This is a genomic window from Vreelandella sulfidaeris (assembly GCF_042429665.1).
GTDB lineage: Bacteria > Pseudomonadota > Gammaproteobacteria > Pseudomonadales > Halomonadaceae > Vreelandella.
Genome location: NZ_JBHMAC010000014.1, coordinates 1 through 57,671 on the forward strand (window position 1 = coordinate 1; position 57,671 = coordinate 57,671).

The window sequence follows — 57,671 nt, forward strand, 5'->3', positions numbered from 1 at the left end:
TGCCGTCGGTGACCACCAGGGTGTCGCCCACCGCGGTGCCCGCGCCGAGCGTGACCGTGGCGTTAACACCGTTGCTGATTTCGTCAGCGCTGTAGATGTCGCCCGTGGCGTCTTCAAGCGCAACGCTGACCGCCGGGGCGGTGGCGTCGATCACGCCGTTATCGGTGGCGGTATCGCTGTTACCGGCCGGGTCAGTGACCGTGGCGGTGACGCTGAGGGCGGTGTCGCCAGCATTGATATCGGTAACTGTAACGCTGACACCGTTATCCAGATCCGCCTGGGTGATCGGACGGTTGAGGAGAACATTTCCTTTGCCGTCGGTGACCACCAGGGTGTCGCCCACCGCGGTGCCCGCGCCGAGCGTGACCGTGGCGTTAACGCCGTTGCTGATTTCGTCGGCGCTGTAGATGTCGCCACTGGCGTCTTCAAGCGCAACGCTGACCGCCGGGGCGGTGGCGTCGATTACGCCGTTATCGGTGGCAGTGTCGCTGTTACCAGCCGGATCGGTGACCGTGGCGGTGACGCTGAGGGCCGTGTCGCCAGCATTGATATCGGTAACTGTAACGCTGACACCGTTATCCAGGTCCGCCTGGGTGATCGGACGGTTGAGGAGAACATTTCCTTTGCCGTCGGTGACCACCAGGGTGTCACCCACCTCGGTGCCTGCGCCGAGTGTAATAGTGGCGTTAACACCGTTGCTGATTTCGTCGGCGCTGTAGATGTCGCCCGTGGCGGCTTCTAGCGACACGCTGACAGTCGGAACGGTGGTGTCAACTTCTGCTGCTGCTTCGGCATCAGGAGCGCCACCAAAATCAATTAACTCAGCTTCTTCAAGTCCACCGGACGTCTCAAAACTCAGTGAATCAGTCTCTTCAGCAATACGTGCAAGGCGGACGAAATCGCTACCGCCACCGCCTCCTCCGGCACCAACACCGCCAGCAGCAGTTGCATCTAGCAGGTCGAGTAAGTCGCCATCTTCATCATCAAGCGCCGCAAGCAGTGCTTCTAAGTCATCGTCCTGAGCACTGGCGTCGGTAGCAATGATGAGGTCACTCACCAAGTCAGGCGTAACAGCAACTTCTTGTCCGCCTTCTACTAGGCTAATACCTGTGTCATCAGAAAAATCCAGCTCGACACTACCATTGCTCGAAGTAATGAGAACTTCGCCCTCCTGCAACACATCACCAATACCCAGCTCACGCAAGTTACCGGCTTCATCACGCGCCCAAGCCTGACCTGTAATAGAAACAATGGTTGCAGTTGCCATGTTAATCTCCCGAATGAATTGAAAAGCCGTTTTCTAGCGCGTTGGCACTAGGGAATTAGCGGCATATACCATCATCCTAGGTGAGCTAACTACAAAAAAATATTGTACCGATGGACAGAAATAGAAGGAGGGCGAACTAAGCCTAAACGGAGGAAAACGTGCTCTTCAGTCCACGAACGCAACACTAATTTAGAATTTCCTAATTTAGTAGCTAACCCGCTCGCTCATCGAGGTAAGCTTAAGCATTAACTGCAGACGATCTCTCACGGCGAGTTTTTTGAAAATAGCACTTAAATGGGCCTTAACAGTGCGCTCGGTGATATCAAGTTGGCGCGCCACCTCTTTATTGGTCGCGCCACGCGCCACCGCCAATGCGACGCCACGCTCGCGCTCGGTAAGCAAAGTAAGATGGTCGTCATAAGCATTCGAGGTATTTTCAGCGCGCTGGGCTAACGCTCTAAATGATCCGCCGATCACTTTTGCCAACAGCTCCTGACCAACCCAAACACCTTGATTAGAAACGACCAAAGCGACCTGCTTAAGCACATCCGCAGCGGCCAAGGTGTGTACATACCCTCGCGCCCCTAAGTCCAACGCCTTCAACGCTTCTTTATCGTGAGGTGAATAGCTAAGGATGACCACCGTTAGCCCCATGGGGACTAAACGCTGAGTTAGTTCTGGCCATGACGCAACGGAACTGGCGATCCATACCAGATCTCCTGGGTTAGCTTGCTGTTCAACCACCTCAGCTGTTGAGGGTTGCGCAGCGGGAAACGCTTTTTGCCAGCGCGCCTTTAGACTGGCATCTAATGTTACAAACCAATGCCCCATTATCGTTCCCCCATTGAATCGCGCCATGCCCGTAAAATAGGTTTAAGCAAAAACTGCATTATTGTTCGTTTGCCGGTGATGATATCTACCTGTGCGGTCATGCCTGGAATGACTTGAAGTGAATCCGCGACATCTTGATCGGCAAGGCTGCGTACCCTGACGATATAGAAAGTGTTGCCCTCATCATCCGTAACGGTATCGGCACTAATATGATCCAACTCGGCCTTCAGCCCGCCGTAGATGGCATAGTCGTAGGCAGTCAATTTGATCGTGGCGGCTTGGCCGGGATGCAGGAAAGCTATGTCTTGTGGAGCAATCCGGGCCTCGACCAGAAGCTGGTCGTCACTGGGAACGATATCAATCACTTCTTGCCCAGGCTGCGCAACGCCACCAATCGTACTGATATGGACGCGCTGCACCACCCCATCGACCGGTGAACGAATTTCCGTCAACCGAACGCGATCCTGTAGCCCAGTGCCTGACTGCTGCAGCGCATTTAAATCACCTAACGTTTCGGCGAGATCGTTACGCCACTCGCTTCGCCGCTCTGCGCCAAGCTCAAGTAACTGCCCTTCTGCCTCTTCTACCGCAGCCTGCAGACGGGAAACCGCCGCATCAGCCTGATTACGCTCACCGGTCGCTCGCGACACATCTCGCTGCAAGCGCAATACTTCAACTTCTGACACGGCACCAGAGTCCAACAGCGGACGCGTTAGATTCAGCTCCTGGCTTGCCATATTGGCTTCGCGCTGAGCAGTATCGCGCTTGGCAACGGCCTCTCTTAACTCCTCTTCCCGCTGACGAATACGATCTCTAAGAACATTCTCTTGCTCACGCAACTCTTCACGTCGGCTCTCATAAACTTCACGCTCCTGAATCACTATGCTCGGAACTTCCTGGCGCAATTCTTCATCAGGCTCAAAGGGAGACCCCGTCACTAAGGCACGCAAGCGTTCGGCTTTAGCTTGTAGCGCGTACCGCTGCGCTCGGTTTTCGCGAAAATCAGACACAAAACGCGTGGGGTCAATTTGCATTAACACTTGACCCGCCTCGACCATCTGGCCTTCACGCACCATGATCTGCTCGACGACACCACCATCGTAAGACTGGATTCGCTGCAACTGGCTCGCGGGAATAACGCGACCCGCCCCGCGAGTCACCTCATCAATCTCGGCGAAGCAGGCCCAAATAATAAGCGCCACAAACGCCAAGCAGACGCCATAGAGAAACAAGCGCGCCCGCATGGGTTCTTGTTGTAACCGTGCCCAGTCGGTATCACTCGCCCAGTCGCGATTTAAGTGAGCAGACGTGACACGTCGAGCAAACAAGCGATCAATGAAGGGACGAAAAGGTTTTTTGCCTTTTTCGGAGAACCGGCCGATGGCTTCAAAGCCTTTTTGTTCGGCAGTACCGGTCGTTTTTTTAGCCATTAAGAAGCCCTCCCAATCTGACCTTTACGGAGCGCTTCTACTACGGTATCGCGGGGACCGTCCGCAACGACTTTGCCGCTGTCCATAACAATAATGCGATCCACCAATGAAAGCAGCGACGTACGATGCGTCACTACCAGCATTGTTTTCCCTTTCGCAACATTGCTGAGGTTGGTTTTAAATGCCTCTTCACTCGCGTTATCCATCGAGCTTGTCGGCTCATCCAATAGCAATATGGACGGGTCGTGGACTAACGCCCGCGCAATCGCAACGGACTGCTTTTGACCTCCCGACAATGCCTGACCGCGCTCGCCGACTTCTAAATCCACGCCACGGGGATGGCTATTGACCAACGACTGTAGGCCTGCCACATCCAGTGCATTAAGCAGCGCCTCATCATCAAGACGATCACTGCCTCCCCCCGCGACAATATTGTCGCGTAGAGAGCCTGAAAAAAGACTGACATCCTGGGGAACGTAGCCAATATGACGACGCAGCTGTATAGGGTCAATTTGGCGAATATCGACGCCGTCGAGCAGCACAGCCCCAGCAGAGGGTTGATAAAAGCCTAGCAGCAGTTTATTTAGCGATGACTTGCCACAGCCTATGCGACCAAGGAGTGCGACTTTTTCCCCGGCTTTAATTGAGATTGATACATCACGCAGCGCATCGCGCTCTTCATTGGGGTAGCGCAGGGTAACCTTTTCCAGCCGAATATCACCCGCTACGCTAGGCTTTTCGACATAGACTTTACCTTCATGGCGCTCAACACGCTTGTCCATCACTTGGTTAAGCGAATCTAACGCCGTTGAGGATTGGTGATACTGAGCTAACAGCGCTGCGGCCTGACTGACCGGTGCCATCGCACGTGAGGAGAGCATATAAGCGGCAATAAGCCCGCCTTGAGACAGATTACCTTCAATTATTTGATAGACACCCACAATAATGACGCAGACCGCCACACTATGTTGTGCCCATTGCGCCACGTTCGATACGGAGGTACTTACCAATCGCAGCTGTGCACTAGTCCGTGATAAAAACGCGGTGGCTTTTTCCCAGTGGCGCTGAATCCGGCTTTCAGCTCGCAACGCTTTTACATTCTCCAGCTGAGACACTGACTCGACCAGCAGGGCATTGCGCTGGGCGCCGGCCTCCCAAGTCGTTTGAGAGAGTTCATGCAACTTACCCTGAGCTGCTAACGCATAGAGCAATACGAATACGATGCCGACTAAAACAGGCAATACTAACCATGGGTTAATTAACGCGATAATAGCTGCAAAGAGCAGCACAAAAGGAAGATCAACAATGCCGAGAATAGTCGCGGAACCAATAAAGGCACGTATCGACTCAAATGATTGCAGGGTAGACGTGAAAGACCCAGTAGAAGCAGGCCTATCCTCCAGCCGCAGCCCCAAGGTTTTTGCCATAATGGAAGAGGAAAGTTTTACATCTGCTCGGCTCGCGGCGAGATCGACGAAACTGCTGCGCATTAGCCGTAACGCCAAGTCAAAACAGAGCACGATAAAAATACCGCTCGCCAGCACCCAGAGCGTTTCAGTCGCTTGATTGGGCACAACTCGGTCGTACACATTCAACACAAACAGCGGCATCGCCAAGGCAAATAAATTAATGGCGACTGAGCCAATAACGATGTCGCGATAGAGTCGTCTGTTTTCTTGAATGACGCTCCAGAACCAATGCCCGCGCTGCTTTTTCTTGGTTTCAGGATTATTATCAAGTCGAAGGCGTGGACGTACGTAAATAGCCTCCCCTGAATAGCTAGAGGCTAGCTCGTTAAGCCCTACTTCTACTTCTGCTTCATTGAGTTCAGGAAAAACAGCTTTCGCACGCCCTTTCCTTATATCAATGGCGGTGACAATACACGCGCGGCCTGGCTCAAGAAGGACAACGACAGGAAACAATTCGGGATTGAGATTAGCCAAACCACTTTTGACGATACTAGCGGTCATGTCCGCTCGGGCAGCGGCCCTGGCAAAGACCGAAGGCGTCAGCTTCCCGTCTTCAAGCGGCAAACCCGCCGTTAATGATTCAGACGATATTTCATGCTGGTGCATTCTGGCCACTGCCTGCAAGCAAAGCAGCAGCTCATCATTATTGGAAGAAGAATCAAGTGCCTCATTACGAGAAAACGTTCGATCATGCTCTGACAATGTGCACCCCTTACAAGAAAATAGCACATAGCATGTTTTCCAATGCTATGTGCCATACGCGCGTATTCAAAAAAAGCCAACACATAGTGGTGCCAAATAAAGGCCTACTATTTCAACACCGATGATCGTGCTTATGTCGCTAACTCATTAAAGCGCTCTAATGTCACTTCTACGCGCCGATTCTGACGACGACCCTCAACAGTGTCGTTAGTAGCGGTTGGCCGTTTTGAGCCGTAGCCTTCTGTCTGCATAAGGCTACGCTCTACTCCCTGCTCAACAAAGAACCGTGCAACGCTATCCGCACGTTGTTGAGAGAGAGGGTCATTAATAGCATCGGTGCCCGTATTATCAGCATGGCCTGCAATAAAAACGCGCGCGATATCATCACGCTGCATAATCTCAGTGGCTAACTCAGCGAGCTCCTCACGGGTATTCACCCCTAATACAGCACTATTGATGGGAAAGAGCGCATCGGTGGAGAGGGTGACGTCAGGCGCGCGAGTCGGCGCAGGCGCGTTAAAGTCACCACCGACAAAATCTTCTAATGTAAATCCGCTGGGACCAGCGACTGGACACAATATCTCTGGCGTAATGTCCACCCCGTCACTGCCTAGTTCAGCTAACGTGGGCATATCATCACGCATAATGTCTAACGTTTGCATTAATTGCCCCGTCGCTGCGAGGGTCCTTGCATCGGCCAGGGTAATATCATATTGCGCATTGGCATAAGCACGGCTGGCTTCGAAATACTCGTTTTCACTATCCAGCACATCTAAAAGAGTACGCTGACCAATATCAAACTGTTGTTGATAAGCGCCTCTCACGCGGTCGATAGAAAGCCGATGCTGGTTTAAATAAGTCAGCTGTTCACGAAGACGCTGAGCGTCATTGTAGGCAATTTGCGTCGTTTGACGTACGTTAGTACAGGCCAGTTCGCGTTGATTAACGGCTTCTTCGATGCGGTCGCTGGCGGCACGGAAAGCGGCTCGGTCGCTACCGCCATTATATAGATTCATGCTTGCCACTAGCTGAATACTATGTTCATCACGTCGACCTGAAATGGCATCATCTTGGTTATTAGTGCCGGTTCGGCCCTGGATTTCCACGCGTGGCATGAACGCTGCACGCGTACTTTCTCGTTCGGCACGCTGAACGTTAATATTTTCAATCGCGGCGTGAAAATCGGGATTGCCTTCAAATGCCAGGTTGACGGCTTCGCTTACACTAGCGGGTAATTCTTCTTCAAGAGCAGGTGCAGGCATCAGGTTTTGAGCCGGCAAGTCGCCCACAATACGCATATAGCGCGCAGTAACGTCATGCAGGTTCGTCGCTTCGGTCATTAGATTGGACTCTGCTAGCGACAGACGACCACTGATTTGCTCAAGATCCACGCCACGCCCAGCGCCGGACATGGTCCGTTCTTCAATTTGCCGATACACTTCCTGATGCTTTGCGTAATTCTCTTGCGCCAACCGAACCAGTTCACGGTATCGAGCAACGTCTAAATAGGCTTGGGTAGCCTCAAGCGCTGTATTTTCACTCGCACCAATTAATTCGTAATAGGTGACCAGTTCCGCCTTATCCAAGCGCTCAACTTCGCTTCGAGTAGCAAAACCGTCAAATATCATTTGGGTCAGGGTCAGCTCGACAAAATCAGTCTCGTAGCTGCCACGACCATCGCCTTCGATGGCTTCCCGGCCAATTCCAGCAGACACATCAATATTGGGCAGGTAGTTACCTTTCGCCACCCCAATATCATTTTCTGCGGCGCGTAAACGCGACCAGGCGGCCTCAACTTCAGGATTAGTAGAGATAGCTTTTTGCACGACACTTTGCAGATCATCATTGCCTGGTGAATACAGGCTTTGAGGAAGCGTTTGAGCGATTGCGCTAGTCAACGGTGCAATGCTTAGTGCAAGTGCCATTAGAGGCAGAGAAACACAGCGAATATTAATGGTTTTGGTTCTTATAAATACTTCGTGCTTCATTAGTTACGTTCCCTATAGCTGATGTCACTTCTCTGGTCACTCAACCAAGCGTTTAGCTTCCATGCTTCCATGCTTTTGTATGCGGCCAACCGCCTAAAGCTTAGCATCTATCATTAGAAGTGATAATTTGAAATAGTCACATTTTGGTAAGCATATCTAGCTGATAGGCTTAATATACGCTCACGGCTCACCTAGCGTAATACAACTACACAAAAAAATACAAAAAAATAGTGAACCATTTAGATCCAGCGTAAAACACTAAATCGTTTAGCTGACTTTTTGCCGCTGCTGTAACCCCAGTCCCAGCAAAATCAATACCAAGCCAATCAGCGTTGAAGGCAAAATGGGTTCACCGACTACCAGGAAAAGCAGCATCAGCGATACCGGAGGGGAAAGGAAAATAAGATTGGAGACCTTGGCTGTGCGAGAGACCTTATGCACTGCCATTTGCCAAAGAATAAAGGCTATACCCATTTCAAAAAGGCCCACGTAAACACCCGCACCAAAGGCGGGCCAGCCATGCCATTGCAGACCAGGACCCAATAGCAGTAACAGCGTCAAAACAGGCACGCCTAGACTGAAGTTTTGCCACTGCCCCACCAGCGGAGGGCGAGGATCGCGAGCATTCAGCAACCAATAGAGTGCCCAAAGCAAGGTCGACACCAAGGCCAGCACAACACCTAATGGATCTGCAAAGGCAACATCGAATACTGCTCCACGTGTGGCAATAACCCATACGCCCGCATAGGCCACCAGCCCCGCTATAATATCCATACGCGTCAGGCGCTGACCAAGTAAAGGCACAGCCAGAAAAGCCATCGCCAACGCCCAGGTATAGTTGAGCGCCATGGCCTCCTGGCCCGGCAGACGATCATAGGCAGCAAACAGAACCAAGTAATAGGCAACCGGGTTCATCAACCCTGCCCATAATGAGGTTTTCCAACCAGAACGAAGGGCAGTGGTGAGATTGCCCTGTTTAATTACCAGCGCGCCCATTAACGCCCAGGAAACCAGCGCGGCTAGCCACATGAGTTCGAGTGGACTCATCCAGGCAAGCGCAACTTTGAAGGCAGTGGCCACCGTGGACCACAGCGCGACCGCCCCTAATCCGTACAGTATGGCTTGGCGATCCTGATTCATCGGTCGATATGCCCTAGATCCCGCCCTGGCTCCAACTGGTCACGCACCCTCTGCTTGAGCAACTTGATGTCAGGAAAACCGCCGTCTCGCTTGCGCTCCCATAGCAACAGATCATCACACCAAATTTCAAAAGTGCCACCATGAGAAGGTACCAACGCCACCTCGCCAATATCTTCGCCAAAGGTAGAAAGCAGCTCTTGCGCATACCAACCGCTTCGCAGTAGCCACTGACATTGAGTGCAGTAGCGAATTTTTATACGTGACATCCCTGACCTCCCAGACAAATGAATATGGCATCCTATACGGATTAGTTTGCCAGTTTGAGCCACGCCGAGATAGTTGAGCGAAAGCTAATTGACAGAAAACCAACTGATAGAAAATCAATTGACAGAAAGCTAGTTGATAGAAAGCTAGTTGACCGCCAATAGTGGGTTAGGGCTAATTATCATGGAACAGAACGTCATTACCGCACAGGAGCCTCAATGAACCAACACGATGTATCGCAAACACGTTTGTATGAATGGTTAACGGGCGATGAAGATAGTCGAATGTGCGATGACATACCCGAAGAAGCGTGCAATGCGCAGCCACGTAACTTCTTTCTACACTTACTGGCCTCAATAGGTAACAAGCTAGCCGACGAGCTATCCAGTGCACGCTTGGTTTTACCATGGCTAATGGGAATTATTGGCGCGCCAGTATGGATGGTGGGCTTGCTGGTGCCTATTCGTGAAGCAGGTGCCTTGCTACCACAAGTTTTTGTGGCAGGCTTTATTCGCTTAAGACCTAAACGAAAATGGGTATGGGTAGCAGGAGCGCTCATCCAAGCGCTGGCGGCAGTAGCCCTCAGCGTACTTGCATTAACGGCCTCAGGCTCGATCGGCGGTGCGTGCGTGCTGGCAGCGCTAACGCTACTATCACTGGCACGCGGTTTATCCTCTATTGCCACCAAAGATGTCTTGGGTAAAACCATTGCCAAACGTCGTCGCGGCACATTAATGGGCTGGAGTGGCAGCCTGGCAGGCGGTGCTACGCTCTTAGCCGGTGGCGTCTTGATGCTGTTTGATGGCCAGCCCGGCAACATCGTCGTCGCAACGCTACTTGCCATTGCCGCCGTCAGTTGGTTAATCAATGCGTTATCAGCCGCCCGCATTGTGGAAATCCCTGGCGCCGTAGAGGGAGGCGAAAACAGCTGGGATAGTATTAAGCTGGGCTTATCGCTCCTAAGAAGTGACCGCACTTTTTTGTTTTTTAACCTGACTCGTGCGCTTCTGCTCTCAAGCGCCCTCGCCCTGCCCTACATCGCGCTGCTGGGGCAGAATCAAAGCGGCACCGACCTCAGCGGCTTGGGCATCATGATCGTCATTTCGGGGCTAGCGGCGATGGTCGCAAGCCCTGTTTGGGGAAAGCGTGCAGACAAATCAAGCCGAGGCGTAATGCGCGATGCGGCAACAGGCACCGCTATTTGCTGTTTTCTTGCTGCCAGCCTGGTCTGGTTTCCTGGAACCTGGACACAAAGTATTTGGCCCTATGCTGTCGTTTACGCACTACTGGTTATTGTTCACCATGGCGTACGTCTTGGCCGTAAAACCTACCTTGTCGACATGGCGAGCCAAGATAATCGCGCACTTTATGTAGCCCTCTCGAATACCCTAACCGGCATACTTATGCTCATGGTCGGTGGTTTAATCGGGGCGTTAGCCCAGTGGTTTGGTAGTGACATATTGCTCTTGGTGCTGTCGATAATCGCCATTGGCGCCATACTGTGCACTCGCCTATTACCTGAGGTGGAATAAACGAACAACTCACTAAGTCATTAGCGCTTAAGACCTGTAATGCGATGCTGGCCTGCGTTCACGATTGCAATGCGTGGCAACGCTCGCCATGATAGGTAAAAATAGCAGGGAGCAATCGACCCTTTGCTATTTCTGCCTGCCATAAGTAATTATAAATTCTGATTGTTCTCAGGCATTAGACGCCGTGAACGTCGGAAAGGACGGAGCTGCAAAGGAACCCTTGATGAAACGTTCACCCTTGATCAGTCCAGAACTGCTCGAACGCATTGTTGATGCATCGGAAGACGGTATTGTGGTCGCCGAACAGGAGGGGGATGAAAATATCCTCATCTACGTCAACAAAGGCTTTGAGCGCTTAACGGGCTATAGTGCGGATGAAATTCTGTATCGCGATTGCCGTTTTCTCCAGAATGAAGACCGCGACCAAGACGCGCTAGCCGCTATTCGAGATGCGCTTAAAGACGGCAGCCCTTCTCGCGAAATACTGCGTAATTATCGTAAAGACGGCAGCATGTTTTGGAATGAACTCTCTATTACCCCCGTCTACGATGAAGCGGACGAATTGATGTATTACATTGGCGTTCAAAAAGATGTGACTGAACGGGTAGAGGCACAGCTGGCGCTGGCTGAATTACAGCAGCAGCGAGAAAACAACTAAAAACCCAACTTTCTTGGGTTAAAAGAACATCAGGGCTTGAACTTCATCCCAACTGGCGTTATATAGCGGCAAGGCGCTTGTGAACTGCGCTAGGCGCTTCACGTAGCATTAACATGGTTAATGTAACCAGCATGTGAAAAGCGAGTGGAGCCGTTGTTACGCTGGTACGCCAGCTGGGTTGGAGGACATCACATGAGCCGTGATCCCCTAAATCGTGAAACCCTAAGTCATGAAACCTTAGGCAATGAAGTACTCGACTCAGATGAGTTCGACAGTTTAGATGCCGTCAATGACGACCATTACGGCAAAAGTAAACCAAGCAAAGCAGACAGCTTACGCGCACGTCGTCAAGTTGAAGCATGGCTAGAAGAGCGCAGGCTTCAGCGTGCCATTGAAGATGACTGGGACGAAGAAGAATAAGCGCTGAACGGCTTTGCTTTCTCAACGAATGGAAAGGCTTGGCTCGTCAACACCTCAAGTAGCCTAGCCTTTCCTGGCCCAGACCACTATCATCACTCTTAGTCGGTGGCCTGCTGCTGTCGCTTTTCTCCTTTCAACAACTTAACGGATTTCCATGGCGCAATACGTTTTCACCATGAACCGGGTTGGCAAAGTCGTGCCGCCCAAAAAGCAAATTCTCAAGGATATTTCGCTATCGTTTTTCCCTGGTGCCAAAATCGGCGTATTGGGGCTTAACGGTTCGGGTAAATCCACACTGCTGCGTATTATGGCCGGTGTCGATAAAGAGTTTGAAGGTGAAGCTCGTCCGATGCCCGGCATCAATATAGGCTACCTGCCGCAGGAGCCTGAGCTAGACGACGAGAAAAACGTCCGCGACACCGTCGAAGAAGCACTCGGGGCGATTAAACAAGCCCAAGAAAAATTAGACGCGGTGTACGCTGCCTACGCAGAGCCTGACGCTGATTTCGATGCCCTAGCGAGCGAACAAGCCCGGCTGGAAAATATTATCGAAGCGGCTGATGCACACAACCTTGAACGCAAGCTTGACGTAGCGGCCGAAGCGCTTCGCCTGCCCCCCTGGGAAGCCAAGGTAGGCAACTTGTCAGGTGGTGAGCGCCGCCGTGTTGCGCTTTGCCGCCTACTGCTTTCAAGCCCCGATATGTTGTTGCTGGATGAGCCGACCAACCACCTTGACGCAGAGTCGGTGGCTTGGCTTGAACGCTTCCTGCATGACTACAGTGGCACGGTAGTAGCTATTACCCACGACCGTTACTTCCTGGATAACGTGGCGGGTTGGATCCTTGAGCTAGACCGCGGTCAGGGTATTCCGTTTGAAGGTAATTACTCCCAATGGTTGGAGCAGAAAGACCAACGCTTGAACCAGGAAGCCAAGCAGGAAGCCTCTCGCCAAAAAGCCATTAAGCATGAGCTTGAGTGGGTGCGTAGCAATGCCAAGGGCCGCCAAGCGAAAAGCAAGGCACGCCTCAACCGCTTTGAAGAAATGCAGTCTGGCGATTTCCAAAAGCGTAATGAAACCAATGAGATTTATATTCCGCCTGGGCCACGCCTTGGCGATAAAGTCATTGAATTTCATAATGTCACCAAGCGATTCGATGACAAATTGCTTTATCAGGATCTGTCTTTCACGATTCCTCCCGGTGCCATTGTCGGTATTGTGGGCGGCAACGGGGCCGGTAAATCTACCCTTTTCCAGCTTGTTACCGGCAAGCAACAACCCGATGCTGGTGAAGTGGTCATTGGCGACACTGTCGACATCGCTTATGTTGAACAGCTTCGTGATGGTCTAGATGATAAGCAGACCGTCTGGGAAGCTGTCTCGGATGGTCAGGATATCCTCAACATCAACGGCTATGAAGTATCCTCACGTGCCTATGTGGGACGCTTCAACTTTAAAGGCAACGACCAGCAAAAGCGTTTAGCAGAACTTTCCGGTGGTGAACGCGGCCGTTTGCAGTTGGCTCAAACGCTCAAGCAAGGCGCTAACGTACTGCTGCTCGATGAGCCTTCAAACGACCTGGATATTGAAACACTGCGGGCACTGGAAGAAGCGTTGCTGGCATTTCCAGGCTGCGCCATGGTGATCTCTCATGATCGCTGGTTCCTGGATCGTATCGCCACGCACATTATGGCGTTCGAGGGAGACTCTGAAGTCATCTTATTTGAAGGCAACTACGCAGAATACGAAGAAGACCATAAAAAGCGAGTGGGTAGCGATACACCCAAGCGAATGAAATATAAGCGTATTGACGCTTAACAGACGCGATCCATCTGGTCATTAAAAGCCCCGCGTCGCGGGGCTTTTTTTATGGCTAACACGCTCTATCTACAAGAACTAGCTAAAAGCTCTATCTACAGACAAACGCTACCGCGTACGTGGCCTAACGGCGACGACCGGTAAATAGTGAAACAATAAAAAGCACCAGAAAGAGAACGGACAAAATTTCCGCGATTGCGGATGCGGCTCCAGCCATGTCGAAAAACCCGATCACTCCCGCTATTATCGAGATGATTAAAAATAGCACCGAATTGCCTAGCATGGCTTTATCCTTCCCTGGTGACAGCACGCATTCCTATTGCTTAACCTCGCATGCGCCTATCCTGTAACGCGGCGAGCACTGCTATAAAAAACAATTAACATCAAAGGTGATAAACGCTTTTCGTCATCACTTTATACGCCAGCCCCATGCTCCATTTAATCGGCGCTGGAAAGCGAACTCCCCCAGCCTCTATGGCAAGCTGAGCGTGATGCGCTTCATCGATAGCCATTTGGCGAAGTATCGCGCGCGAGCGGTTGTCCCCAACAGGTAGCGACGCCTGATGCTCATCAATCTGCTTACCTAGTTGCTCCTCCGTTGCCGCTAACACCCCTAAACTTATGCGATCACTGATAGCACCTGTTGCTGCGCCAATGCTAAACGATGCCACGTAAAACAGTGGATTTAGGCAACTTGATCGGCTTCGCAGTTGTACAAGCCGCTCATCACACCAGGCAAGATGATCCGCCTCCTCAAGCGCCGACAGCTCCATCTGCTTACGTGCATGGGGAAGTTTCGCGGTCACCCCCTGCCCTTGGTACATTGCTTGAACACATACTTCACCGGTATGATTAACGCGCATGACACCCGCTGAATGACGGCGCTCGTAGTCATCGAGCGCGCCATCGACAGTGGTGTCTGCAGGGTTGGTGCGCTGCGAAGCAGCAGCGTGCGGCATCAACGTTCGCAAAACGGTATCAAACTGATGAATAAGGCGATCTGAACGGCTCTGTTGACGATCCATGACAACACTCCATTGCGTTAGAAAGGCAGTCTGCAGACGTTAGCCGGCTGGCCAGGTAAATACCCGCCCGCCCATTAAATGCATATGGATATGGTAGACCGTTTGCCCGCCCATTTCGTTGCAGTTCATCACCACACGATAGCCGTCTTCGGCAAAGCCCTGCTCACGGGCAAGCTTGGCAGCGGTAAACTGTAAACGCCCTACCGTGGCAAGGTCAGCCTCATCAATATCATTAAGCGTCGCGATGTGCTTTTTGGGCACTATCAATTGATGCGTTGGGGCTTGGGGACCAATATCATTAAATGCCAATACATGCTCATCTTCATAAACAATATCAGCGGGGATTTCCCGGTTAATGATTTTGCAAAATAAACACTCCATACCACTCTCCTTGTTTTGAAACTCAGCGATTAACGAAAGCGTCGCTGTGCCAACAGATGACGCACTAGCGGGGCTAGAATCAGCTCCATGGCTAATGACATTCGCGCACCAGGCACGACCAGGGTATGCGGGCGCGTAATAAAGGAATCTTTTATCATCGCCAACAGCCAAGGAAAGTCGACGGTCGAAGGGTCTCTAAAACGAATAACCACGAATGACTCAGCATCCGTGGGAATATCCTGCACTTCAAAAGGGTTGGAAGTATCGACCGTCGGCACCCGCTGAAAATTGATATGAGTGCGCGAAAACTGAGGCTGAATATAGCGCACGTAATCGTCCATGCGGCCCAGAATAGTGTCAATGACCGCTTCCTGTGAGTAGCCCCGTAACTTGGTGTCACGATCGATTTTTTGAATCCACTCAAGGTTCATGGTCGGTGCTACGCCAACCAGCAGATCTACATGGCGGGCTATATCGTACTCTTCCGTTACTAACCCGCCGTGCAATCCTTCATAAAAGAGTAAATCCGTACCACAAGGCAGCGACTGCCATTCAGTAAAGGTGCCTACTTGATAGCCAGCTTCAATTTTCTGCTTATCTTCGGCGTGAATATAGTGTCGAAAGGTACCCGAACCATGTTCACCATATTCACCAAACAGCCCTTCCAGCCGATCCAGCAAGTTAGCTTCAACGGCAAAATGAGAGAGCTCATTTTTACGTTCCGGCTCCTCGCGGAAGATGCGATGAAGATCCTCACGGGTATAACGGTGAAAGGCATCACCATCAACCACGGCGGCATGTACATCTTCACGCAAAAACATACGCTCAAAGCTGCGCCGAACTGTGGTCGTACCAGCACCGGAAGAACCGGTAACCGCTATAATCGGATACTCCCGTGACATTAGCCACTCCTCGCATGGGCAAGTACCTGTTTAACCTGCTCAGGCACGTCGACAGGCCGTCCTGTGGCGAGATCAATCAGTAGCTGGTTAACTCGTGCAGTCGCCACTACCTCTTGACTCTCCGCTTGGTAAATACGCTGGTAAACGGTTAACGCTTTTCCTTGCGGCTCAGGTACTGCGGTGGCGATGATTAACGCATCGGGCCAACGCGCTTCACGCTGATACTGCACGGCAAGATCGGCGACGACCGAAGGATAGCCCTGCATGTCCCACTCAGGCAGATCAAGTGCCGCAAACGCTTGAATGCGCGCCTCATGCAGCAATGAAACCAGCGCGTCATGCCCCAAGTGGCGTCCATAGTTCATATCGGTTACCCGCACCGTCAAAGGGTGACGATGAATAACCGCGTCAGCGGGAAAGTCCAGCTTGATACGTTCCATGCCTGTTTCCTCCTGAGAATTAATACGGGCTACCATTCAGTAGTTGGATGCGGCGATTACTGGCTCCCTTCACGGGCAATAGCGCGAAAAGCGATATCACGCCGATACTCGGCACCTTCCCAGCGAATGGCATTGACCCCTTGATACGCCTTTTGCTGCGCCTCCGATACGCTATCGCCCAACGCCGTTACACAGAGCACGCGACCACCAGAGGTAGTGACCGCCTGTTGATCACTCAGTGACGTACCGGCATGAAACACTTTGCATCCTGCTTGCTCAGCCTGCGCCAAGCCATGAATCGCATCACCTTTACGGTAGCTGCCTGGATAACCACCCGCCGCCATCACCACACCCACCGACGCGCGAGCATCCCATTCACAGCGATGCCCTGCCAGCTCGCCCTTGGCGCCCGCCAAACAGAGTTCAGCGAAGTCAGAGAGTAAGCGCAGCATAATGGGCTGGGTTTCCGGGTCGCCAAAACGGCAGTTGTACTCAATAACGCGAGGGTTACCGGCCGCATCAATCATCAAGCCTGCGTATAAGAACCCCGAATAAGCATTCCCTTCAGCAGCCATGCCGCGCACGGTTGGCAGAATGACCTGCTCCATAATGCGCGCATCGACTTCTGGGGTTACCACCGGCGCAGGAGAGTAAGCTCCCATGCCACCAGTATTAGGCCCCGTATCACCATCATAGGCGCGCTTGTGATCTTGGCTAGTCGCCATCGGCACGACATTTTCGCCGTCCACCATGACAATAAAGCTAGCCTCTTCGCCTTCCAAAAACTCTTCAATAACCACGCGAGCACCCGCATCGCCAAACGTGTTGGCTTCCAGCATGTCGCGAATGGCAGCCTCCGCCTCAGCCTCGCTCAGCGCTACGATAACGCCTTTACCTGCCGCCAACCCATCGGCTTTGATAACAATCGGGGCGCCCATTTTACGCAGGTAGGCAAGGGCCGAATCGACCTCTGTAAACGTTTGATAGTCAGCGGAAGGAATATCATGGCGCGCCAAAAAATCTTTGGTAAACGATTTAGAGCCTTCGAGTTGGGCAGCTGCCTGAGTAGGCCCAAAAATGGTTAGCCCAGCCGCTTGAAAACGGTCAACCACGCCAGTTACCAAAGGGGCTTCCGGGCCTACCACGGTTAACCCGATATGCTCCTCTTGAGCAAACGCGACTAGACGCTCCAGATCCGTGGCCTCGATAGCCACATTGGTCAGCTTTGCTTCTGTCGCGGTTCCAGCATTACCGGGAGCAACAAACACCTGCTCAACCTGGTTAGATTGCGCCAATTTCCAAGCCAGGGCGTGCTCACGGCCACCGCCACCTATCATCAAAACCTTCATGTGCATCCTTCTCGAACGGGAGAGCGTATATCATTGGCATTATGCCACAGCGCAGAAGCCAGCGGGGTCAGGAGGAGGGTTTACTATCATCGCGGTTATCACTTCCATCCTCAGGCTGCTCCGTCTCGCTCGCCTCGTCAGCCTGGCCGGGCTGATTCAGGGTTTTCTGCCAAAAGCGCATGTTCTCCTCGGCCAGCTCGCGCATGAACTCTAAAGGCGTATTGCGCATTGCCTGCTTCCACTGGCTTTGCAACCGTTTTTGCTGCTCAAGCATCAGTTGCGTGCCCTGCTCAAGATAACGCGACAGCGGCAGTGGAGAGGTCATGTCATAAACACGAATTAATTGCGCCAGCAGATCGTTAGAAAAAACTTCCGCCTCACTGTCGGCTTGTTCCTGCTCAATAATGATAGAAAGCAGAATAGTGCGCGTCAGGTCTTCTCCACTCTTGGCATCTTCAACCCGAAATGGCTCTTCTTCGATGATTAAATGACGCAGGTCTTCCAGCGTTACATAGCGACTTTGCTGCGTATCATACAACCTGCGATTGGCATATTTGCGAATCACGCGCACGATGCATCTCCTTAAACACGATAGGGGCTTTTGCCCCCGTTACTGGTATTGTGCCTGCACCACGCGCCCATGCAAGCCACCTTGCTATATTAGATAAGCGCACTGAGCCTGTTCTGTGACTAATAGACCTTGATATGAATCTGATTCTACTCGATCCGAATGACCTCACCGACGATGGTCATATCTGCATTACCGATCCACGCCGACTCACCCATTTACGTGACGTTCATCGCTCGGCCCCAGGCGACCTTCTCACCGTGGGCGTGACCAACGGTGCCATGGGCAAGGCGATGCTAAAAGACATCACCTCCGAGCGCGCTTATTTTAAACTGGAAAGCCTTGATGAGGCGCCTCCTCCGCCGCTACCGGTGCATTTGGTACTAGCCCTTCCCCGCCCCAGGATGCTGGCGCGTACGTTGGAGCACGTCACCGCACTGGGTGTAAAAGAGATAACGCTGTTACATACCAAACGGGTCGAAAAGAGCTACTGGCAATCGCCCGAGCTACGGGCCGATAAAATTCATCAACACTTGGTACTAGGGTTAGAGCAAGCGCGCGATACTCAGCTACCGACGGTAACGCTAAGTAAAGGGTTTCGCCCTTTTCTTGACCAACAGCTGCCGGATTTGCTGAGCCAACGTCGCGGATTGGTCGCCCACCCTGGCATGCCCAACCCCTGCCCGCGCGATATTGCCGTCCCTACCTTGCTGTTAGTAGGTCCAGAGGGAGGCTTCATCCCATGGGAAGTTGATCAACTGCTTGCGGCAGGCTGCGAAGGAATGCATCTTGGTCCGCGCATTTTACGCGTGGAAACAGCCGTGACTGCGCTACTGTCACGGCTGTTTTAAGCGTGGATTAAGACTGGTTATCTTCGGGGTCATTGGGAACAACGTCTGCGTTTTTCCCACAATCAGGCGTTTGTAAAAACGTCTCTCGCACATCCAATAAGCCTAGATGGCTAATGGTGCGACGACCTAATAACAACGGGTAGTTCATCTCTTCGCGATCGCGCAGACTGAACTGCTCTTCGTAGATGGTATTACCCATACAGACTTCCAGCAGTACCACCGGGCGCTCGTCACGCCCTCCTGCCCCACGCACGGCTAGCTCACGATAAAGGGGACGCTCTATTTGATCGCTAAACACTTCTCCGCTGGCCTGATCTTCAAGCTTCAGCCGAAAACGCACCCACTCTTCATCATCCTGCTCAAACATCTCAATATCACGAGCATCCAGCGAAGAGGTTAATGCACCGCTATCGAGTTTGGCTTTAACTTCGATATTCCATGGTTCAAGCGTTGCTTTTTCAACCCATCCAAATACATCTTTATCATCAGCCAAAACAATTGGGGTCGACAGTAACGCACCTATTACTACCATACCGCTCAATAAACGTTTGCCCTTCAATTGCATTACATCATCCTTGGTGAAATCAAAAAGTAACCGATCAACGCTTGTTAGTCGGAACGCTTACGTAACTGCTCAAGTAACGCCTGAGTTGCAAAACCGTCGGGGGTCAAGCCCTGGTCGCGCTGAAAATTTCTTAGCCCTTGTCGCGTATTGGGGCCCATCACACCATCAGCACCGCCGACCGAATAACCCGCTCGATTTAGCTCCCGCTGAAGCGCTTGGATATCATCCCGGGTGAGCGCGGCTTGATCGCGAGGCCAAGCATGCTGAATCCCCTCTCGTCCCGCAATCGCATCACCCAGTGTCGCCACCGCCAAGGCATAACTGGTGGCATTGTTGTAACGCAGAATTGCGCGGAAATTGGCACCGACTATAAAAGCGGGCCCATTAGCCCCTGCCGGGACCACAATGGCGGCGCTATCAAACGACGGCAACTCACCCTGCTGGGCTTGCACACCTTGACGGCTCCATTCAGCGCTGCTGCGTCGCTCGGTCTGCGCATAATCAAAACCTTCGGGCAAGCGCACCTCGACACCCCAAGGTTGACCCGGTTGCCATCCTGCCTGGTTAAGATAGTTAGCGGTGGATGCCATCACATCAGGGATGCTGCCCCAAATGTCGCGCCGACCATCACCATCACCGTCCACCGCATAGGCTTCAAAGCTGCTGGGAATAAACTGAGTGTGACCCATGGCGCCAGCCCACGAACCTTTCATTTGATCGGCGGCAATATCGCCCTCATCAATAATACGCAGTGCAGCAAGCAGCTCACCACGGGCAAAGTCGCGGCGCCGACCATCGTAAGCCAGCGTGGCAAGGGACTCCAGGGTTGAAAAATCACCAAAGTTACTGCCGTAATTACTCTCGATACCCCAGATAGCAACGATAATTTCAGCCGGCACACCAAAGCGTTGCTGCATTTCTAATGCCGTTTGGCGATGCTCAGCGAGTGTTTCCCGTCCGGTGCTGATACGCGTGGAGGAAACAGCGGTATCCAGATATTCCCAAATAGATCGAACAAATTCAGGTTGGTAACGATCGAGTTCAATGACACGCTCGCGATAGCGAACGCCATCCAGGGCATTACTTAACGTTGCTTCGCTAATACCCTGGCCCGCCGCATATTGGCGAAAATCACCCAGCCATTGTTGAAAGCTAGCGGTGCTGACATCCTTAGCCGCGCGTGAGTCCACTTCGGACATTAGCTGAGGGTTAGCCAGCGCGACACTTCCCACAAGAGGAGAGCTAAGCGCTGCGAATAATGACGCACAGAGTAAAAAGCGGCGACGCCGCCCAGCAGAGTAAGTAAAAGACATTAGTGTATCCTCAGGCAGTCCTTGGCATGCCGGGGATGATGGCCTAGAAATATCCTGGTTACCAGTCTTCTCAATTAGTTCGAGTACGACATTTACTTTGCAGCGCTGATCTTTTTGTGCGGCTCGCCGGTGTGGTCTGCTTTATCTAACGGAATCAGCCACCGTTCCCACTGCTCGGGTTCAACGCAAGGGGCCGTAAATGTCATCGGCGCTGCACGCCACGGCTGGTGACGCTCTAACCCCGTCGGCAGCTTTTCAAGCTTGGTTAACCAGTGCGCAACATAGAGTCCCCGCGGATCGTAATGACCTGCCTGCTTTAACACATTGAAGTAGCGATCCTGGCGCGGGTCGCGGCCCACGCCTGAAATATAGCGCCAGTTTCCCCAGTTACTGGCCACGTCATAATCGATGAGACAGTGTTCAAACCACAACGCCCCCAAGCGCCAATCAACGTTTAAATCTTTGACCAAAAAACTAGCCACATTTTGCCGAGCCCGGTTAGAGAGCCACCCGGTAAGGCGCAGTTCAGTCATCGCTGCATCAATAAACGGTAACCCAGTGGCAGCGTTACGCCACGCATCGAATGCCGAACATGGCGTAACGGGCTGGCGAGAACCAAACATCTCAGCGCCCTCTTGTTGGGCAACCTTGATAAAGTACTCTCGCCAAAGTAGCTCAAACGTAATCCAGTAGCTCGACTCTGTGCTGCCGTTTTCAGCCTCCCACGCCTTCACCGCATCGTTCACTTGACGAGCCGAGAGACAGCCAGAGGCAAGCCAGGGTGAAACTCGGGTAGAAAAATTGGCACCGAGCAGACTGTTGCGCGTTTTTTTGTATGACTCGCCTCCCCGTTGACGCCACAAATACTCATGCAGACGTGCGTGCCCTGCAGTCTCTCCCCCTTTATAGGCAAAGCTTTGTCGTCTATCAGGTTGCCAGCGGGCGCTTTGTTCGCATACCGCTTTTAGAGGAGGAAACCCTCTTGGTGCGTCTGGCCAGGCAGGCAGCGTTACCGGGGCGCTTCGTGCGGCGGGAATGATGCATGTTTCTTCAACGCTACGCCTAAAGGCAGAAAAACTGCCAGGCAGCGCCTCTCGCGCAAACGGTAAGGCGTGCGCGTCGAAGAGCTGTCCACTCTCCATGCAATCAAGCATGGTGTCAGGAGGGAGTGCGCTTGCCACCTGCTGAATATGCGCCCGTTCATCAACCCCTGCATGGTTAGCAACCCGCACTTGCCGTGCATTAAGTGAACACGCAAGTTCAATGACGACATCACTTGGCTTGCCAATACGAACCAGTAAGTCACTACCGCGTTGTAACAGTTCACCACGCAACTCCATTAGGCTCTGCCACAAAAAGATTAGCCGTGCGGGCCCCATGCGTGGAGTCGACTCCCCTTCAAGGAAAGGCTCAAACCACTGCTCGTCAACGACATAAAGACACAACAGATAAGTAGGCGGAAACGCAAAGTGTAAAAGGGGATTATCAGCAACGCGCAGGTCATTCTGCAGCCAAACAATATCAGTCGTGCTATTCATGCTCACTCCTCCTAGGGGTGCGGTGATGCTCAGCACCGTCCTGCTAAGGACGTTGGCGACTAAGGTCTTTTAGCGACAGGGCGTTAGGAGTCTCGAGCCAACCGCTTCGCATCACGACGACAGCGCTCACTGCAGTAGCGAACCTCGTTCCACCCATTTCTTTCGCCAAGTAAAAAACCGTAGGCATTGCTCACACTTCTTGTGTGGCAGGTGTTGTTTGCGTCGCATAGCCATGTTGGATCACATCTTGACGTCACACTCAATAAAACATGAACACATTATCACTCTGCGTATAACTTCTGTACACAATAATTTGACTGGCGATATTTAATAACCACCGGGCCAATAACACGGCTGATAACCGCCAGATATGAAAAAGCCACCCGTAGGTGGCTAGTGATGAGCAAAGAGCGTTAATCAGGATCGCTTTCCCGCGGCTGTCGCTTGGCGTTTTCCTGGGTTTCCCGGCCACTCTTCAATGCATGGGTTAAAGGGTCGTAATTAGGGCGCAACTCATCCTTTACCGTGCCACTCCATAGCTTGGAGCCTACAAAGTACCCTGCACGGCCAATAACGTGGGCTGCCACGGGTGCGGTCATCAGGATAAACACAATGATCGCAAACGAACGCGCCACAATACCGACTTCAGCAAAGTGCATGGCCGTTGCCAGCATGACTAAAATGACGCCTAGTGCAGCGGCTTTGGTGGTGGCATGCATACGCGTCAATAGATCAGGTAAACGCAGCAGGCCTACCGAGGCAAGCAGCATAAATAACGCGCTGCCTATCAGTAGCGTGCCCTTTATGAAATCAATCATCTCGCGGGCCTCCTCTTTCCAAAAAGCGCGCAAAGGCAATTGCCGCCAAGAACCCCATCAAAGCGATGACGATGGCGGCATCCAGAAAACTAGCAACGTCAGACTTGATCGCGTAAACCCCGACTAACCCCACCACAATGGTAGAAAACAACTCCAGTGCTACAACACGGTCAGGCAGACTAGGGCCACGCACAACACGTACAAAGGTGAGCATGAGCGCCAGACTCATGATCGTCTGGCTGATGAGAATAACGGTATCCATTAGCGAAACAGCTCCAGGGCCCGGTGCTCCATCTCTTTTAAGTTGCGCCGCAGCTCCTCTTCGTTATCGAGAAACATTGCATGGATATACAAGACTTTGCGGTCATCAGACACATCCAGGCTTAACGTGCCGGGTGTTAACGATATCAAATTAGCCACCATGGTAATTTCTATCTCGGTACGGGCGGACAGCGGCATGGCGATAACCCCAGGCTTCATGTGCCATGGCGGCGTTACGATATCGAAAGCAACGCGTAAGTTGGCTTGAATTAACTCTTTCACAAAGAAACCGATAAAGGCGATAAACCGCGGGATACGGGCGGGGTAGCCTTTCAGGGAGTCGAGCTGAGGCTCAATCAACACCAGTGTGATATAGCCAAATATCAAGCCAACAAGCAGATTTAATCCGGTAAAGTCACCGCTTAACAATACCCACGCGAGCCCTAACAGCAGGTTCCAAATGGCACCGGTCATGGCACTTCCTCCTCGGCACCCGCCTCGCGGTCTTCTTCTACCACTGCAGACGTTTCCAGTAAGGCGTCATCGGCACTCGCCGAGGCTCCCAGTACAGCTTCGATATAGCCGGTAGGCTCAAACAGCTGGTCACCAATGCCGGTCATTACCCACATGATCGGCTCTGCAAAAACCCCAATAAGCAGTGACGAAAGTGCCAAGACCATGACCGGCAAATACATCATCCATAGACTGGGCTTTAACAACCGTCCATCGTCTCCCACTGGCGTCGCGGTTTCCGGCACGACATTATCGTCGGGCAGCGATTTCCAAAAAACTTCATTCCAAATTTTTACCATGGAATAAAGCGTCATCAGCCCCACCGCCAAGGCGATACCGGTAGCTACGTAGGCCTCAACCTCTAACCCCGCACGCACAATAACAAACTTGGCAAAGAAGCCTGACAGCGGAGGTACCCCCGCCAATGAAAAAGCAGACAGGAAAAATGCGACCGCAAGCCAAGGCCGCTCACGATATAACCCACCCATTTTTTTAAGTTGATAAGTCCCTTGCAACCGATGGGTAATACCGCTAATTAAGAAAAGATTGGTCTTTACTACCATATTGTGCACGATCGCGAAGACACCACCGGCAATCGCCAGAGGCGTGTATAGCGCCAAGCCTAAGATCATATAGCCAATTTGGCTGACAATATGAAACGACAGAATGCGTCTGAATTCGTACTGGGCGGCCGCACCTAACACCCCTGTGACCATTGTGAACACGGCTCCCCACAGGATAATGTCCTGAAGGTAACCCATGGTTTGATCGAAGATTAAGGTAAAAACACGGAACATCGCATAAACGCCCACTTTGGTAAGCAGACCGGCAAACAAAGCCGACACGGCGACAGGAGGCGTGTGGTAAGAGGCAGGCAACCAAAAGAACAACGGAAAAGCGGCAGCTTTGATACCAAAAGCCACCAGGAACATAATGGCCAACACTTCGACCATCCCCGCATGCTCCGCTTGCTCCATGCGCTGTGCAATGTCCGCCATGTTGAGCGTACCGACCATCCCGTAAAGTAGCCCCACCGCCGTCAAAAAGATGACCGATGCCAACAGGTTCAAGGTGACGTACTTAATGGCCCCTTCCATTTGGGCGCGCTCGCCACCCAAAATAAGCAGCGCAAACGAGGCCACCAGCATTACCTCAAACCATACGTAGAGGTTAAAAATATCGCCGGTCAAAAACGCGCCCATCACCCCCGCCAGCAATAAGTGCATTAAGGGATAATAACCAAACTTCTCATGGCCACGACCCGTTGTTGCTAGCGAATAGATCCCCATCGCCAAACCGATGATCGCCGTCATTAGCACCATCACAGCACTTAGCAGGTCAGCAATTAAGGTAATGCCAAAGGGAGCAGGCCAACTGCCCATCTGCATGGTCACATAGCCGTCTGATAAGGTGGCGACAAACAGCCATAGGCTCACCAGCAGTAGCGCCGCATTACCAACGACCGCTACAAAACGCTGCATTGGACGAGAACGCCAAAACAATAAAGAAATCGCCCCTGATAATAAGGGCAGCAGGACGGGCAGCGCGACTTCAGGCCTCACGTGTCGGTATCCTTCATTTTATCAAGGTCATCGGCCTTCACCACTTCGTAAGCACGACGGATCAATACCACCGCAAAGGCAAGCACCCCAAAGGCAATCACAATAGCGGTGAGGACCACTGCCTGGGGCAAAGGGTCAGCAACACCGCTTGGCGGCTGCATCATGCCCTCGGCAATCAGCGGCGGAGCGCCCCGTGTCATACCTGCCGTGGTAAAAATCAACAAATTGGCGGCGTTAGAGAGCAACATCAAGCCAATCACTAGTTTGACAATAGAGCGACGCAACATCATAAAAATGGCGGTCGCATACAGTAGGCCGATGGCCAGTGCCATTAAGGGTTCCATGCCAAGCCTCCCGTCGTTAACTTAGGGTTCATCCTTATCGACCTCCATAAGCGTCATCACCATGCCGGTGACGGCTCCCAGCACGGCAAAATACACACCAATATCAAAAATTAGTGGAGTGGATGCCTTGAAATCGATAACGGGAATCGTCCACCACTGGGCGGTCAAAAATGGCTGATCCATAAACCAGGCGGGAACTACTGAGATCATTCCCAGCAGCAGACCGATGCCGATCAAATCACGCGGATCAACCATGCGCAGAACCTGCTTGGTCGCGCTAACGCCAAAGGCGAACAAATAGAGCGTAAACGCCCCTGCTGCCACTAGACCGGCAATAAATCCACCGCCGGGTTCGTCGTGCCCCCTCAGTAGCAGAAAGACTGAAAAGAGCAGTTGCAAGGGCATTAAAAAGCGCGCGGCTGTATTTAAAATAATTGTGCCTGACTTAACCATTATTAGGCTCCTTAGGCGCCAGCTGATCGCTTTCCTTATTTTTACCCGGGCTACTCTCTTCGGCCGGCACTTCACCATGCCGCAGCTTCAGCATGGCGATAACGCCAATCGCCGCGAGCGCCAGCACGAACATTTCACCCAAGGTATCTAATGCTCTGTAATCCACCAAAATGACGTTAACGATATTACGACCGTGAGCGAGTGGCGCACTGTTCTCCACCATATAGGTAGAAATAGGCTCAAACTGCTGAATGCTCCATGAGGTCATAATCAGCAAGCAGATCAAAATGCCCATCATGGCGGCCACTAAGCCATCGCGTATACGTTCAAGGCTGGTGGATAGATTTGAAAAACGGGGCAACCGGAACAGCACCAACACCAGTAAGATAACCGTCAAGGTTTCCACCAGCAGCTGCGTAATCGCTAGGTCGGGCGCACTGAATAAAATAAAAATCAATGCAATTGAAAAGCCCATTAAGCCGACAGACACCACGGCCCCCAGGCGTGATCGAGTCGTCGTTGCGAATAACGCCCCCATCACCATGGTTCCCGCGACAACGACTTCATGAAAACGAACATCTAGGTCAAAGGCCAGCACGGGTGAGTGGCGCAGCAATATTGAATTACCAATCAGCACGATAAGCGTTGTCAGCATTACCAGAATGTAGTTCCGCATATAGCCATTCTGCAGCAGCCGTGTTTGCCATTCAGCAACGTGAACAATGCCATTCATCATGCTTTCATATCCCGCCTCAGGGCCATGACGCATGACAGGTGCTAAAACAGCCAGTTTGGCACGCGCGCGGTCCCAAAACTTAAATAATATAAACCCTAAACCCACCCCTATAATGGACATCACTAACGCGACATTGAACCCGTACCAAAGCGATAGCGACACCTCAATGGCTTGGCCCGAGATAGCCGTAGCGGCTGACGTGAGCAACGCATTGGCGCCTAGCGTGGCAGGCATCAGTCCTAATAGTAACGACCCCAGCGCGAGCAACGAAGGACCTACCAACATGCTGGGTGGCGCTTCATGTGGCACAAGCGGGGTATGAAGGCGTTTTCCATAAAAGGGCCGTAGCGCGATAATAAATGCCACCGCAATCGTTAAAACGGAAGCCGCGAAGGTGAACACTACCAGCAGGGGTTGAAAACGTCCGGCGCCCAGCACCGACTCAAGCAACAGTTCTTTACCGATAAAACCAACGAGCGGTGGCACACCGGCAAGAGACAGCGCAGCGACCAGCGCGATAGTAGCGGTGTAGGGCATCACTGAGCGCAGCCCACCCATATGGGTGACATCCTTCGTGCCGGTTTCATGATCAAGAATGCCCGCAACCATAAATAGCGCGCCTTTATACAACGAGTGCGCCAACAGAAAAGTAACAAACGCGGTCATGGCATATTCACTGCCAATCCCTAACAGCATCGTCAACGTACCCAGCGCCATAATGGTCGAGTAGGCGAGCAGTTTTTTGATGTGGGTATGATGAATCGCCAAGAAGGCGCCGACGAGCATGGTGGTCGCCCCGACCACCGACAGAATGCCAATCCATAACGCCGTGCCCCCTAGTTCCGGGTGCAAGCGTGCCAAGAGATAGATGCCCGCTTTTACCATGGTGGCAGAGTGCAGGTAGGCCGAGACTGGCGTCGGCGCAGCCATGGCATTGGGTAACCAGAAATGGAACGGGAACTGCGCTGACTTTGTAAACGCCCCCAGCAAAAGACAAATCAACATTGGCGTGTAGAGGGCGTGTTCGCGTAAATCGGCTTCCTGATTCAGGATGTCTGCCAATGACCAGCTACCGCTCGCCATGCCCAGTAACACTAACCCCGCCATTAATGCCAACCCACCGGCCACGGTGACGAATAGCCCCTGCCGCGCGGATTTACGCGCATTGATATCAGCGTGATTAAAACCAATCAATAAATAAGAGGTAATGCTGGTCAGTTCCCAAAAGACAAACAGCGTAAGAAGACCGTCGGCCAGCACAAGACCCAGCATCGCTACCATAAAGGCGACTAAGGCGAGATGGAAACGGGCGATATCTGGATGATCTTTTAGATATCCGCCGGCATACACCAGCACACAAGCCCCCATCACCGTGATCAACAAACCAAAGAGAAGTGACAAGCCATCCAGCAAAAATGTCAGGCTGATGCCTAAGGAAGGCACCCACTGCCATGTGAGCAGCAGGCTGCCATGCTCAATAACGTCGGGAATTTGAAACGCAAGCCAAGCGGCGAGCCCTGCCGGAAACAGCGCCAATACCAGGCTGGTACGCTGACCAAGCCAGCGGTTGAGTAACGGCGAAAACGCCGCCAGCACAAAGCCCATTAACACGCATAGTTGTATCAAGCGAAACCTCCTTAATAACGAAAGGCTCACCATTAAAACAGTGGCTAAAGCCTAGGCATCGTGCCTGGTCACTGGCATCCCAGCGTTGAAATAATGTGATTCGAAAGCGGTATACCTTATAACAGGATGTTATGACTGACCAGTTAAACCCGAAATGAAAACAGCCACTCGGCGATAATACACGCTTGAGTGGCTGTTATTCGATCAACACTAACAAAGCACTTGTTAACGCTTAAACACTCGATAACCACCCGGCCAATTCATTATTAATGACCTGTAATAAAGCTTCAATGTGATCATCACGATCATTCAAGCAAGGAATATAACTGAACGTTTCGCCCCCTGCTTCCATAAAGCTGTCACGAATCTCTTCTTCAATTTCTTCAAGTGTTTCGACACAGTCAGATGAAAAGGCAGGCGACATTATCGCAATATGTTTATGTCCCTGCTCAGCAAGCTCCGCCACATGTTTGACGGTTTGCGGACCCACCCATTTTTCGGGACCAAACTGTGATTGAAAAGCGGTATCGACTTCTTCTTTACTAAAGCCAAGTTTCTCGCGCAAAAGCCGCGTGGTTTTCTGGCATTGGCAATGATAGGGGTCCCCTTCCATCAAATAGCGCTCGGGAACACCATGGTAGCTGGTGACCAGCTTGGTGGGCCGAGTCGGCAAGCCCTCGTAGGCTTCCTGTACCGAATTCGCCAATGCCTGGATGTAAGCGGGTTGATCAAAATAGGCAGGTACCGTGCGAATGTAAGGCTGCCACTTCATCTTCATTAACGTGCGAAAGGCATGATCATTGGCGGTTGCAGTCGTTGGAGAACCGTATTGCGGGTAAAGCGGGAAAAATACAATACGCTCACAGCCCTTCTCTTTTAAACGCGTCAGCACGCTTTCCGTTGAGGGATTGCCGTAGCGCATACAGAAATCCACTTCGACATCATCGCCATAAAGTGCCTTCAAGCGTGCGGTCATTTTTTCAGTTTGAGCGCGAGTTGTGGTGAGTAGCGGACTTTCATTTTTCTCGTTATTCCAGATACTCCGATACGCCTTGCCTGACGAAAACGGTCGCTTGGTCAAAATAATCAGCTGTAGCAATGGCTGCCATTTCCATCCGGCATAGTCGACCACGCGCTTGTCGGAAAGAAATTCATTTAAGTAACGACGCATTGACCAATAGTCAGTGGCATCCGGGGTCCCCAGGTTTGCCAACACCACGCCCACCTTCGCACGCGGAACCGGCGGGTGATTGCTGGGTGCATGGGCTAAGCGGCCCTCGCCCGGTTGATCCTTGACGACATTCTCGGTCATTACACTTGCTCCTGGAAAATAACGATGTCATTCAATGCATCTCACAATTTAATGAAATGCTAACACTTTTCTGCAAAACGGCGGCATAAAGTTATACTATCGACATCATTTGTATAACTACAGTTGTATAACTACAGGCCAATGTATGTCTAAGCCCCTGCTACTCGTTCTCGGCGACCAGCTCACCATGTCGCTAGCAACGCTCAAAGACGCGCCGGAGACGTCGATAGTGGCCCTGTGCGAAGTGGCCGATGAGGCATGTTACGTCCCCCATCATATACATAAAATTGGTTTGTTTTTGGCAGCCATGCGTCACTTTGCCCAGGCCCTCCGTGAGAAAGGCTTTCAAGTACACTACAGCGCTCTGGATGATGCCGATAACACCCACACTCTCATTGATGAGGCTGAGCGCATCGCCCACCTCAATGGCTGCGATGAAATATGGGTGACGCGACCAGGGGAATGGAGACTGTGGGAGGCGATGCAAAAGCGCGCTCATCGAAGACTTCCCTGGCGGCTAATGGAAGATCATCGCTTTTTTACGACGCCAGATGATTTCAGCCAGTGGGCGAAAGGCCGCAAGCAGCTTCGGCTTGAGTATTTTTATCGTGAACAGCGTAAGCGTACCGGGTACTTGATGGAAGGCGACGAGCCCGTTGGCGGCAAATGGAACTTTGACCACGACAATCGCCAATCTATCAACGCCGCACTGGATTTTCCCGAACTTCCTCAACATCGCCAGGATGCACTCACCCAAGCAGCGCTAGACGATGCCAAACGCCATTTTGGCGATCACATGGGGTCGCTGGATAATTTCAATTTGCCCGTTACCCGACGACAGGCGCTAGTGGATCTAGACCATTTTATAGACCATGGGCTGGCTGATTTTGGCCGCTATCAGGATGCGATCAGCGATTCTGCGCCCTACCTGTATCACTCGCGGCTTTCAGCCGCGATGAACATTGGCTTGCTGTCGCCCCATGAAGTCTGCGAAGCCGCGGAACAGCGTTACTACGAAGGCGACGTACCCATTAACGCCGTAGAAGGGTTTATCCGCCAGATTCTCGGCTGGCGTGAGTATGTGCGCGGGCTCTACTGGACACAGATGCCCAGCTATAAAGGCGCTAATCAGTTAGATTTTAAGCGTGATCTGCCAGCGTTTTACTGGAATGCGGATACCGACATGCGCTGTCTTCAACGTGCCATTCAGATGACCATCGACAACAGCTACGCCCACCATATTCAGCGGCTGATGGTGACGGGTAACTTCGCTCTATTGTGCGGGGTTAAGCCCGAGGCGCTATGCGACTGGTACTTGGCGGTGTATGCCGATGCCAGTGAGTGGGTTGAGCTGCCCAACACACTAGGGATGGTGCTTCACGCTGACGGCGGGCTAATGGGGTCTAAACCTTACTGCGCCTCAGGCAAATATATCGACAAAATGTCGGATCATTGCCAACACTGTCGCTACTCACCAAAGCAGGTTACCGGGCCTAAGGCCTGTCCTTTCAACAGCCTTTATTGGCATTTCCTTGAAACCCACGCCGAACAGCTTAATAAAAATCCGCGTATGAAGCTGATTTACGGTTCATTAAACCGAATGGCCGACGACAAGCGTGACGCTATTCGCCAACAGGCGGAACAGTTTCTAAATCAACTGAATACATCGCCTGGCTATGGGCAACTTCATCATACTGCTGGCTATCATTCGAAGGAGTCGTCATGAATCGCTACTCACCCTTGCGTGCTTCACCCCCTGTCACGCTATTTCACGACGGTCACTGCCCTTTTTGTCAGCAGGAAGTGGCGTGGCTCGAAAAACATCGCCACCGGGAAAATATCGCGCTTGTGGATATTCAGGCTAACGACTTTAGCGCCCATGCACATGGAAAAGACTTTAATGCGATGATGGGGCAGTTACACCTGCAAGATAGTCAAGGGAGATGGTTCGTTGGCATGGATGCCAGCCGTGCCCTTTATGCAGTGCTGGGCTATCGGCGGCTGGTAAGAATATCGTGCTTGCCCGGTATGCACGGCTTAATGAATGCCGGTTACCGGTTTTTTGCCCGTCGCCGAATCCGGCTTGGGCGGTGGTGGGAAAAGCGTCAGGCTAAACGTTGATGGTTAAGAATAGCATTAGGGTTTGTACGAAAAGTCAGTGGGCAATCCTAAAAAACTAGCGGCATACGCGATGTAAGCGGCTCACTGTAATGTGCATCGCGGCCAATGACCTCATCGTGCGGCACATGTTGGACAAGATAAGCGCGATTAATTCCGGCGCGCTTGAGCTCCATATAGGTATCATCAAGCGAGCGAAACAGCATCGGCTTGGTTTTCTGCATCAACATATGGCGCTCGCCTTCAACATCTTCCAGTTCAACCTGATAGAAACGGCTGCCCGAATGAGTGATAACGCGAATTTCAAAGTTATCGTGGCTGGCGACAAACTGCTTTAAATCCTTTAGCTCCATGGTTCTCTCCTGTTATTGATATGGCATGAAGGCACAGCATGACTGCGCCTCATGACATTTATGTTGCCCTGGCATTGCATTGTAATGACGATAGTGAACGTTTTAACGAGTCACCACAATACTGACAGTTGCCCATCACTTAACGATTGATGACTTAATCACTCGTTGCTTTGCAGCTAACTGCTTAAGGACTAGGAGAGCGGCGTTACAAGAGAGTTCCTGAACAAAGTGCCAAAAACTCATTTATGATTGATATTCCGAGGGATCGATAGCTTTGCCAAGTGAATTGCGGTCAACCCAGTTACCGCCTTTGGTCTCCTTATAGCGAAACACTACCTTATCGCCGACCTTGACGGGAAGCTCACCATCTTCGGTTTGGTAACTATACTCTTTACCTTCCACTACCAAGTGATAGCGATAGAGATCCGGCATACCCAGCCACTCCTTAAAAGGGCCTTCGCGCTCAAGGGACTCTAGTTCACCCCGACCTTCCAGCTTAGGAAGACGCTGTCGATTACCGCGCCGAAATCCACCTGCCATGTGTTTCTCCCGTGTTTGCCTATAAAAGAGGGGGCATTATACGAACTCACACCCCATCCTCAAGCTACTCTTTACTAACTTAGCCTTGCTAACCTAATCGCCAAAGCCGCCACCGTAACTATCGGGGGCAAGGTCCTCAAAGCGGGTATATTTGCCGATAAAGGCCATATGCACCGTGCCGATAGGCCCGTTACGCTGCTTACCAATAATTAACTCAGCAATGCCCTGATTGTCTGGATTATCAGGGTTATAGACCTCATCCCGATAAACGAAGGCAATCACGTCAGCATCCTGCTCAATCGCTCCCGATTCACGTAAATCCGACATGACCGGACGCTTGTTAGGCCGCTGCTCAAGCGAGCGGTTCAACTGAGAAAGTGCGACAACGGGGCAATTAAACTCTTTTGCCAAGCCTTTCAAGGAGCGTGAAATTTCAGAAATTTCACCGGTACGGTTTTCGCTAAAGCCGGGGATCTGCATCAACTGAAGGTAGTCAATCATGATCAGCGCTATATTACCGTGCTCTCGAACCACTCGACGAAGCCGGGAACGCATTTCGTTAGGCGATAACGCGGCGGTATCATCGATAAACAGCTGTTTATCCTTGAGCAAATTGACGGCCGAGGTTAAGCGTGGCCAATCCTCATCTTCCAATTGCCCAGTCCGTACGCGGGTTTGATCGATCCGCCCCAGGGAGGAGAGCATACGTAGCATCAGCGATTCTGCGGGCATCTCCATTGAAAAAACCATGACCGGCTTGTCACTGGCGATTACCGCGTGTTCGACCAAATTCATCGCAAAGGTGGTTTTACCCATGGAAGGCCGCCCAGCAATGACCACCATGTCTGAGGGCTGTAGGCCCGTGGTCATTTCATCCAGATCACGAAAACCTGTCGACAGCCCCGTCATCTCACCTTTGAGATTGAACAACTCATCGATGCGATCCACAGCCTTGGTCAACAGATCACTCATGCCGATAGGGCCACCTGTTTTCGGCCGCTCCTCGGCAATCTGGAATACCAGCCGCTCGGCTTCATTAAGCAATTCGTCAGCCGGACGACCCTGAGGGGTAAAAGCGCTATCGGCAATTTGGTTAGCGGCGCGGATCAGCTTTCGTAACGTTGCCCGTTCACGCACGATATCGGCGTAAGCACGGATATTACTGGCTGAAGGCGTGTTACGGGCAAGTTCTGCCAGAAACGCTAAACCACCCACGGTATCCAGCTGGTCACGCGCTTCGAGTGCTTCGGAAAGTGTTACCACATCCAATGGCTGACCGGACTCAGCCAGATGAATCATGACATTAAAGACCAGGCGATGCTCATAGCGATAAAAGTCATCAGCGACCAAACGCTCGGAGACATTATCCCACGCTTGGTTATCCAGCATTAGCCCGCCTAATACCGACTGCTCTGCCTCCAACGAGTGCGGCGGCAGTTTCAACGCCGCCGTTTCTTGATCAGCAGAAGGCTGGTCCTGCATAGCGAACTCCTAGTAAGTAAGACAGCGTCGTCAGTAAAGGGGAGTATCTTAGCCGCAGCCGCGGCATACGACTACCGACAATATGGGGGCATCAAGATAGTGTTTAAAAAAGCGGAGCGATCATTACTCTGCACTTTTAGACATTACCTGTTTTCAGTCCATTCTATGCTTTAAGACAACTATTGACGTTAAGGCCGTTAACCCGCCAGGCCTAAGGTGCATCTTGCCCAACAAATTCAGGACTGCAGAAATAACAAAAGGCGCGGGAAAACCCGCGCCTTTTGAGGCGTTCGTGTTAGCGCAAAATATTACTCTGCGACAACCACTACGCGAACAACGGCATCCACTTCAGCGTGCAAGTGAAGCGCGATGTCATATTCACCCGTTTGGCGAATCGGGCCTTGCGGCATACGGACTTCGCTCTTGGCAACGTCGATTCCAGCAGAGGAAATCGCGTCGGCCAGATCACGCGGACCGATAGAACCAAACAGCTTGCCTTCATCACCCGCTTTGGAAACCAACGACAGTTCGATGTCGTTTAGCTGCTCAGCACGGGCTTCAGCCTCTGCTTTACGCTCAGCGGCTTGCGCTTCGAGTTCAGCACGCTGCGTTTCGAACGCTTCGATATTATCTTTAGTGGCCGGTACGGCTAGGCCGTAAGGCACTAAGTAGTTACGACCATAACCAGGCTTGACAGTGACTTTGTCACCCAGGCCGCCCAGCTTACCAATGTTGTCGAGCAGAATGACTTCCATCTCGTAAACCTCTTGTCAGTTGCTGCGGGCAAGGCGTGCGCGAACGTTCGCAAATGTATCGATCAGCCCCAACAGCAGCACAATGAGAATCGTGGGCCAGGTCGTGATTAGCAGCACATAAAATGCGGCCAGCCACAGCCCGTTCATCCCCTTTAATCCAATAAACCCGTGGACTAACGCAACGCCAGCTACCAATAGCGGAACCCAGCCGAGCATGGCTAGCGCATGAGCGCCTAGCAACATGCCTATCACCCCAATAGCAAACAAAATAGCCAGCTCTTTTGGGGTCAAACGCAATGCGTGAAACTCTTCGCGGAAGCCTCCTGGGTTATACAACCCAGCTTGCCAGCTACGCGCAAGGGCCAAACACACAATGGCGGCCAACAGCACAACCAGTCCGGTAACTCCGCCCACCACAAGTGCGGCAATGGTTTGAGTATCGTAACCCTGATTGGCAAATTCCGTGAGCATGCGATTCACTTCATCTGAACTTTCACGCAGCTGCTCAAGCATCAATTCCGTACCACCTGGCGGACTGAAGATACCTAGTTGAACCATCACTGCGGTGACCAGAGTCCCCACAATCAAGGTTTCACCCCAGCGCATCCTCTCGCGCAGAATAACGGCCATCAGCGAGACCAGCAGCACGCTAGCAAGCGGAATCACGTCACCCTGGGCCCACCACCAGCCAGACGGTATTGCTGCGGCGATAATGACCGGTAGCGCAGGCACGAAGCCGTTACGCAGCGTCACTAACGCGGCAATGGCTGCTCCTAACCAGAACAGCCAAGGCACTATTGCGGCTAGGGCCGCCCCGCCTGCGGCGTAAGGCGTGCCCCGCATTAGCCATCGGGCTAGTGCCAGCATCACGTTAAACGCTTACTGGTGGCTATCGGAATAGGGCAGCAGTGCCAGATAACGCGAGCGCTTGATAGCAGTCGCCAACTGACGCTGATAGCGTGCTTTGGTGCCGGTAATACGGCTTGGAACGATCTTGCCGGTTTCGGTGATGTAGGCCTTCAGCGTGTCCAGATCTTTATAGTCGATCTGCTTGATGCCTTCAGCGGTGAAGCGGCAAAACTTACGGCGACGGAAAAAACGTGCCATGGACTAGCTCCTTAAAACGTGCAGTGAATAAAATCAGGCAGTTTCTTCTTCAGCGCGCGGTTTTTCTTCGCGACGCGGACGTTTTTCTTCTGCCGGTTTCATCATTGGGGAAGCCTCAGTAACGGCTTCTTTGCAGCGAACAACCAAGCTGCGAATGATGGCGTCGTTGAAACGGAAGATGTTCTCGATTTCTTCGAGAGTCTCGCCGGTACATTCGACGTTCATCAGCACGTAGTGGGCTTTGTGGATCTTGTTGATCGGGTAAGCCAAATGACGACGGCCCCAATCTTCCAGGCGATGCACGGTACCGCTATTTTCAGTAACGATGGTGGTGTAGCGCTCGACCATCGCTGGCACTTGCTCGCTTTGATCCGGGTGGACCATAAACACGATTTCGTAATGACGCATGGGATCTCCTTGCGGTTTGACAGCTTCCTTGTGTGTGGCGGCTAAACGCAACCATCGACGACAGGGAAGCAAGGAGTTAACTGAAGTGCCCCGTCACGGAGCATCAAACAGAACTGTATTCAATAACTGTATTTGAACAACAGTATTTCAACAACAGCTAACGCCCGCTTGCAGACAAACGGGCGCGTGTATCTTAGTGGTACAGAGGTTAACTTGCAAGGTGACGTTGACGGACCGCTTCAAATAGGCAGATACCGGTCGCGACCGATACATTAAGACTAGCCACCTCGCCAGCCATCGGCAACTTGGCGAGATTATCGCAGGCTTCGCGGGTCAAGCGTCGCAACCCCTTGCCTTCTGCCCCCATCACCAACGCCGTTGGGCCGGTCATATCGATCTCAAATACACTGGCGTCAGCTTCGCCAGCGGTACCTGTGATCCATACACCGGCATCTTTCAGCTTGGCCAAGGTGCGGGCCAAATTGGTCACCTGATAAACAGGCACCACCTCCGCTGCACCGCAGGCCACTTTGCGTACCGTGGCATTGAGAGGCGCTGCTTTATCTTTAGCAACAATCACCCCATGAGCGCCAGCGGCGTCCGCGCTACGTAAACAAGCACCAAAATTATGCACGTCAGTAACGCCGTCAAGAATGAGCAGAAGCGGCGGCGTCGAGGACGGCCAAGCGCGCAGCTTTAACCATAGTGACTCCTCGCCTTCTGGCGTTAAAGGCGGACAAAAAGCCACCACACCTTGATGGGCGGCTCCTTGCGTCAATTGGTCAAGCAAGTCACGGGGTTGCTCGCTGACTCGGGCACCCCGAGCCTGCGCTTGGCCGACGAGTTCTTTTAAACGACTCCCCGCCCCTTGCTGCACCCAAAGCTCTTTGGGGGCTTCGCCTCTATCCAGCAGGCTTTGCAGGGCGTGGACGCCGTATACTTGATCCAATCCATTAGGAGTCTTAATCCCCCGTCGAGACGACGCCGGTTTCATGCTCAGCCCTTATTAGGTGATGGTTTGCGGGGGCCATTACGCGTACGTCGCGGGCCGCGACGCGTAGCGGGCTTCTCGCTGTTGGATGACTTGGGTTTAGCACCACCGGCGTTAGCACCAGAATTCTGCTCTCCCCCACGACTCTTGCGTGGCTGACGGCGTGGGCGCGGCTTTTCATCACCCAGGCCAAAATCGATTTTACGATCATCCATATCAACCCGCGCCACCTGAACGGTTAGGCCATCGCCCAAACGATAGGTAGCGCCCGTCCGCTCGCCTTTCAAACGATGCTTCTCTGCTTCGTAGTGGTAGTAGTCAGACGGCAGCGAGGTGACATGCACCAGCCCTTCCACATAGAAATCATCTAGACGCACAAACAGACCAAACTGGGTAACCGAGGCAATCGTGCCGTCGAAGGACTCCCCTAGCTTGTCGGACATAAATTCACATTTCAGCCAGCTTTCGACGTCGCGCGTGGCTTCATCGGCACGCCGCTCGGTCATTGAGCAGTGCTCGCCCAACTCAAGCATCTGCTCGAAGGTATATGGGCACCACTTGCTTGGTGGCTCGACCGGCGCACCCTCAACACGCAACACGGTATTGGTTTGGCGCGGACCGCGGATGACCGAGCGAATCGCACGGTGCACCAACAGGTCAGGATAGCGACGAATCGGCGAGGTAAAGTGGGCGTAAGCCTGATAGGCGAGACCAAAGTGACCTTCGTTCTGCGGCGAATAGACTGCCTGATTCATCGACCGCAACATCACCGTTTGGATGATATCCGCATCCGGGCGATCCACGATCGCTTCGCGCAGCGCCTGATAATCCTGTGGGGTCGGCATATCACCGCCACCCACCGAGAGGCCCAATTCATTCAAAAACAGGCGCAGTTTATCCAGCCGCTCAGGCGTAGGCCGCTCATGAATGCGGTATAGCGCGGGCAGATCATGCTTATCCAGAAAGCGAGCCGTCGCCACATTGGCGGCCAGCATGCATTCTTCAATCAATTTATGCGCATTATTACGGCTACGCGGAACGATTTTTTCGATTTTACGTTCATCGTTAAAGATGATCGCCGTCTCGGTGGTATCAAAATCGATCGCGCCGCGCTCTGCCCGTGCTTCGCGCAGCAAGTGATAGAGCTCTTCCAGCTGCTTCAGCGGCTTCACCAGCTCGCGGTGCTCTTCACGCAGTGCCGGTCCCTCTTCGCTCTCCTCATCGAGAATCGCGGCCACCTTGTTATAGGTAAGGCGAGCATGGGAGTTCATTACCGCTTCATAGAAACGATAACGGCTGATCGCACCGGTTTTGGAGATATTCATCTCGCAAACCAGTACCAAGCGATCCACATGCGGGTTTAGTGAACAGAGACCGTTCGACAGCAGCTCAGGTAACATCGGGATAACCTGGCCGGGGAAGTAAACCGAATTACCCCGAGTACGGCCTTCGTCATCCAACGGCGTGCCTGGGCGCACGTAGTGAGAAACATCGGCGATAGCGACCAACAGCTTCCAACTGCCTGACTTGGTTTTCCAAGCACACACCGCATCGTCAAAGTCCTTCGCGGACTCATCATCGATAGTCACCAGCGGTACGTCTCGCAAATCAACGCGGTGCTGCTTATCTTCTTCCAGCACTTCGGCAGAAATACCCGAAATCTGATCAAGCACTTCTGGCGGGAATTCGGCAGGGATATCATAACTGCGAATGGCAATATCGATTTCCATGCCAGGGTCCATGCGCTCACCCAACACTTCAATCACTTCACCCACCGGCTGCACACGAGTGGCGGGCTGCTGAACTATCTTGGCCGAAATAACTTGGCCATCTTTAGCACCAGCGCAGGCGCTGTGCGGAATGATCACTTCTTGAGTGATACGTGGATTTTCCGGGATGAGGATGCCGAATTCAGGCGTATTGCTGCGATAAACGCCAACAATCGTTTGCGTGTTGCGGGCAATAACCTCAACGATGGTGGCCTCATCACGACCGCGCCGGTCGCTTCCGCTGATGCGTGCCAGCACATGATCACCATGAAAAACTCGCCGCATTTGCCGCGGCGGCAGTACCAAATCCGGTTTTTTGCCATCATCGCGGAGTAGAAACCCGAAGCCATCGCGATGTCCAAGCACACTGCCCTTTACCAAGTCTAGCTTATCGATCAGCGCATAGGCGCCGCGACGGTCACGCAGCACTTGGCCATCACGTTCCATTGCTGCCAAGCGGCGCCGAACGGCTTCAATAAGATCTTCGTCTTCAAGCCCCAGCATACGGCTCATGTTTTCATGAGTGATGGGTTTGCCATAGGCCTCTAAAGCCGCCAGCAAATACTCACGGCTCGGCGCTGGATTACCATATTTATGCGCCTCGCGCTCGGCGTGCGGATCATCACTTAATGTCCAATACTTCATGCGATCAACATCCTTGATGGCGTCGTTTGCGAGAGGCATAAAAAAAGCGCAAACGCAGTGCGTTGCGGAGAATATATTTCAGCGCTTGAGGGACTGAAATGGATAGCGTTTTGTTTAGTCATGGCCGCAGTATAGCGCTGCATGTTCAATCACCCAACCGTCTTAGACGTTGTTTATACAATTTGCACTATAAAAAGCGAGTAAGAGGTCTTGCATTTAACCATCACCCCGGTATTATACGCGCCACTTGCCCAGATGGCGGAATTGGTAGACGCGCTAGCTTCAGGTGCTAGTGTCCGTATGGACGTGGAGGTTCAAGTCCTCTTCTGGGCACCAATCTGTTTTATACTTACGATCAGTATTGCATGGTCGAAGGTATGTAAGCAGCAAGGTGTAAAAGTACGTTACTGTTAAGCATGACAGTGTAAATAACCCTGTTGTCAGATATGTTTAACGTTAAGTAACAGCATTAAGTTTGTGTTCGCCCAGGTGGCGGAATTGGTAGACGCGCTAGCTTCAGGTGCTAGTGTCTGTATGGACGTGGAGGTTCAAGTCCTCTCCTGGGCACCATACGAGCACAAACGATAAATGATTGAAATGATGCGCCCAGGTGGCGGAATTGGTAGACGCGCTAGCTTCAGGTGCTAGTGTCCGTATGGACGTGGAGGTTCAAGTCCTCTCCTGGGCACCATGAATTACATGGGCCAGTCCGCATCATCGTAACCCCCTTCCCGTTTAGCTCTCCTTATTAAACTGTCTTTCCAAGCATCCTTGCTAACTTTCTGAGCGTGCGTTGTCTTTCTAAGCTTCCTTGCTAAGTCCGTTGCCTTGCTAAGTCCCTGCTGTTGAACATCAACATCATTCTATTGATAGCGGCCTGGCTTTTTAGCGACTTCGTCAAGCGCCCACCCTTGTAAACGCAGCTCCCCTTCTAAAACAGACGCAATATCGACGGCTAAGTCAGGAAAGAAATTAAGCCCGGTACGCGCCTCAATCTCATTGATGGTGACTAGGTAATCATCGAGCGGTTCATTGCCATTGACGTCTTGCGGCATGATAAACGCAAGCGCTAACGGCGCGTCATTATGAGGAGCGACAATAATCTTATAAAATGCTTCCGGCACCTCAACAAAGCCTACCCGATTAAACACGTTATCCATAAAGCGTTCTGGATAAATAGGGCCAGTGATAATCTGTAAACGTTCAAATCGTGGCGCAAAGTGATCCATTACCGCCGCTTCTAAACGCTGCCAGAGCTGTCGGTTAAGCTCGGGCCGCTGTGGCGACATGTTGCTCATTAAGAACGTATCCACCTGCGCGCTACGCCCATGCACGGCAGCGATAGCATAGTTAGGCGCCAAATGACCACGATCATAGCCACTGCCTGAATAGCTGTCGGCGCTGACCGGCCATAACGTGCGCCAATCAGCCTGAAAATTGGGCCTTGAACCTATCTGTGAATCGCCTACCGCTTCAACCTGATAACTCACCCATAGCGGGTTCACCCGTATATCGGACCAGCCCACTAAATAGCCATCATTACGTAACACACGATGCATGGTAGTAGGGCTAAACGTTTCCCAAGTGGGTACCCCCATCCACGTATACGCGTCTTGATGCTGACGTTCCTGAAACTCCCAAAGTCCGCCGCCGGCCACCACGAACAGCACGGCAATACCCAAGCGTCGCCCTTGACGACGCAAGCTCGAAAGCGATGTTCCCACCCCACTTACCCCTTGTTCAGCACTTACGAGCGCTTTTCATTTTTTAACACTTACTGTTTTTAATACTTACTGTTTTTAATACTAATGTTTTTAATACTCAATGCTGCAACGCTTACGTATAATGTTGAGCTACCAGCCTAGTGAAAACATCGTTTCCAGGTCGTGGCGGGAATGCACCTGCATGGCATTGAGCGTTTCGGTGTCGCTGATTCCCTCAACGGCATTCAAGCGTTCAGTTACCAGCTCGGCTAGCGTTTCAAAGTCGCGAGTGCGGGCGATAGCGACCAGATCGTAACGGCCACAAGTAGAGTAAACTTCACTGATCCCCTCGACATCAGCCAGCCGTTCAGCCACCGCCTTGACCTGACCTTTATCGGTATTGATTAAAATCACTGCGTTTTGCATGGCGCGCCTCATAGGGTGAAAGTAAAAAACAAAAAATAACAACAACCAAGTAGTGCGAAAGTGGGGCAAAGTATAACAGCGACCAGCATGACAACGCAGCATCTCGCACCAACGTGACTAATTGTCGCCATCCTGAATTAGCTGATCGCACAACCTTTGTACATCCGCTAGCATGTAGTAGGTATGTAGTGTAATAAAATGCAGTTAGCTACTCCGACCTATAGGTTCTATCGGGGCTTAAAGAGGTGGATAACCACCCGACCACCGTGTTCCAACGTCAGACCGTGACGAATAAGGAGAGAAACCATGGCTAATAAAAGCCGTCGTGATTTCATGCGTAATAGCGTGCTAGGACTAGCCGCCTTTCCGCTGGGTGTAGGCATTCTATCGAAGACCGCTTTTGCTCAGGAACTTCCTCGTGTTGATACTTCTTCCAGCACTGCGCAGGCGCTTAATTACGTAGAAGACGCCAGTGAGGCAAGCGATCACCCAGCGTATGAAGAGGGCGAACTCTGCAGTAATTGCATGTTCTTTAATGCTCAAACAGAAGGTTGCCAGCTGTTTCCTGGAAACAGTGTAGCGCCGGGGGGATGGTGCCAGTCCTGGACGGCAAAAGCCTAATCATTTAGTCATTACTAGCACGTCACTACCCCGCCTCCTATCGGCGGGGTAGCTGTTTTCAAGAGGATGCCTTTTCATCCGCCACCGGCCATTCATAGCGCCGCATCACCCTCCCCTCTTCCAGCGACGCTAACCGAACGGGGAATCCCCATAGCTGCTGCAGGTGACGAATCACGGGATAGACACTACGACCCAGTGGGCGGCGGCTATCCTGCACATGATGAAGCGTCAACGAGCGATCACCACGAATAGCGGCTTCAACAACCTGAATGTTCGGTTCACGCACCGACAGTGCATATTGCGTAGCAAGTGCTTCGCGTACCTGACGATAGCCCTGTTCGTTGTGAATCGCCGCCACTTCAAGTGTTTCCACCTGATCATCATCCACCACTAGAAACAGTTTGTGGTCGCGCATTACCTTCGGCGATAAGAACTGCAGGATAAATGACTCGTCTTTAAAGTTACGCATCGCAAATTCCAGCGTTTCACGCCACGGTGTGCCTGCAATATCAGGAAACCACGCCCGGTCTTCATCGGTAGGCGCTTCGCAGAGGCGCTTAATATCCATAAAGATCGCGAAGCCCAGAGCATAAGGATTAATCCCACTGAAGTGTGGGCTGTCAAAAGCGGGCTGGTTAATTACTGCTGCGTGCGACTGCAAAAACTCCAGCATCAACCCTTCATCCACCTTGCCGTCATCGTAGAGACGGTTCATTAACGTGTAATGCCAAAAGCAGGCCCAGCCTTCATTCATGACCTGGGTTTGGCGCTGAGGATAAAAATACTGCGCCAGCTTACGCACAATCCGCACGATCTCACGCTGCCAAGGCGCCAGTAACGGGGCATTTTTTTCAATGAAGTAAAGCAGGTTTTCCTGGGGTTCCGGGGGGTATTTGCCACCACTGTGCAACCCCAGCGGGTCATCGTCTCTCACTTGGCTATCCGCCAACGCCCGATCGCCAGCAGGCGCCTCAGGAATGGTGCTCCATAGCATGTTTACCTGCGTTTGCAGGTAGGCTTCTCGTTCATCCTGGCGCTTGGCTTCCTCCTCGGCAGAGATCGGCGAAGGACGCTTATAACGATCCACGCCATAATTTTGCAACGCATGACACGCGTCTAATAACTGCTCAACGGCTTGAACGCCATGGCGCTCTTCACATTGGGCAATATACTGCCGGGCAAAGACTAGATAATCGATAATGGAAGAGGCATCCGTCCAGGTGCGGAACAGATAGTTGCCTTTAAAAAAGGAGTTGTGACCATAGCAGGCGTGCGCCATGACCAGCACCTGCATCATTAACGTGTTCTCCTCCATCAAATAGGCAATACAAGGATCTGAATTAATCACTAGCTCGTAGGCCAGGCCCATCTGGCCACGCTTATAAGCCTGCTCGACCGCCAGGAACTGCTTACCAAACGACCAATGGTGATAGCCAACCGGCATCCCCACGCTGGCGTAGGCATCCATCATCTGTTCGGTGGTGATCACTTCTATCTGGTTTGGATACGTGTCCAGCCGGTACTCATCGGCGAGTCTGGCAAGTTCAGCGTCAAAGCGCTCGAGCAGACTGAAATTCCAATCGGAGCCGGTTGCCATCGGCTTGCGTTTGCGGGTTGCACTCATAGCCCACTCCTGTTGACGCAGTCATTACGACTGGCTTAAGCGACGCTTGAACAGTTCACGAAAGACCGGATAAATATCGCCCGCCTCTACAATTTGCCGCATCGCAAAGCGCTCGGGAAACTCTGCCACCACACTTTCATACTCATGCCACAGCGACTGATGATCGTGAGGCGTAATCTCCACATAAGCATAGTATTGCAACTGGGGCATTAGCTGCTTCACCAGCAGGTCGCGGCAGATGTTCGAGTCATCGTCCCAGTTATCGCCATCGGAGGCTTGGGCAACGTACAAATTCCACTGCCCAGCGGGATAGCGCTTTTCGATAATCTTCTGCACCAAATTCAACGCACTGGACACGATGGTGCCACCGGTTTCACGGGAGTAAAAAAACTCCTCCTCGCTCACTTCCCGCGCGGCAGTATGGTGGCGCACAAAGACCAGCTCGACTTTCTCGTAGTGCTTCTCCAAGAAGAGATACAGCAGTAGGAAAAAGCGCTTTGCGATGTCTTTGTGGTTTTGGGTCATCGAGCCTGACACATCCATGACACAAAACATCACTGCCTGGCTTGAAGGCTGCGGTTGGGCACTCAACTGGTGATAGCGCAGGTCGTAGGTATCAATAAAGGGCACGCCCGCAATGCGTTTTTCCAGACGATCAATATCGGCTTTAAGCTCACTGATACGCGTAGGGTTACGCAGTACGGAGTCTTTACGCTCTTCAGCGTCGAGGGCCTCCTGTGCCTCTTTGAGCGCCCGCTTGATAGGCGCGCGCATGGCAATACGACGGGCGTAGGCTTCACGCATGGAGCGCGTGATACTAATGCGCGAAGGCACCCCATCGCGCGAAAGCCCCGCCCGCACCATCTTAACCTCTTCCATTGACTTCAATGGCTTGCGCTGCAGGTGGGGAAGCTCCAAGCCATCAAATACGAACTCAAGAAACTCTTCCCGACTAAGCGTGAAGGCAAATTCATCGTTCCCTTCACCCTGGTTAGAAGCGCCCCCTTCGCCCGCACCATCGCTGCCTCCCTGGCCGCCCGGGCGACGGATCTTGTCCCCTGCAACGAACTCCTTGTTGCCCGGCGAAACGATATGACGCGCCCCGCCAGGACCATGCTGAAAGACCGGTTCCGAAATATCCTTTGCCGGTATGGAGATTTTCTCTCCACGCTCCATGTCGGTAATCGAACGGCGATTAACAGACTCTTCTACAGAGCGCTTAATATGCTTACGGTAGCGCTCCAAAAAGCGCTGACGATTTACTGCACTTTTATGTTTCGCATTCGGCCTGCGATCAATAAAGTAGGTCATACGACCTCCTGGCGTTCTAGTCTTAAACGCACGCTGACATGGTATCGGCTACTGAGACTTTCTTACCCGCAAATACCATTCAGACAATAACCGCACCTGTTTCTCGGTGTAGCCGCGCTCAACCATCCGTGCCACAAAGTCTTCGTGTTTTTTCTGGTCAGAGCGGGACGCCTTGGCGTTGAACGAGATGACCGGCAACAGCTCCTCAGTATTGGCGAACATCTTGTGCTCGATAACGCCCTTGAGCTTCTCGTAGGATTGCCAGCTTGGATTCATGCCGTTGTTCTGCGCCCGCGCGCGCAGGACAAAGTTGACCACTTCGTGGCGGAAATCCTTGGGATTGGAGATACCCGCCGGTTTTTCGATCTTTTCAAGCTCCTCATTGAGCGACTGGCGATTGAGCAACTCACCGGTTTCATGATCACGGTACTCTTGATCCTGAATCCAGAAATCCGCGTACGTCACATAACGGTCAAAGATGTTCTGACCATATTCACTGTAGGACTCCAGGTAAGCGGTTTGAATTTCCTTACCGATAAAGTCGACGTAGCGAGGCGCCATATACTCTTTGATAAAGCCCAGGTAGCGCTCAAACACTTCCGACGGTAGCTGTTCGCGCTCCAGCGCCTGCTCTAACACATAGAGTAGGTGTACCGGGTTGGCGGCCACCTCGGTACTGTCAAAGTTGAACACTTTGGAAAGAATCTTGAACGCGAAACGGGTGGAGAGCCCCTGCATTCCCTCGTCGACACCCGCCGCGTCGCGATACTCCTGAATCGACTTGGCTCGTGGGTCGGTGTCTTTCAGGTTCTCACCATCGTACACGCGCATCTTGGAGTAAATATTAGAATTTTCCGGCGCTTTTAACCGTGACAGCACCGAGAACTGCGCGAGCATGCGCAACGTATCGGGTGCACAAGGAGCCGCGTTGAGGGACGAGTCCTCTAGCAGTTTCTGATAGATATTGATCTCTTCGGTGACCCGCAGGCAGTAAGGAACCTTGACGATATAGACCCGATCAAGGAATGCCTCATTATTGCGGTTATTACGAAACGCCTGCCATTCAGACTCGTTGGAGTGAGCCAGAATCACCCCATCAAAGGGAATCGCCCCCATGCCTTCGGTAGGGTTGTAGTTGCCCTCCTGTGTTGCCGTGAGCAGTGGATGCAGCACCTTGATCGGCGCCTTGAACATTTCCACAAACTCCATTAGCCCCTGGTTGGCACGGCACAAGCCACCTGAGAAGCTGTAAGCATCCGGATCATCCTGGGAGTAAAGCTCCAGTTGACGGATATCAACTTTACCTACCAGTGACGAAATATCCTGGTTATTTTCATCCCCCGGTTCGGTCTTGGAAATGGCGATTTGATTCAAGCGTGATGGATATAAACGCACCACGCGGAACTGAGAGATATCGCCGCCGTACTCTTTTAACCGTTTGGCCGCCCAGGGGGACATCACGCTGCGCAAGTAACGCTGAGGGACGCCGTACTCTTTCTCCAGCAGCTCGCCGTCCTCTTCAGGCGAGAATAGCCCTAGTGGCGACTCGTAAACGGGTGATCCCTTAATGGCATAAAAGGGAATGCGTTCCATCAACAGCTTAAGACGCTCTGCCAGCGACGACTTACCGCCGCCCACAGGGCCAAGTAAATAAAGGATCTGTTTGCGCTCTTCCAAGCCCTGGGCAGCGTGACGAAAATACGCCACGATTTGCTCAATGGCGTCTTCCATACCGTGGAACTCGGCAAAGGCAGGATAGCGGCGAATCACTTTATTGGAAAAAATACGTGAAAGGCGTGGGTCTTTCGCCGTATCGATAACCTCAGGCTCGCCTATAGCCTCAAGCATGCGTTCGGCGGCGCTGGCGTAAACCTTAGGGTCACGGCGGCAAAGCGCCAAGTATTCCTCAAGGCTCATGTCTTCTTGCTGAACGCGGGCGAATCGGTCTTGAACGTGATCAAATATGCTCATGGAGTTCTCCTATGGCCCATCCCCAGGCAGTCACCGCCAAGCCACATGTTTCGCAACGGTCTGCCAAACGAGGTATCGCTTTCTTTAGCGTAGTCAGCATTAGCAAAAAGTGATGACTAAACACTTCAACGCAGCGGCGATATGGGTAAGAGATTTTTTCAGGAGATTAGTTGCGCGAACGGAAAAGGACCACGCCACGTTTCGTTGAAAGAAGAGCGCTTGAAATGCGTTGCATTGGTGAGCGATGCAGTAAGGGATACGCCACTGTTATCACCATGTAAAGCGCGATACCGAGCATAAGCAAAGAACAGAAAGAAAAGCCACGCCAGGATCTAAGCCATAGCGTGGCTCATGCATCAACCTACAATAACCATATGCTGAAGGGACTCTAACGCAGGTGTTTAGCGAGCAATCACCGAGCGAATATCAGCTAATAATTCGTCGAGTAATTCAACGGTGGTGTTCCAGGCACACACAAACCGCGCCCCACCGGCACCAATAAAGGTATAAAAATTCCAGCCTTTGGCTTTCAACGCTTCGATCGCCTCGGGAGGCAATTCAACGAAAACGCTGTTGGCCTGGGTAGGAAACATCAGCGAGACGCCGGGCAGCGCCTGAAGTCCTTCCGATAGATAGCGTGCCATGGCATTAGCGTGCTCTGCATTGGTTAGCCACGCGCCACTTTCCAGCAAGCCAAGCCAAGGCGCTGATACAAAACGCATCTTGGACGCCAATTGACCTGCCTGCTTGCAGCGGTAAGAAAAATCTTCAGCTAGCTCACGGTTAAAAAACAGGATCGCTTCGCCAAACGCCAGGCCGTTTTTGGTGCCCGAGAAACACAGCGCATCAACGCCTACCTGCCAGGTCAATTCTGCCGGCGACGCGTTTAAACTAGCGCAAGCGTTGGCAAAGCGGGCGCCATCCATGTGCAGTCGCAGGTCATGCTTGTCAGCAATCGCGCGGATAGCCAGTAGCTCTTCGCGCGAGTACAAGGTGCCCACTTCGGTCGCTTGCGTCAGCGATACCACTTTCGGCTTGGGATAATGTATATCGCTGCGCTTGGTAACCAGCGATTCAATACCCTCAGGTGTCAACTTGCCATTCGCGCCTGGCGAGGTAAGCAGTTTTGCACCATTGGAGAAGAACTCAGGCCCCCCACACTCATCTGTTTCAATATGCGCCAGCTCATGACAAATAACGCTGTGATAGCTGCGTCCCATCGCCGAAAGCGCCAGAGAATTAGCGGCGGTGCCATTGAATACGAAAAAGACATCGCAGTCATAGTCGAACATCTCGCGAAAGCGGTCTGCTGCGCGGGCCGTCCAGAGATCATTACCGTAGGCCAAGTCATCGCAGCGGTTGGCTTCAAGCAAATATTCCATCGCCTCGGGGCAAATACCCGAGGTGTTATCACTGGCTAAAAAACGCGGACTACACACCGATGTCATGACAATTATCCTTATATCTGGCCAACTTACGGTGCTGGCTGGGTGCCACCAGCACCTTCAAAACCTGGTTACGGTTAACAACCAGGCTGGTCTTTCAGTCTATCGCCATTTAAGGGTGAACGTCATCCGCGCTTTTTAGAACTTGCTTATCAAGCGCGCCATGGGGTTATAGCCGTGCGGCTAATCGGGTGCCCTGATCAATGGCTCGTTTGGCGTCCAGCTCGCTGGCTTCATCAGCACCGCCAATGATATGTACCGCTACTCCAGCCTGCTCCAGCGGCGCCAGCAGATCACGCACCGACTCCTGCCCAGCACACACCACCACGCTGTCTACCGCCAATAGCTGGTCGACACCTTCACGACGAATGTGTAGCCCCTCATCGTCGATCTTGAGGTACTCGCACCCCGTCAACGTGTTCACACCACGCTGCTTGAGTGATGCCCGGTGAACCCAGCCAGTGGTTTTACCTAAGTATTTACCCGGCTTGGACGTTTTACGCTGCAGCATCACGATCTCACGGGGGATCTCAGGTGGCACAGGCGTTTTTAAACCGCCCCGCTCACCCACGGCGAGATCGACCCCCCATTCATCGCACCAATCCGCAATATCCAAGGCAGGGTGCCCCTGGTGCGATAGAAGTTCAGAGACATCAAACCCAATGCCTCCCGCGCCAATCACTGCCACTTTACGCCCTACGCGCTCAGGCTGCTCAATCGCCTCGGCATAGCTCAACACAGAGTGATGGTGGTGGCCCGGCAGGCTTAGTTCGCGAGGCTGAACGCCCGTGGCCATGACGACCTCATCGAAGTTAACAAGGTTTTCTGCGCTTGCCGCGGTGTTCAAACGCACGTCTACTGCATATTTCTCCAGCATAACCCGGTAATAGCGCAGGGTTTCGTTAAACTCTTCTTTGCCAGGAATCTTACGCGCATAGTTAAATTGTCCACCCAGCTCGTCGCGCTGCTCAAAAAGCACCACCTGATGTCCACGGCTCGCCGCGGTCACCGCAGTAGCTAACCCAGCCGGGCCGCCGCCCACCACCGCGATGTTCTTGGGTGCTCTGGCGGGTTCAATAGTGAGTTCTGTCTCATGACAGGCACGTGGATTGACCAAGCAAGAGGTTAGCTTGCCAGCAAAGGTGTGATCCAGGCAGGCCTGGTTACACGCAATACAGGTATTGATCTCATCCGCCATGCCCTGCTCGGCCTTGCGAACCCAGGCAGGGTCGGCCAAAAATGGGCGCGCCATGGAGACCATATCAGCGTGACCAGCCGCCAGCACCCGCTCGGCCACTTCAGGCATGTTAATACGGTTAGTGGTGATCAAGGGGATCGATAGCGCCGATTTTATACGTCGGGTCACTTCGGTAAAGGCCGCGCGGGGGACGCTGGTGACGATGGTCGGTACACGCGCCTCGTGCCAGCCGATACCGGTATTAATCACGTTGGCACCAGCGGCTTCAATCGCTTGACCCAGCGTCACCACCTCTTCCCAGGTGCTGCCTTCTTCCACCAGATCAATCATCGAGAGCCTAAAGATAATCACGAAGCGCTCACCAACGGCCTCACGTATACGCCGAACGATTTCGACGGCGAAGCGCATGCGATTCTCAAACGCACCGCCCCATTCATCATCGCGCTGATTGGTACGCTGACAGATAAACTGGTTAATCAAATAACCTTCGGAACCCATGACCTCTACGCCATCATAACCAGCCCGCTGCGCCAGGCGAGCACAGCGCACATAGTCGACGATTTGTTGCTCGACCTCATCGCCGCCCAACGCTCGAGGCATAAACGGATTGATCGGTGCTTGAATGGCAGAAGGCGCGACCAAGTCTGGCGAGTAAGCGTAGCGACCCGCATGAAGAATCTGCATGCAGAGATGACCGCCCTCGGCATGCACCGCATCCACCACCTGCCGATGGTCAGATAGTTGCGCATCGCTAGTCAGCGCATTGGCCCCCTGGAATACTGCCCCTTCAGCATTGGGGGCGATTCCCCCTGTCACGATAAGACTCACCCCCTCGCGCGCGCGCTCAGCATAAAACGCCGCCAAACGCGCAAAACCGTTAGGGGCTTCTTCTAGATTGGTATGCATTGAGCCCATCAAAACACGGTTAGGTAGCGTTAGATGGCCAATGGTCAACGGTTGGAAAAGATGCGGATAGACAGGCGCATGAGCCATCACAGGTCTCCTTACTATTCATTATTAGTAGCAGTGTAAATATAAATTCAAACAAGCGTATGACATCCTGAGCACCACGTATAGCCTCAATCTTATTCCAGCCGCTTGCCCGGCGCGCAAATCCACGTCACATTAACCGACTAACGATAAGGAACCGCTGTTATGCCCTTGATGTATTTTTTACCGCCGCTGGCTACCGTGCTCATTTGGTCGGGCAATATGACCATTAATCAGCTCAGCGTCAGCGCCATTGCCCCCAGCAGTATTGCATTTCTACGCTGGTTGTTAGCCCTCGCCGTGATGACACCGTTTGTATTGCCTGCAGCGTTACGCCACCGCGATGAGATTCGTCGTCAGTGGCCTCGGCTTGCCCTGCTGGGTTTACTCGGCATGGGTCTATGGCAGGGGCTTGCCTATGTGGCCGCCGAGACGACTAGCGCTACTAATATGGGCATACTTGCCGCGATGGTGCCGCTATTAACGGTACTGCTCAGCGCACTCATTCTGCGGGAACCTCCCACATTAGGCGGCGTTGTGGGTGGCATGCTTGCCTTTATCGGGGTCACCGTATTATTGGGCCGTGGCAACCCGCTCTCACTACTACAGCTTCAGGTTGCCTTTGGTGATGCGCTGATGGTGGTGGCCGCTACCTGTTACGCGCTTTATGGCGTGATGCTTAAACGCTGGGCAATGAACTTACCGCCCTGGGTCATGCTTTATGCGCAAGTCTGCTTTGCGGTACTAATTTTGCTACCCCCTTACCTCATGGGGCCCATGACGCCCGTCAACGGTCAAAATATTTGGCTGATTCTATATGCTGGCATTCCGGCCTCCATTATCACCACCTTTTTGTGGATGCGCGCGGTACGTCAAATCGGCGCCAACCAATCCAGCATCTTTATCAACCTAATGCCGCTGTTCAGTGCCTTGATAGCAATGGCCTTTTTGGGTGAACACGTAGCCGGATTCCACGTGGCGGGTGGGCTGCTGATTCTTGCGGGTGTCATCATGGCGCAAACGCTCACACGTCCGTTGACGCGCAGCATAACCCCAGATAAGCCGAGTAACGCCCAACAATGATAGGATGGTCGTTTACTTCTGACGCTGGGAAGCCCTGATATGTCCCTCGAAGACCTGCATCTTAATCTACGCAACCTAATGAGCGATGACTACGATCAGCTCAAGTCGTTGATGGACGCTGTCTATCACGATATTGGGGGTGCGTGGCCGAAACGCACGATCGACAAGTTAATTCAGGAATTCCCTGACGGCCAAATCGCGATCGAAGACGATGGCATGCTGGTCGGGGTAGCGCTCACGGTACGGGTGGATTATGACGAATTTTCTAACCCGCATAAGTACGATGACCTCATCGGCCACCGCGAAATCATCCTCAATGATGAGGAAGGCGACGCCATGTACGGGCTGGACGTGCTGATTCACCCGGATTACCGCGGGTATCGCCTGGGCCGGCGCCTTTACGAGGCACGTAAAGAGCTGTGCCGCTCCATGAATCTGCGCGCTATTCTGGCCGGCGGGAGAATTCCCGAGTATCACCAGCACGCCGATCAACTGACTCCAGCGCAATACATCGATAAAGTATCGCGCAAGGAGATCTACGACCCGATCCTCTCGTTCCAACAAGCAAATGATTTTCAGGTCAAGCGCCTGTTGCGCAAATACTTGCCGGAAGATGAGCAGTCGCGCGGCTACGCCACTCTCTTGGAGTGGAACAATATTTTGTTTGAGCCCGCGGCCAGCGTTCTCGACAACCGCCCCACCCAGGTGCGCGTGGGTGCGGTGCAGTGGCAAATGCGTGAATTCTCCTCGGTAGAGGCGGCGCTGCAACAAATTGAATACTTTGTCGATGCGCTCTCAGACTATCAGAGCGATTTTGCCGTTTTCCCTGAACTGTTTAATGCGCCGTTGATGGGACTTCAAGACCGCGCCGCTCAACAGGATCAAATGGGCGCGATTCGTTTTCTGGCAGGCTTCACCGAACGCTTTAAATCCGAGCTGTCGCGTATGGCGGTCTCCTACAATATCAATATTGTCGGCGGTTCAATGATAGAAGTGGGTGACGATGACCGCCTCTACAATATCGCCTACCTGTTCCACCGCGATGGCAGTGTTGAGCGCCAAGCCAAACTGCACATTACGCCGCAGGAACGTCGCGACTGGGTGATTGAAGGCGGTGATGAACTGCAGGTGTTTGATACTGATGCCGGGCGCGTCGGCATCCTGATCTGTTATGACGTGGAGTTCCCTGAACTGGGTCGTCTACTGGCCGACCAGGATATGGACATACTGTTTGTACCTTTCTGGACCGACACCAAAAACGGCTACCTGCGGGTACGCCATTGCAGCCAGGCACGGGCGATCGAAAACGAGTGTTACGTGGTGCTCTGCGGTAGTGTCGGCAACTTGCCGTCGATTGAAAACCTGGATATCCAGTACGCCCAATCGGCGGTGTTCTCGCCGTCTGACTTTGCCTTTCCCCACGATGCGGTATTAGCGGAAACCACGCCCAACACCGAAATGATCTTCTTCTCGGATCTGGATTTAACCCGCCTGACCGTCGTGCGGGCAGAAGGGTCGGTAACCAACCTGAAAGACCGCCGCAAGGATCTGTTTGATCTACGCTGGCGCGACTGGTCATGGAAATCAGGGGCTAAACAGGAGGAGTAATTAAAAGCGCAATCAACAAAACGCCGCCCAACTGGGCGGCGTTTTGTTATGGAAGTGGCATTTCAAATGTCATAGCGAACCCAGTGAAGCAATCTCGGGTGTGCCCTTATATGTCATTGCGAACGCAGTGAAGCAATCTGGTTTTTGCCAACGCCACCCAGATTGCGTCGTCGCAAGCTCCTCGCAATGACATAGTAATGGGAGCATCGCGAGTGCCCCCTTATGTCATTGCGAACGCAGTGAAGCAATCTCGGGTGTGTGTGCCCTTGCATGTCATTGCGAGCGCAGTGAAGCAATCTTGGGGTTATGGCCTCCACCACCTAGATTGCGTCGTCGCAAGCTCCTAGCAATGACTTAGTGCTGGGAGCATGGCGAGCGAAGCCTCTGATGCAATCATGGCAATGGTAAAACGGGCTTAATCAGGCCAAACGAGGTGGGCCGGCACGCGGCCTTTGTCGTCAAAAAGGATGCCTTCATCGCGTAGTTTGCGATGCTGACGCTCGGCGCCGCCATGATCGGCAAGCTTCAAAGACGCAGCGATCACACGGTGCCAGGGTAACTGGTGACCATCGGGCAAATGACGCATTGCCGAACCGACCATGCGTGGGGTTGCGCCTTCGGTCATTGCGGCAATGCGCCCATACGTCGTGACACGACCCGGCGGAATCTGATCGACAATCGTATAAATCTGTTCGAGCAATTCAGGCCGGGCCATGTCCACTTATCCTTTTAAAACATCAGTGAGTGACTGACGAACTTAAAGCCCTTCAACCAGTTGATCAATCGCCTGGAAGGCTTCTTTCATAGCATCGGCACGCTGCTGCTCACCGATGTTCAAGCCTTCAGCATAGACCACTTGGGTATCTGTAATTCCCATCAGGCCAAGCATGGTTTTCAAGTGCGGCGTTTGGCTATCAAGCTCAGTGCCCGCATACATACCACCGCGGGCGGCCAGAATAATCGCGCGCTTGCCTTCTACCAAGCCTTGCGGCCCGTTTTCGGTATAGCGGAACGTTTCACCGGCACGCAGCACTCGGTCAAACCACGCTTTCAACTGTGAAGGAATGCCAAGGTTGTACATTGGCACGGCAATCACCAACACATCATTAGCGCGCAGCTCAGCGAGCATTTCATCGGAATGAACCGCTAGCGCTTTCTGCTCTTCGCTACGTTCAGCAGCTGCGGTCTGCCATGCGCCCAGCTCGGCAATATCCAGATGGGGCAGTGCGTTTTTAACGACATCGCGCTGAGTAACGGTAACATTGCTGCGCTGATTAGCTTGGTCGACAAAATAATTAGCCAACGCATTGGATTGACCATTATCAGCCAGGATAGAAGACGTAATTACCAGGGCACGTGTTGTCATTAAAAGCTCCAAAGAATTATCTACGATAAGGTTGGAAACCATTGTACGGTGATTTTTATGAAGCAAAAGCGCAACATTTACCGCCTTACGTTCGACTAAATCGAATCCTCTAACCGCCACTAAAAAACCCCGCGACGTATTTCACGAGGCGGGGCTGTACTTAGCAATGTACTTAACCCTGTACTGAGGACAGTACCAAGGGCTTTACTTGGCGTTCACTTAACGAGATAGGTTACTTCTTCGGCCAAGCCTTGGGGTCAACCTTGTGAACCAACGAGGGAAAGCGAGCAGGATCAAACACCGGCTCTTTACCCGCTTTCAACTGCGCTTCGTAGTCGCGAAATAGCGCGAACGCTACCGGTGAAAGCAGCAGAATAGCGACCAGGTTAATAATCGCCATCATGCCCATGGAAAGATCGGCAAAGTTCCAGATGGCTCCCAGGCTTGCCACCGACCCCACCATAATCATCGCTAATACCGCCAGACGATAAACCAGTACCGCCACTGGAGCGCGTCTTCCAGCCAAGTACTCAATATTGGATTCGCCGTAGGAGTAGTTGGCAATCACCGAGGTAAACGCAAACAGCAAAATGGCGACAGCGACAAACATGCCACCCCACTCACCCACATGGCTGGAGAGCGCCATTTGGGTCAGTTGAATGCCGTTGTTCTCTTCCCCCGCCATTAATTCAGGGCCAGCCATAATGATGATCGCCGCCGTCGCCGTACAGATCACCAGCGTATCCAGAAACACGCCCAGCATTTGAATAAAGCCTTGGGCCGCGGGATGGTCGGGTTGAGTAGAGGCGGTAGCCGCCGCATTAGGCGCCGAACCCATACCCGCTTCATTTGAAAAGAGCCCTCGCTGAATGCCGTTCATGATTGCCTGGGACACGGCGTAGCCCACCGCTCCCCCCGCCGCCTGCTCGAAGCCAAAAGCGCTCTTCACAATCGTCATGATCGCGGCGGGTAGTTCGTTGATATTCAAGCCCACCACCACCAAGGCCAATACCAGGTAAAGCAACGCCATCAGCGGTACAACCAGTTCGGCCACTTTCGCAATCGACTTCAAACTACCAAAGATAATCGGCGCCACAATCGCCATCAAGACTAACCCCATGGCCCAGGTCGGAATGGCAAACGCCTGTTCCATGGCCTGGGCGATAGAGTTGGCCTGCACGCTGTTAAACGCTAATCCAAAGGCAATAATCAAGCAGATGGAGAACAGTACTGCCAGCCAGCGTAGTCCCAGGCCACGTTCGATATAACGCGCCGGACCACCGCGGAAAGTATTATCACCATGGTCAGTTTTATAGGCTTGGGCCAACGTCGACTCGACGAAGCTGGTGGCCATCCCCACCAAGGCGGTCATCCACATCCAGAAAATGGCCCCGGGACCGCCGAAATAGATCGCGACGGCAACGCCTGCCAAATTACCGGTACCGACCCTGGCCGCCAAACTGGTCGAGAGTGCTTGAAATGAAGAGATACCGCCGTTTGACTGGCGTGAGCTACGCAGAAGTTTAAACATATGGCCGAAATAGCGTAGCTGAATACCCCGCGTCATTACCGTGAAATAAACACCAGCGCCGATCAGCAGGTAAATTAATACGCTACCCCAAAGCAGGCCATTGCCACGATCCACAAGCGACGTCAGCAGTGGAGGAAAAGAGAAATCCATGAAAATCATGCCTTTTTGAACAATTAAGGTGCGTCATTCTTCACGGTTGCACCAAAATGGCAAGTCAATTGGCTAAAATCAGTGGAATACCCTCACCATCACTTACCGGTTGATAGAGCTGCACAGCCACCGCCAAAGCAGCGAGGCTTCATTTCTAATCTGCCGTCGGCTGGGGCGAACCAGCCAGAAACGCTCATCGCTCGGCACACTCTCAACAAACGGGGCAACCAGATCTGTTCGTTGTACCATCAAGCGGCGGTGAGTCAGCGCAATACCGCCACCCTGACTGGCCAGCGCCAACGTCATCACCTGGTTATCGCACGTGAGCGAACTGCACTGTGCCTCCACATGGGCAACGCCCGCCGCTTGCAGCCACCCAGCCCAGCCGACCCCAAAACCAAC

At 52.6% G+C, this 57,671-nt stretch carries 56 protein-coding genes and 3 tRNA genes (1 of these 59 running past the window's edge); 13 read left to right on the forward strand and 46 right to left on the reverse strand.

Annotation, left to right across the window (positions count from 1 at the left end):
- The 7 genes from ACFFLD_RS17880 to ACFFLD_RS17910 all read right to left on the reverse strand — a co-directional run.
- A partial coding sequence (locus ACFFLD_RS17880; protein ID WP_386072494.1) for a retention module-containing protein occupies positions 1–1,267 on the reverse strand: 1,267 nt, incomplete at its 3' end.
- A gap of 204 nt (positions 1,268–1,471) precedes the next feature.
- Positions 1,472–2,098, reverse strand: a complete 627-nt coding sequence (locus ACFFLD_RS17885) for a response regulator transcription factor (protein ID WP_386042876.1) — start codon at positions 2,096–2,098, stop codon at positions 1,472–1,474.
- Positions 2,098–3,528, reverse strand: coding sequence for an HlyD family type I secretion periplasmic adaptor subunit (locus ACFFLD_RS17890; protein WP_386042877.1), 1,431 nt, complete (start codon positions 3,526–3,528; stop codon positions 2,098–2,100). The genes ACFFLD_RS17885 and ACFFLD_RS17890 overlap by 1 nt, the downstream gene beginning before the upstream one ends.
- The gene (locus ACFFLD_RS17895; RefSeq protein ID WP_386042878.1) at positions 3,528–5,699 is read right to left on the reverse strand and encodes a type I secretion system permease/ATPase; all 2,172 of its coding nucleotides are present in this window, start codon (positions 5,697–5,699) and stop codon (positions 3,528–3,530) included. The genes ACFFLD_RS17890 and ACFFLD_RS17895 overlap by 1 nt, the downstream gene beginning before the upstream one ends.
- Positions 5,700–5,830: 131 nt before the next feature.
- Positions 5,831–7,687 (reverse strand): TolC family outer membrane protein, encoded by a 1,857-nt coding sequence (locus ACFFLD_RS17900; RefSeq protein ID WP_386042879.1) that lies wholly within the window; start codon positions 7,685–7,687, stop codon positions 5,831–5,833.
- Between the two features lie 267 nt (positions 7,688–7,954).
- Positions 7,955–8,827, reverse strand: a complete 873-nt coding sequence (locus ACFFLD_RS17905; protein ID WP_386042880.1) for a DMT family transporter — start codon at positions 8,825–8,827, stop codon at positions 7,955–7,957.
- Entirely contained in the window at positions 8,824–9,093 is a 270-nt protein-coding gene (locus tag ACFFLD_RS17910) for a SelT/SelW/SelH family protein (RefSeq protein WP_386042881.1), read from the reverse strand. The genes ACFFLD_RS17905 and ACFFLD_RS17910 overlap by 4 nt, the downstream gene beginning before the upstream one ends.
- 216 nt (positions 9,094–9,309) lie before the next feature.
- On the opposite strand from ACFFLD_RS17910, the gene ACFFLD_RS17915 reads away from it, so the two are divergent.
- From ACFFLD_RS17915 to ettA, 4 genes are all read left to right on the forward strand, one after another.
- Positions 9,310–10,623, forward strand: coding sequence for an MFS transporter (locus ACFFLD_RS17915; RefSeq protein WP_386042882.1), 1,314 nt, complete (start codon positions 9,310–9,312; stop codon positions 10,621–10,623).
- A 223-nt stretch (positions 10,624–10,846) separates the two neighbouring features.
- The gene (locus ACFFLD_RS17920) at positions 10,847–11,281 is read left to right on the forward strand and encodes a PAS domain S-box protein (protein WP_386042883.1); all 435 of its coding nucleotides are present in this window, start codon (positions 10,847–10,849) and stop codon (positions 11,279–11,281) included.
- 192 nt (positions 11,282–11,473) lie between these two features.
- Complete coding sequence (locus tag ACFFLD_RS17925) at positions 11,474–11,701, forward strand: PA3496 family putative envelope integrity protein (protein WP_386042884.1); 228 nt, start codon at positions 11,474–11,476, stop codon at positions 11,699–11,701.
- 154 nt (positions 11,702–11,855) lie between these two features.
- A complete protein-coding gene (gene ettA / locus ACFFLD_RS17930; RefSeq protein ID WP_386042885.1) occupies positions 11,856–13,517 on the forward strand; it encodes an energy-dependent translational throttle protein EttA in 1,662 nt (553 codons plus the stop codon).
- Between the two features lie 124 nt (positions 13,518–13,641).
- On the opposite strand, the gene ACFFLD_RS17935 is transcribed toward ettA, so the two are convergent.
- From ACFFLD_RS17935 to phaR, 7 genes are all read right to left on the reverse strand, one after another.
- Complete coding sequence (locus ACFFLD_RS17935; protein ID WP_386042886.1) at positions 13,642–13,800, reverse strand: DUF1328 domain-containing protein; 159 nt, start codon at positions 13,798–13,800, stop codon at positions 13,642–13,644.
- Positions 13,801–13,900: 100 nt separating this feature from the next.
- Positions 13,901–14,542: a 2-polyprenyl-3-methyl-6-methoxy-1,4-benzoquinone monooxygenase gene (gene coq7, locus ACFFLD_RS17940; protein WP_386042887.1), complete on the reverse strand. Its 642-nt coding sequence runs from the start codon at positions 14,540–14,542 to the stop codon at positions 13,901–13,903.
- Between the two features lie 39 nt (positions 14,543–14,581).
- Complete coding sequence (locus ACFFLD_RS17945; protein ID WP_386042888.1) at positions 14,582–14,923, reverse strand: histidine triad nucleotide-binding protein; 342 nt, start codon at positions 14,921–14,923, stop codon at positions 14,582–14,584.
- Between the two features lie 29 nt (positions 14,924–14,952).
- Positions 14,953–15,825 (reverse strand): phosphoribulokinase, encoded by an 873-nt coding sequence (locus tag ACFFLD_RS17950; protein WP_386042889.1) that lies wholly within the window; start codon positions 15,823–15,825, stop codon positions 14,953–14,955.
- Positions 15,825–16,265 (reverse strand): acyl-CoA thioesterase, encoded by a 441-nt coding sequence (locus tag ACFFLD_RS17955; protein ID WP_386042890.1) that lies wholly within the window; start codon positions 16,263–16,265, stop codon positions 15,825–15,827. Before ACFFLD_RS17955 ends, ACFFLD_RS17950 begins: the two co-directional genes overlap by 1 nt.
- Positions 16,266–16,321: 56 nt before the next feature.
- Positions 16,322–17,614 carry a phosphoribosylamine--glycine ligase gene (gene purD, locus ACFFLD_RS17960; protein WP_386042891.1) on the reverse strand — a complete coding sequence of 431 codons (1,293 nt, stop codon included), beginning with the start codon at positions 17,612–17,614 and terminating at the stop codon, positions 16,322–16,324.
- 67 nt (positions 17,615–17,681) lie between these two features.
- Positions 17,682–18,185, reverse strand: coding sequence for a polyhydroxyalkanoate synthesis repressor PhaR (gene phaR / locus ACFFLD_RS17965; RefSeq protein WP_386042892.1), 504 nt, complete (start codon positions 18,183–18,185; stop codon positions 17,682–17,684).
- A 134-nt stretch (positions 18,186–18,319) separates the two neighbouring features.
- Here phaR and ACFFLD_RS17970 point away from each other — a divergent pair, with 134 nt between their 5' ends.
- Complete coding sequence (locus ACFFLD_RS17970) at positions 18,320–19,033, forward strand: 16S rRNA (uracil(1498)-N(3))-methyltransferase (RefSeq protein WP_386042893.1); 714 nt, start codon at positions 18,320–18,322, stop codon at positions 19,031–19,033.
- Between the two features lie 7 nt (positions 19,034–19,040).
- Here ACFFLD_RS17970 and rloA3 read toward each other — a convergent pair whose 3' ends face one another.
- From rloA3 to hemH, 12 genes are all read right to left on the reverse strand, one after another.
- The gene (gene rloA3, locus ACFFLD_RS17975; protein WP_386042894.1) at positions 19,041–19,598 is read right to left on the reverse strand and encodes a retropepsin-like aspartic peptidase RloA3; all 558 of its coding nucleotides are present in this window, start codon (positions 19,596–19,598) and stop codon (positions 19,041–19,043) included.
- A gap of 44 nt (positions 19,599–19,642) precedes the next feature.
- Positions 19,643–20,911, reverse strand: a complete 1,269-nt coding sequence (locus ACFFLD_RS17980) for a lytic murein transglycosylase (protein ID WP_386042895.1) — start codon at positions 20,909–20,911, stop codon at positions 19,643–19,645.
- Positions 20,912–21,003: 92 nt separating this feature from the next.
- A complete protein-coding gene (locus ACFFLD_RS17985; protein WP_386042896.1) occupies positions 21,004–22,449 on the reverse strand; it encodes a DASH family cryptochrome in 1,446 nt (481 codons plus the stop codon).
- 126 nt (positions 22,450–22,575) lie between these two features.
- Entirely contained in the window at positions 22,576–22,683 is a 108-nt protein-coding gene (locus tag ACFFLD_RS17990; protein ID WP_386042897.1) for a DUF2256 domain-containing protein, read from the reverse strand.
- 179 nt (positions 22,684–22,862) lie between these two features.
- On the reverse strand, positions 22,863–23,267 hold the full coding sequence (mnhG, locus tag ACFFLD_RS17995; RefSeq protein WP_386042898.1) for a monovalent cation/H(+) antiporter subunit G: 405 nt from the start codon (positions 23,265–23,267) through the stop codon (positions 22,863–22,865).
- Positions 23,260–23,529 (reverse strand): monovalent cation/H+ antiporter complex subunit F, encoded by a 270-nt coding sequence (locus tag ACFFLD_RS18000; protein ID WP_386042899.1) that lies wholly within the window; start codon positions 23,527–23,529, stop codon positions 23,260–23,262. The genes mnhG and ACFFLD_RS18000 overlap by 8 nt, the downstream gene beginning before the upstream one ends.
- Complete coding sequence (locus ACFFLD_RS18005) at positions 23,529–24,002, reverse strand: Na+/H+ antiporter subunit E (RefSeq protein ID WP_386042900.1); 474 nt, start codon at positions 24,000–24,002, stop codon at positions 23,529–23,531. Before ACFFLD_RS18005 ends, ACFFLD_RS18000 begins: the two co-directional genes overlap by 1 nt.
- A complete protein-coding gene (locus ACFFLD_RS18010; RefSeq protein ID WP_386042901.1) occupies positions 23,999–25,603 on the reverse strand; it encodes a Na+/H+ antiporter subunit D in 1,605 nt (534 codons plus the stop codon). The genes ACFFLD_RS18005 and ACFFLD_RS18010 overlap by 4 nt, the downstream gene beginning before the upstream one ends.
- A complete protein-coding gene (locus ACFFLD_RS18015) occupies positions 25,600–25,947 on the reverse strand; it encodes a Na+/H+ antiporter subunit C (RefSeq protein WP_113270045.1) in 348 nt (115 codons plus the stop codon). The genes ACFFLD_RS18010 and ACFFLD_RS18015 overlap by 4 nt, the downstream gene beginning before the upstream one ends.
- A 21-nt stretch (positions 25,948–25,968) precedes the next feature.
- Positions 25,969–26,400, reverse strand: a complete 432-nt coding sequence (locus ACFFLD_RS18020) for a Na+/H+ antiporter subunit B (protein WP_386042902.1) — start codon at positions 26,398–26,400, stop codon at positions 25,969–25,971.
- Entirely contained in the window at positions 26,393–28,759 is a 2,367-nt protein-coding gene (locus ACFFLD_RS18025; RefSeq protein ID WP_386042993.1) for a putative monovalent cation/H+ antiporter subunit A, read from the reverse strand. The genes ACFFLD_RS18020 and ACFFLD_RS18025 overlap by 8 nt, the downstream gene beginning before the upstream one ends.
- Before the next feature lie 235 nt (positions 28,760–28,994).
- A complete protein-coding gene (gene hemH / locus ACFFLD_RS18030; protein WP_386042903.1) occupies positions 28,995–30,074 on the reverse strand; it encodes a ferrochelatase in 1,080 nt (359 codons plus the stop codon).
- Between the two features lie 145 nt (positions 30,075–30,219).
- Here hemH and ACFFLD_RS18035 point away from each other — a divergent pair, with 145 nt between their 5' ends.
- Positions 30,220–31,800: a cryptochrome/photolyase family protein gene (locus ACFFLD_RS18035; RefSeq protein WP_386042904.1), complete on the forward strand. Its 1,581-nt coding sequence runs from the start codon at positions 30,220–30,222 to the stop codon at positions 31,798–31,800.
- Positions 31,797–32,195, forward strand: coding sequence for a thiol-disulfide oxidoreductase DCC family protein (locus ACFFLD_RS18040; protein WP_386042905.1), 399 nt, complete (start codon positions 31,797–31,799; stop codon positions 32,193–32,195). The genes ACFFLD_RS18035 and ACFFLD_RS18040 overlap by 4 nt, the downstream gene beginning before the upstream one ends.
- Positions 32,196–32,242: 47 nt before the next feature.
- On the opposite strand, the gene ACFFLD_RS18045 is transcribed toward ACFFLD_RS18040, so the two are convergent.
- The 9 genes from ACFFLD_RS18045 to rnr all read right to left on the reverse strand — a co-directional run bounded on the left by ACFFLD_RS18045 (position 32,243) and on the right by rnr (position 40,242).
- Positions 32,243–32,545, reverse strand: a complete 303-nt coding sequence (locus ACFFLD_RS18045; protein ID WP_386042906.1) for a DUF6482 family protein — start codon at positions 32,543–32,545, stop codon at positions 32,243–32,245.
- A gap of 243 nt (positions 32,546–32,788) precedes the next feature.
- Positions 32,789–33,085, reverse strand: coding sequence for a hypothetical protein (locus ACFFLD_RS18050; protein WP_386042907.1), 297 nt, complete (start codon positions 33,083–33,085; stop codon positions 32,789–32,791).
- A 93-nt stretch (positions 33,086–33,178) separates the two neighbouring features.
- On the reverse strand, positions 33,179–34,567 hold the full coding sequence (dnaB, locus tag ACFFLD_RS18055; protein ID WP_386042908.1) for a replicative DNA helicase: 1,389 nt from the start codon (positions 34,565–34,567) through the stop codon (positions 33,179–33,181).
- 308 nt (positions 34,568–34,875) lie between these two features.
- A complete protein-coding gene (gene rplI, locus ACFFLD_RS18060; RefSeq protein WP_386042909.1) occupies positions 34,876–35,322 on the reverse strand; it encodes a 50S ribosomal protein L9 in 447 nt (148 codons plus the stop codon).
- A 15-nt stretch (positions 35,323–35,337) separates the two neighbouring features.
- The gene (locus tag ACFFLD_RS18065) at positions 35,338–36,189 is read right to left on the reverse strand and encodes a hypothetical protein (RefSeq protein ID WP_386042994.1); all 852 of its coding nucleotides are present in this window, start codon (positions 36,187–36,189) and stop codon (positions 35,338–35,340) included.
- 12 nt (positions 36,190–36,201) lie between these two features.
- Positions 36,202–36,429 carry a 30S ribosomal protein S18 gene (gene rpsR / locus ACFFLD_RS18070; protein WP_008958980.1) on the reverse strand — a complete coding sequence of 76 codons (228 nt, stop codon included), beginning with the start codon at positions 36,427–36,429 and terminating at the stop codon, positions 36,202–36,204.
- Between the two features lie 33 nt (positions 36,430–36,462).
- Entirely contained in the window at positions 36,463–36,837 is a 375-nt protein-coding gene (gene rpsF / locus ACFFLD_RS18075; protein ID WP_386042910.1) for a 30S ribosomal protein S6, read from the reverse strand.
- A 208-nt stretch (positions 36,838–37,045) separates the two neighbouring features.
- A complete protein-coding gene (rlmB, locus tag ACFFLD_RS18080; RefSeq protein WP_386042911.1) occupies positions 37,046–37,831 on the reverse strand; it encodes a 23S rRNA (guanosine(2251)-2'-O)-methyltransferase RlmB in 786 nt (261 codons plus the stop codon).
- A gap of 2 nt (positions 37,832–37,833) precedes the next feature.
- Positions 37,834–40,242, reverse strand: coding sequence for a ribonuclease R (gene rnr / locus ACFFLD_RS18085; RefSeq protein WP_386042912.1), 2,409 nt, complete (start codon positions 40,240–40,242; stop codon positions 37,834–37,836).
- A 249-nt stretch (positions 40,243–40,491) separates the two neighbouring features.
- Between rnr and ACFFLD_RS18090 the strand changes: the two genes are divergently transcribed.
- The 3 genes from ACFFLD_RS18090 to ACFFLD_RS18100 all read left to right on the forward strand — a co-directional run bounded on the left by ACFFLD_RS18090 (position 40,492) and on the right by ACFFLD_RS18100 (position 40,933).
- Positions 40,492–40,578: transfer RNA gene (locus ACFFLD_RS18090), tRNA-Leu, on the forward strand.
- A gap of 147 nt (positions 40,579–40,725) precedes the next feature.
- Positions 40,726–40,812, forward strand: a tRNA-Leu gene (locus ACFFLD_RS18095).
- Positions 40,813–40,846: 34 nt separating this feature from the next.
- Positions 40,847–40,933 (forward strand) — tRNA-Leu (locus tag ACFFLD_RS18100).
- A gap of 172 nt (positions 40,934–41,105) precedes the next feature.
- Here ACFFLD_RS18100 and ACFFLD_RS18105 read toward each other — a convergent pair.
- Complete coding sequence (locus ACFFLD_RS18105; RefSeq protein WP_386042913.1) at positions 41,106–41,966, reverse strand: DNA/RNA non-specific endonuclease; 861 nt, start codon at positions 41,964–41,966, stop codon at positions 41,106–41,108.
- Positions 41,967–42,095: 129 nt separating this feature from the next.
- A complete protein-coding gene (locus ACFFLD_RS18110; RefSeq protein WP_386042914.1) occupies positions 42,096–42,371 on the reverse strand; it encodes an Lrp/AsnC family transcriptional regulator in 276 nt (91 codons plus the stop codon).
- Positions 42,372–42,677: 306 nt separating this feature from the next.
- Here ACFFLD_RS18110 and ACFFLD_RS18115 point away from each other — a divergent pair, with 306 nt between their 5' ends.
- The gene (locus ACFFLD_RS18115) at positions 42,678–42,992 is read left to right on the forward strand and encodes a high-potential iron-sulfur protein (RefSeq protein WP_386042915.1); all 315 of its coding nucleotides are present in this window, start codon (positions 42,678–42,680) and stop codon (positions 42,990–42,992) included.
- 58 nt (positions 42,993–43,050) lie between these two features.
- Here the strand turns inward: ACFFLD_RS18115 and ACFFLD_RS18120 are convergent, their stop codons facing one another.
- From ACFFLD_RS18120 to ACFFLD_RS18140, 5 genes are all read right to left on the reverse strand, one after another.
- The gene (locus ACFFLD_RS18120; RefSeq protein ID WP_386042916.1) at positions 43,051–44,616 is read right to left on the reverse strand and encodes a SpoVR family protein; all 1,566 of its coding nucleotides are present in this window, start codon (positions 44,614–44,616) and stop codon (positions 43,051–43,053) included.
- A 24-nt stretch (positions 44,617–44,640) separates the two neighbouring features.
- Positions 44,641–45,927 (reverse strand): YeaH/YhbH family protein, encoded by a 1,287-nt coding sequence (locus ACFFLD_RS18125; RefSeq protein ID WP_386042917.1) that lies wholly within the window; start codon positions 45,925–45,927, stop codon positions 44,641–44,643.
- A 48-nt stretch (positions 45,928–45,975) separates the two neighbouring features.
- Positions 45,976–47,898 carry a PrkA family serine protein kinase gene (locus tag ACFFLD_RS18130; RefSeq protein WP_386042918.1) on the reverse strand — a complete coding sequence of 641 codons (1,923 nt, stop codon included), beginning with the start codon at positions 47,896–47,898 and terminating at the stop codon, positions 45,976–45,978.
- 401 nt (positions 47,899–48,299) lie between these two features.
- A complete protein-coding gene (locus tag ACFFLD_RS18135; RefSeq protein ID WP_386042919.1) occupies positions 48,300–49,346 on the reverse strand; it encodes a threonine aldolase family protein in 1,047 nt (348 codons plus the stop codon).
- Between the two features lie 166 nt (positions 49,347–49,512).
- Positions 49,513–51,534, reverse strand: a complete 2,022-nt coding sequence (locus ACFFLD_RS18140) for an FAD-dependent oxidoreductase (protein ID WP_386042920.1) — start codon at positions 51,532–51,534, stop codon at positions 49,513–49,515.
- Positions 51,535–51,696: 162 nt separating this feature from the next.
- Here ACFFLD_RS18140 and ACFFLD_RS18145 point away from each other — a divergent pair, with 162 nt between their 5' ends.
- Positions 51,697–52,614, forward strand: coding sequence for a DMT family transporter (locus tag ACFFLD_RS18145; protein ID WP_386042921.1), 918 nt, complete (start codon positions 51,697–51,699; stop codon positions 52,612–52,614).
- Between the two features lie 39 nt (positions 52,615–52,653).
- Positions 52,654–54,222, forward strand: a complete 1,569-nt coding sequence (locus ACFFLD_RS18150; RefSeq protein WP_386042922.1) for a GNAT family N-acetyltransferase — start codon at positions 52,654–52,656, stop codon at positions 54,220–54,222.
- Between the two features lie 415 nt (positions 54,223–54,637).
- Here ACFFLD_RS18150 and ACFFLD_RS18155 read toward each other — a convergent pair whose 3' ends face one another.
- From ACFFLD_RS18155 to ACFFLD_RS18170, 4 genes are all read right to left on the reverse strand, one after another.
- Entirely contained in the window at positions 54,638–54,937 is a 300-nt protein-coding gene (locus ACFFLD_RS18155; protein WP_386042923.1) for an MGMT family protein, read from the reverse strand.
- A 42-nt stretch (positions 54,938–54,979) separates the two neighbouring features.
- A complete protein-coding gene (locus tag ACFFLD_RS18160; protein ID WP_386042924.1) occupies positions 54,980–55,588 on the reverse strand; it encodes an FMN-dependent NADH-azoreductase in 609 nt (202 codons plus the stop codon).
- Between the two features lie 232 nt (positions 55,589–55,820).
- Entirely contained in the window at positions 55,821–57,269 is a 1,449-nt protein-coding gene (locus ACFFLD_RS18165) for an alanine/glycine:cation symporter family protein (protein ID WP_386042925.1), read from the reverse strand.
- 102 nt (positions 57,270–57,371) lie between these two features.
- Positions 57,372–57,671, reverse strand: the end of a protein-coding gene (locus ACFFLD_RS18170) for a LysR substrate-binding domain-containing protein (protein WP_386042926.1). It continues 570 nt past the right edge of the window; the window shows 300 of its 870 coding nt (coding positions 571–870); its start codon lies off the right edge, out of view; the stop codon is at positions 57,372–57,374.

Bases quoted from the DNA above. Each gene is read 5' to 3' on its own strand.
- ACFFLD_RS17885 (WP_386042876.1), bottom strand. From the start codon at position 2,098: ATGGGGCATTGGTTTGTAACATTAGATGCCAGTCTAAAGGCGCGCTGG.
- ACFFLD_RS17890 (WP_386042877.1), bottom strand. From the start codon at position 3,528: ATGGCTAAAAAAACGACCGGTACTGCCGAACAAAAAGGCTTTGAAGCC.
- ACFFLD_RS17900 (WP_386042879.1), bottom strand. From the start codon at position 7,687: ATGAAGCACGAAGTATTTATAAGAACCAAAACCATTAATATTCGCTGT.
- ACFFLD_RS17905 (WP_386042880.1), bottom strand. From the start codon at position 8,827: ATGAATCAGGATCGCCAAGCCATACTGTACGGATTAGGGGCGGTCGCG.
- ACFFLD_RS17910 (WP_386042881.1), bottom strand. From the start codon at position 9,093: ATGTCACGTATAAAAATTCGCTACTGCACTCAATGTCAGTGGCTACTG.
- ACFFLD_RS17915 (WP_386042882.1), top strand. From the start codon at position 9,310: ATGAACCAACACGATGTATCGCAAACACGTTTGTATGAATGGTTAACG.
- ACFFLD_RS17920 (WP_386042883.1), top strand. From the start codon at position 10,847: ATGAAACGTTCACCCTTGATCAGTCCAGAACTGCTCGAACGCATTGTT.
- ACFFLD_RS17925 (WP_386042884.1), top strand. From the start codon at position 11,474: ATGAGCCGTGATCCCCTAAATCGTGAAACCCTAAGTCATGAAACCTTA.
- ettA (WP_386042885.1), top strand. From the start codon at position 11,856: ATGGCGCAATACGTTTTCACCATGAACCGGGTTGGCAAAGTCGTGCCG.
- ACFFLD_RS17935 (WP_386042886.1), bottom strand. From the start codon at position 13,800: ATGCTAGGCAATTCGGTGCTATTTTTAATCATCTCGATAATAGCGGGA.
- coq7 (WP_386042887.1), bottom strand. From the start codon at position 14,542: ATGGATCGTCAACAGAGCCGTTCAGATCGCCTTATTCATCAGTTTGAT.
- ACFFLD_RS17945 (WP_386042888.1), bottom strand. From the start codon at position 14,923: ATGGAGTGTTTATTTTGCAAAATCATTAACCGGGAAATCCCCGCTGAT.
- ACFFLD_RS17950 (WP_386042889.1), bottom strand. From the start codon at position 15,825: ATGTCACGGGAGTATCCGATTATAGCGGTTACCGGTTCTTCCGGTGCT.
- ACFFLD_RS17955 (WP_386042890.1), bottom strand. From the start codon at position 16,265: ATGGAACGTATCAAGCTGGACTTTCCCGCTGACGCGGTTATTCATCGT.
- purD (WP_386042891.1), bottom strand. From the start codon at position 17,614: ATGAAGGTTTTGATGATAGGTGGCGGTGGCCGTGAGCACGCCCTGGCT.
- ACFFLD_RS17970 (WP_386042893.1), top strand. From the start codon at position 18,320: ATGAATCTGATTCTACTCGATCCGAATGACCTCACCGACGATGGTCAT.
- rloA3 (WP_386042894.1), bottom strand. From the start codon at position 19,598: ATGCAATTGAAGGGCAAACGTTTATTGAGCGGTATGGTAGTAATAGGT.
- ACFFLD_RS17980 (WP_386042895.1), bottom strand. From the start codon at position 20,911: ATGTCTTTTACTTACTCTGCTGGGCGGCGTCGCCGCTTTTTACTCTGT.
- ACFFLD_RS17985 (WP_386042896.1), bottom strand. From the start codon at position 22,449: ATGAATAGCACGACTGATATTGTTTGGCTGCAGAATGACCTGCGCGTT.
- ACFFLD_RS17990 (WP_386042897.1), bottom strand. From the start codon at position 22,683: ATGGCTATGCGACGCAAACAACACCTGCCACACAAGAAGTGTGAGCAA.
- mnhG (WP_386042898.1), bottom strand. From the start codon at position 23,267: ATGATTGATTTCATAAAGGGCACGCTACTGATAGGCAGCGCGTTATTT.
- ACFFLD_RS18000 (WP_386042899.1), bottom strand. From the start codon at position 23,529: ATGGATACCGTTATTCTCATCAGCCAGACGATCATGAGTCTGGCGCTC.
- ACFFLD_RS18005 (WP_386042900.1), bottom strand. From the start codon at position 24,002: ATGACCGGTGCCATTTGGAACCTGCTGTTAGGGCTCGCGTGGGTATTG.
- ACFFLD_RS18015 (WP_113270045.1), bottom strand. From the start codon at position 25,947: ATGGAACCCTTAATGGCACTGGCCATCGGCCTACTGTATGCGACCGCC.
- ACFFLD_RS18020 (WP_386042902.1), bottom strand. From the start codon at position 26,400: ATGGTTAAGTCAGGCACAATTATTTTAAATACAGCCGCGCGCTTTTTA.
- hemH (WP_386042903.1), bottom strand. From the start codon at position 30,074: ATGACCGAGAATGTCGTCAAGGATCAACCGGGCGAGGGCCGCTTAGCC.
- ACFFLD_RS18035 (WP_386042904.1), top strand. From the start codon at position 30,220: ATGTCTAAGCCCCTGCTACTCGTTCTCGGCGACCAGCTCACCATGTCG.
- ACFFLD_RS18040 (WP_386042905.1), top strand. From the start codon at position 31,797: ATGAATCGCTACTCACCCTTGCGTGCTTCACCCCCTGTCACGCTATTT.
- ACFFLD_RS18045 (WP_386042906.1), bottom strand. From the start codon at position 32,545: ATGGAGCTAAAGGATTTAAAGCAGTTTGTCGCCAGCCACGATAACTTT.
- ACFFLD_RS18050 (WP_386042907.1), bottom strand. From the start codon at position 33,085: ATGGCAGGTGGATTTCGGCGCGGTAATCGACAGCGTCTTCCTAAGCTG.
- dnaB (WP_386042908.1), bottom strand. From the start codon at position 34,567: ATGCAGGACCAGCCTTCTGCTGATCAAGAAACGGCGGCGTTGAAACTG.
- rplI (WP_386042909.1), bottom strand. From the start codon at position 35,322: ATGGAAGTCATTCTGCTCGACAACATTGGTAAGCTGGGCGGCCTGGGT.
- ACFFLD_RS18065 (WP_386042994.1), bottom strand. From the start codon at position 36,189: ATGCTGGCACTAGCCCGATGGCTAATGCGGGGCACGCCTTACGCCGCA.
- rpsR (WP_008958980.1), bottom strand. From the start codon at position 36,429: ATGGCACGTTTTTTCCGTCGCCGTAAGTTTTGCCGCTTCACCGCTGAA.
- rpsF (WP_386042910.1), bottom strand. From the start codon at position 36,837: ATGCGTCATTACGAAATCGTGTTTATGGTCCACCCGGATCAAAGCGAG.
- rlmB (WP_386042911.1), bottom strand. From the start codon at position 37,831: ATGAAACCGGCGTCGTCTCGACGGGGGATTAAGACTCCTAATGGATTG.
- rnr (WP_386042912.1), bottom strand. From the start codon at position 40,242: ATGAAGTATTGGACATTAAGTGATGATCCGCACGCCGAGCGCGAGGCG.
- ACFFLD_RS18110 (WP_386042914.1), bottom strand. From the start codon at position 42,371: ATGCAAAACGCAGTGATTTTAATCAATACCGATAAAGGTCAGGTCAAG.
- ACFFLD_RS18115 (WP_386042915.1), top strand. From the start codon at position 42,678: ATGGCTAATAAAAGCCGTCGTGATTTCATGCGTAATAGCGTGCTAGGA.
- ACFFLD_RS18120 (WP_386042916.1), bottom strand. From the start codon at position 44,616: ATGAGTGCAACCCGCAAACGCAAGCCGATGGCAACCGGCTCCGATTGG.
- ACFFLD_RS18125 (WP_386042917.1), bottom strand. From the start codon at position 45,927: ATGACCTACTTTATTGATCGCAGGCCGAATGCGAAACATAAAAGTGCA.
- ACFFLD_RS18130 (WP_386042918.1), bottom strand. From the start codon at position 47,898: ATGAGCATATTTGATCACGTTCAAGACCGATTCGCCCGCGTTCAGCAA.
- ACFFLD_RS18135 (WP_386042919.1), bottom strand. From the start codon at position 49,346: ATGACATCGGTGTGTAGTCCGCGTTTTTTAGCCAGTGATAACACCTCG.
- ACFFLD_RS18140 (WP_386042920.1), bottom strand. From the start codon at position 51,534: ATGGCTCATGCGCCTGTCTATCCGCATCTTTTCCAACCGTTGACCATT.
- ACFFLD_RS18145 (WP_386042921.1), top strand. From the start codon at position 51,697: ATGCCCTTGATGTATTTTTTACCGCCGCTGGCTACCGTGCTCATTTGG.
- ACFFLD_RS18150 (WP_386042922.1), top strand. From the start codon at position 52,654: ATGTCCCTCGAAGACCTGCATCTTAATCTACGCAACCTAATGAGCGAT.
- ACFFLD_RS18155 (WP_386042923.1), bottom strand. From the start codon at position 54,937: ATGGCCCGGCCTGAATTGCTCGAACAGATTTATACGATTGTCGATCAG.
- ACFFLD_RS18160 (WP_386042924.1), bottom strand. From the start codon at position 55,588: ATGACAACACGTGCCCTGGTAATTACGTCTTCTATCCTGGCTGATAAT.
- ACFFLD_RS18165 (WP_386042925.1), bottom strand. From the start codon at position 57,269: ATGGATTTCTCTTTTCCTCCACTGCTGACGTCGCTTGTGGATCGTGGC.